The 57671-nt window shown below is 73.6% G+C and carries 52 protein-coding genes and 2 pseudogenes (2 of these 54 running past the window's edge); 27 read left to right on the forward strand and 27 right to left on the reverse strand.

Translation table 11 applies throughout. The features are described 5' to 3' along the window. From J2S63_RS03585 to J2S63_RS03605, 5 genes are all read left to right on the forward strand, one after another. Nucleotides 1–909 carry the 3' portion of a D-arabinono-1,4-lactone oxidase gene (locus J2S63_RS03585; protein ID WP_310298713.1) on the forward strand. It extends 381 nt beyond the left edge of the window, so 909 of the gene's 1290 nt are visible here — the last part of the coding sequence; its start codon lies beyond the left edge, outside the window; the stop codon is at nt 907–909. Nucleotides 910–1000: 91 nt separating this feature from the next. After that, nucleotides 1001–2068 (forward strand): septation protein SepH, encoded by a 1068-nt coding sequence (sepH, locus tag J2S63_RS03590; RefSeq protein WP_310298715.1) that lies wholly within the window; start codon nt 1001–1003, stop codon nt 2066–2068. 166 nt (nt 2069–2234) lie between these two features. After that, a complete protein-coding gene (locus J2S63_RS03595; RefSeq protein ID WP_310298717.1) occupies nt 2235–4253 on the forward strand; it encodes an SDR family oxidoreductase in 2019 nt (672 codons plus the stop codon). Between the two features lie 141 nt (nt 4254–4394). Then, nucleotides 4395–4856, forward strand: coding sequence for a hypothetical protein (locus J2S63_RS03600; RefSeq protein WP_310298719.1), 462 nt, complete (start codon nt 4395–4397; stop codon nt 4854–4856). 56 nt (nt 4857–4912) lie between these two features. Further along, entirely contained in the window at nt 4913–5821 is a 909-nt protein-coding gene (locus tag J2S63_RS03605) for a phosphotransferase (protein ID WP_310298721.1), read from the forward strand. 27 nt (nt 5822–5848) lie between these two features. Here the strand turns inward: J2S63_RS03605 and J2S63_RS03610 are convergent, their stop codons facing one another. The 10 genes and pseudogenes from J2S63_RS03610 to J2S63_RS03650 form a co-directional block, all read right to left on the reverse strand. After that, nucleotides 5849–6262 (reverse strand): HNH endonuclease signature motif containing protein, encoded by a 414-nt coding sequence (locus J2S63_RS03610; protein WP_310298723.1) that lies wholly within the window; start codon nt 6260–6262, stop codon nt 5849–5851. A gap of 280 nt (nt 6263–6542) precedes the next feature. Further along, nucleotides 6543–7316 (reverse strand): annotated as a pseudogene (locus tag J2S63_RS21260) (DUF222 domain-containing protein); the annotation flags it as partial. Nucleotides 7317–7430: 114 nt separating this feature from the next. Next, entirely contained in the window at nt 7431–8273 is an 843-nt protein-coding gene (locus tag J2S63_RS03615; protein WP_310298725.1) for a sulfurtransferase, read from the reverse strand. A 24-nt stretch (nt 8274–8297) separates the two neighbouring features. Continuing rightward, nucleotides 8298–8543 (reverse strand): hypothetical protein, encoded by a 246-nt coding sequence (locus tag J2S63_RS03620; protein ID WP_310298727.1) that lies wholly within the window; start codon nt 8541–8543, stop codon nt 8298–8300. A gap of 128 nt (nt 8544–8671) precedes the next feature. Further along, nucleotides 8672–10018, reverse strand: coding sequence for a putative T7SS-secreted protein (locus tag J2S63_RS03625; protein WP_310298729.1), 1347 nt, complete (start codon nt 10016–10018; stop codon nt 8672–8674). 216 nt (nt 10019–10234) lie between these two features. Then, on the reverse strand, nt 10235–10888 hold the full coding sequence (locus J2S63_RS03630) for a thymidine kinase (RefSeq protein ID WP_310298731.1): 654 nt from the start codon (nt 10886–10888) through the stop codon (nt 10235–10237). Between the two features lie 17 nt (nt 10889–10905). Continuing rightward, the gene (locus J2S63_RS03635; protein WP_310298733.1) at nt 10906–12030 is read right to left on the reverse strand and encodes an alkaline phosphatase family protein; all 1125 of its coding nucleotides are present in this window, start codon (nt 12028–12030) and stop codon (nt 10906–10908) included. A gap of 1 nt (nt 12031) precedes the next feature. Next, nucleotides 12032–12667, reverse strand: a complete 636-nt coding sequence (locus J2S63_RS03640) for a DUF5998 family protein (RefSeq protein ID WP_310298734.1) — start codon at nt 12665–12667, stop codon at nt 12032–12034. A 13-nt stretch (nt 12668–12680) separates the two neighbouring features. Continuing rightward, entirely contained in the window at nt 12681–13961 is a 1281-nt protein-coding gene (locus tag J2S63_RS03645) for an MFS transporter (RefSeq protein WP_310298736.1), read from the reverse strand. Beyond that, nucleotides 13958–16669 (reverse strand): bifunctional acetate--CoA ligase family protein/GNAT family N-acetyltransferase, encoded by a 2712-nt coding sequence (locus J2S63_RS03650; protein WP_310298739.1) that lies wholly within the window; start codon nt 16667–16669, stop codon nt 13958–13960. Before J2S63_RS03650 ends, J2S63_RS03645 begins: the two co-directional genes overlap by 4 nt. Before the next feature lie 88 nt (nt 16670–16757). Between J2S63_RS03650 and J2S63_RS03655 the strand changes: the two genes are divergently transcribed. The 6 genes from J2S63_RS03655 to J2S63_RS03680 are packed head-to-tail and all read left to right on the forward strand — an operon-like array spanning nt 16758 to nt 27052. Further along, complete coding sequence (locus J2S63_RS03655; RefSeq protein ID WP_310298741.1) at nt 16758–20321, forward strand: adenylate/guanylate cyclase domain-containing protein; 3564 nt, start codon at nt 16758–16760, stop codon at nt 20319–20321. Between the two features lie 34 nt (nt 20322–20355). After that, a complete protein-coding gene (locus J2S63_RS03660; RefSeq protein WP_310298743.1) occupies nt 20356–22812 on the forward strand; it encodes a DNA gyrase/topoisomerase IV subunit A in 2457 nt (818 codons plus the stop codon). Then, a complete protein-coding gene (locus J2S63_RS03665) occupies nt 22809–23633 on the forward strand; it encodes an LppX_LprAFG lipoprotein (protein WP_310298745.1) in 825 nt (274 codons plus the stop codon). Before J2S63_RS03660 ends, J2S63_RS03665 begins: the two co-directional genes overlap by 4 nt. Continuing rightward, on the forward strand, nt 23630–25381 hold the full coding sequence (locus J2S63_RS03670; protein ID WP_310298747.1) for an MFS transporter: 1752 nt from the start codon (nt 23630–23632) through the stop codon (nt 25379–25381). Before J2S63_RS03665 ends, J2S63_RS03670 begins: the two co-directional genes overlap by 4 nt. 46 nt (nt 25382–25427) lie before the next feature. Then, a complete protein-coding gene (locus tag J2S63_RS03675; protein WP_310298749.1) occupies nt 25428–26138 on the forward strand; it encodes an LppX_LprAFG lipoprotein in 711 nt (236 codons plus the stop codon). Next, on the forward strand, nt 26135–27052 hold the full coding sequence (locus J2S63_RS03680; RefSeq protein ID WP_310298751.1) for a ferredoxin family protein: 918 nt from the start codon (nt 26135–26137) through the stop codon (nt 27050–27052). The genes J2S63_RS03675 and J2S63_RS03680 overlap by 4 nt, the downstream gene beginning before the upstream one ends. On the opposite strand, the gene J2S63_RS03685 is transcribed toward J2S63_RS03680, so the two are convergent. After that, complete coding sequence (locus J2S63_RS03685) at nt 27037–27900, reverse strand: alpha/beta hydrolase (protein WP_310298753.1); 864 nt, start codon at nt 27898–27900, stop codon at nt 27037–27039. The genes J2S63_RS03680 and J2S63_RS03685 overlap by 16 nt on opposite strands. Beyond that, a complete protein-coding gene (locus J2S63_RS03690) occupies nt 27897–28802 on the reverse strand; it encodes an alpha/beta hydrolase (RefSeq protein ID WP_310298755.1) in 906 nt (301 codons plus the stop codon). Before J2S63_RS03690 ends, J2S63_RS03685 begins: the two co-directional genes overlap by 4 nt. Before the next feature lie 39 nt (nt 28803–28841). Here J2S63_RS03690 and J2S63_RS03695 point away from each other — a divergent pair, with 39 nt between their 5' ends. The 4 genes from J2S63_RS03695 (at nt 28842) to J2S63_RS03710 (ending at nt 31596) form a co-directional block, all read left to right on the forward strand. After that, nucleotides 28842–29345 carry a beta-class carbonic anhydrase gene (locus J2S63_RS03695; protein ID WP_310298757.1) on the forward strand — a complete coding sequence of 168 codons (504 nt, stop codon included), beginning with the start codon at nt 28842–28844 and terminating at the stop codon, nt 29343–29345. Nucleotides 29346–29493: 148 nt separating this feature from the next. Further along, nucleotides 29494–30036, forward strand: a complete 543-nt coding sequence (locus J2S63_RS03700; RefSeq protein WP_310298759.1) for a hypothetical protein — start codon at nt 29494–29496, stop codon at nt 30034–30036. Nucleotides 30037–30055: 19 nt separating this feature from the next. Continuing rightward, nucleotides 30056–31096, forward strand: a complete 1041-nt coding sequence (locus J2S63_RS03705) for a COG1361 family protein (protein ID WP_310298761.1) — start codon at nt 30056–30058, stop codon at nt 31094–31096. After that, a complete protein-coding gene (locus J2S63_RS03710) occupies nt 31093–31596 on the forward strand; it encodes a hypothetical protein (protein WP_310298763.1) in 504 nt (167 codons plus the stop codon). The genes J2S63_RS03705 and J2S63_RS03710 overlap by 4 nt, the downstream gene beginning before the upstream one ends. Before the next feature lie 15 nt (nt 31597–31611). On the opposite strand, the gene J2S63_RS03715 is transcribed toward J2S63_RS03710, so the two are convergent. Beyond that, nucleotides 31612–33729, reverse strand: a complete 2118-nt coding sequence (locus tag J2S63_RS03715; RefSeq protein ID WP_374725102.1) for a DNA gyrase/topoisomerase IV subunit B — start codon at nt 33727–33729, stop codon at nt 31612–31614. A gap of 285 nt (nt 33730–34014) precedes the next feature. On the opposite strand from J2S63_RS03715, the gene J2S63_RS03720 reads away from it, so the two are divergent. From J2S63_RS03720 to J2S63_RS03735, 4 genes are all read left to right on the forward strand, one after another. After that, entirely contained in the window at nt 34015–34242 is a 228-nt protein-coding gene (locus J2S63_RS03720; RefSeq protein ID WP_310298765.1) for a DUF7455 domain-containing protein, read from the forward strand. Nucleotides 34243–34335: 93 nt separating this feature from the next. Further along, nucleotides 34336–34830, forward strand: coding sequence for a DUF456 domain-containing protein (locus J2S63_RS03725; RefSeq protein WP_310298767.1), 495 nt, complete (start codon nt 34336–34338; stop codon nt 34828–34830). Between the two features lies 1 nt (nt 34831). Next, nucleotides 34832–35689, forward strand: a complete 858-nt coding sequence (locus J2S63_RS03730; RefSeq protein ID WP_310298769.1) for an EamA family transporter — start codon at nt 34832–34834, stop codon at nt 35687–35689. A gap of 106 nt (nt 35690–35795) precedes the next feature. After that, nucleotides 35796–37157: a sensor histidine kinase gene (locus tag J2S63_RS03735; protein WP_310298772.1), complete on the forward strand. Its 1362-nt coding sequence runs from the start codon at nt 35796–35798 to the stop codon at nt 37155–37157. Here J2S63_RS03735 and J2S63_RS03740 read toward each other — a convergent pair whose 3' ends face one another. From J2S63_RS03740 to J2S63_RS03760, 5 genes and pseudogenes are all read right to left on the reverse strand, one after another. Beyond that, on the reverse strand, nt 37158–37700 hold the full coding sequence (locus J2S63_RS03740) for a hypothetical protein (RefSeq protein WP_310298774.1): 543 nt from the start codon (nt 37698–37700) through the stop codon (nt 37158–37160). 73 nt (nt 37701–37773) lie between these two features. Further along, nucleotides 37774–38772, reverse strand: a pseudogene (locus J2S63_RS03745) (RNA polymerase sigma factor); the annotation flags it as partial. Nucleotides 38773–39386: 614 nt separating this feature from the next. Further along, nucleotides 39387–39962 carry an HhH-GPD-type base excision DNA repair protein gene (locus J2S63_RS03750; protein WP_310298777.1) on the reverse strand — a complete coding sequence of 192 codons (576 nt, stop codon included), beginning with the start codon at nt 39960–39962 and terminating at the stop codon, nt 39387–39389. 47 nt (nt 39963–40009) lie between these two features. After that, nucleotides 40010–40336 carry a hypothetical protein gene (locus tag J2S63_RS03755; protein WP_310298780.1) on the reverse strand — a complete coding sequence of 109 codons (327 nt, stop codon included), beginning with the start codon at nt 40334–40336 and terminating at the stop codon, nt 40010–40012. Nucleotides 40337–40475: 139 nt separating this feature from the next. Next, on the reverse strand, nt 40476–40934 hold the full coding sequence (locus J2S63_RS03760) for an OsmC family protein (RefSeq protein WP_310298783.1): 459 nt from the start codon (nt 40932–40934) through the stop codon (nt 40476–40478). A gap of 201 nt (nt 40935–41135) precedes the next feature. On the opposite strand from J2S63_RS03760, the gene J2S63_RS03765 reads away from it, so the two are divergent. Together J2S63_RS03765 and J2S63_RS03770 are read left to right on the forward strand one after the other, a co-directional pair. Then, nucleotides 41136–41720 (forward strand): hypothetical protein, encoded by a 585-nt coding sequence (locus J2S63_RS03765; protein ID WP_310298785.1) that lies wholly within the window; start codon nt 41136–41138, stop codon nt 41718–41720. A 158-nt stretch (nt 41721–41878) separates the two neighbouring features. After that, nucleotides 41879–42349: a hypothetical protein gene (locus J2S63_RS03770; protein WP_310298788.1), complete on the forward strand. Its 471-nt coding sequence runs from the start codon at nt 41879–41881 to the stop codon at nt 42347–42349. Nucleotides 42350–42365: 16 nt separating this feature from the next. Here the strand turns inward: J2S63_RS03770 and J2S63_RS03775 are convergent, their stop codons facing one another. Then, complete coding sequence (locus tag J2S63_RS03775; RefSeq protein ID WP_310298792.1) at nt 42366–43832, reverse strand: glutamate-cysteine ligase family protein; 1467 nt, start codon at nt 43830–43832, stop codon at nt 42366–42368. 45 nt (nt 43833–43877) lie between these two features. On the opposite strand from J2S63_RS03775, the gene J2S63_RS03780 reads away from it, so the two are divergent. Next, nucleotides 43878–44831 carry an SDR family oxidoreductase gene (locus J2S63_RS03780; RefSeq protein WP_310298795.1) on the forward strand — a complete coding sequence of 318 codons (954 nt, stop codon included), beginning with the start codon at nt 43878–43880 and terminating at the stop codon, nt 44829–44831. A gap of 1 nt (nt 44832) precedes the next feature. After that, a complete protein-coding gene (locus tag J2S63_RS03785) occupies nt 44833–46341 on the forward strand; it encodes a flavin-containing monooxygenase (protein WP_310298797.1) in 1509 nt (502 codons plus the stop codon). On the opposite strand, the gene J2S63_RS03790 is transcribed toward J2S63_RS03785, so the two are convergent. Then, the gene (locus tag J2S63_RS03790) at nt 46331–47389 is read right to left on the reverse strand and encodes a DUF4192 domain-containing protein (RefSeq protein ID WP_310298800.1); all 1059 of its coding nucleotides are present in this window, start codon (nt 47387–47389) and stop codon (nt 46331–46333) included. The genes J2S63_RS03785 and J2S63_RS03790 overlap by 11 nt on opposite strands. A gap of 145 nt (nt 47390–47534) precedes the next feature. Between J2S63_RS03790 and J2S63_RS03795 the strand changes: the two genes are divergently transcribed. Further along, nucleotides 47535–48860: a DNA polymerase IV gene (locus J2S63_RS03795; protein ID WP_310298802.1), complete on the forward strand. Its 1326-nt coding sequence runs from the start codon at nt 47535–47537 to the stop codon at nt 48858–48860. On the opposite strand, the gene J2S63_RS03800 is transcribed toward J2S63_RS03795, so the two are convergent. From J2S63_RS03800 to J2S63_RS03810, 3 genes are read right to left on the reverse strand one after another with little or no spacing between them, the layout of a single operon-like run. After that, entirely contained in the window at nt 48837–49679 is an 843-nt protein-coding gene (locus tag J2S63_RS03800; protein WP_310298805.1) for a 5-oxoprolinase subunit C family protein, read from the reverse strand. The genes J2S63_RS03795 and J2S63_RS03800 overlap by 24 nt on opposite strands. Continuing rightward, nucleotides 49676–50287, reverse strand: a complete 612-nt coding sequence (locus tag J2S63_RS03805; protein WP_310298808.1) for a 5-oxoprolinase subunit B family protein — start codon at nt 50285–50287, stop codon at nt 49676–49678. The genes J2S63_RS03800 and J2S63_RS03805 overlap by 4 nt, the downstream gene beginning before the upstream one ends. Further along, the gene (locus J2S63_RS03810) at nt 50284–51003 is read right to left on the reverse strand and encodes a 5-oxoprolinase subunit PxpA (protein ID WP_310298811.1); all 720 of its coding nucleotides are present in this window, start codon (nt 51001–51003) and stop codon (nt 50284–50286) included. Before J2S63_RS03810 ends, J2S63_RS03805 begins: the two co-directional genes overlap by 4 nt. A 32-nt stretch (nt 51004–51035) precedes the next feature. Between J2S63_RS03810 and J2S63_RS03815 the strand changes: the two genes are divergently transcribed. The 3 genes from J2S63_RS03815 (at nt 51036) to J2S63_RS03825 (ending at nt 54912) form a co-directional block, all read left to right on the forward strand. Further along, on the forward strand, nt 51036–53189 hold the full coding sequence (locus J2S63_RS03815; protein WP_310298814.1) for a S9 family peptidase: 2154 nt from the start codon (nt 51036–51038) through the stop codon (nt 53187–53189). Between the two features lie 195 nt (nt 53190–53384). Beyond that, nucleotides 53385–54335: a sigma-70 family RNA polymerase sigma factor gene (locus tag J2S63_RS03820; protein ID WP_310298817.1), complete on the forward strand. Its 951-nt coding sequence runs from the start codon at nt 53385–53387 to the stop codon at nt 54333–54335. A gap of 136 nt (nt 54336–54471) precedes the next feature. Next, nucleotides 54472–54912 carry a hypothetical protein gene (locus J2S63_RS03825; protein WP_310298820.1) on the forward strand — a complete coding sequence of 147 codons (441 nt, stop codon included), beginning with the start codon at nt 54472–54474 and terminating at the stop codon, nt 54910–54912. 5 nt (nt 54913–54917) lie between these two features. Here J2S63_RS03825 and coaE read toward each other — a convergent pair whose 3' ends face one another. From coaE to J2S63_RS03845, 4 genes are all read right to left on the reverse strand, one after another. Further along, on the reverse strand, nt 54918–55502 hold the full coding sequence (gene coaE, locus J2S63_RS03830) for a dephospho-CoA kinase (protein ID WP_310298823.1): 585 nt from the start codon (nt 55500–55502) through the stop codon (nt 54918–54920). Nucleotides 55503–55600: 98 nt separating this feature from the next. Beyond that, on the reverse strand, nt 55601–56638 hold the full coding sequence (locus tag J2S63_RS03835; protein ID WP_310298826.1) for a 2Fe-2S iron-sulfur cluster-binding protein: 1038 nt from the start codon (nt 56636–56638) through the stop codon (nt 55601–55603). After that, nucleotides 56635–57111, reverse strand: coding sequence for a 1,2-phenylacetyl-CoA epoxidase subunit PaaD (gene paaD / locus J2S63_RS03840; protein ID WP_310298830.1), 477 nt, complete (start codon nt 57109–57111; stop codon nt 56635–56637). Before paaD ends, J2S63_RS03835 begins: the two co-directional genes overlap by 4 nt. After that, nucleotides 57108–57671: the 3' portion of a 1,2-phenylacetyl-CoA epoxidase subunit PaaC gene (locus J2S63_RS03845; protein ID WP_310298834.1), read on the reverse strand. 345 nt of this gene lie beyond the right edge of the window; 564 of the gene's 909 nt are visible here — the last part of the coding sequence; its start codon lies off the right edge, out of view; its stop codon occupies nt 57108–57110. The genes paaD and J2S63_RS03845 overlap by 4 nt, the downstream gene beginning before the upstream one ends.

A 57671-nucleotide genomic window follows, 5' to 3' on the forward strand; every position in this document is an offset into this window, starting at 1 on the left:
ACCTCGTCGCTCTCCGGGCAGCTGTCGTCGTTGACGCTCGTGGACTCCTCCGGCACCGAGCGGTCGGCGTCGCTCGGGGAGCCGCTGTTCGACGCCGCCCGGGTCGGACTGGGGGCGCTCGGCATCCTGACCACGGTGACCTTCCGGGTCGAGCCGGCCTTCGTCCTCGAGGCCGACGAGCGCCCGATGTCGTGGCAGGACGTGCTCGCGTCGTACGACGAGCTGACCCGGTCCCACCACCACGTCGACCTCTACTGGTTCCCCCACACCGACAACTGCCTGGTCAAGACCGACGACCGCACGCTCGAGGACCCCGCGCCGCTCTCGCGCGCCCGTGCGTGGGTCGACGACGAGCTGCTGTCCAACACCGTCTTCGGGTGGGTCAACCGGCTGACCAACGCGCGCCCGTCGCTGGCCCCCCGCGTCAACGCGATCTCGTCGCGAGCGCTGTCGGCACGGACCTACCGCGACGTCTCGCACAAGGTGTTCGTCTCGCCGCGGCGCGTGGTCTTCCGCGAGATGGAGTACTCCCTCCCCCGCGAGGTCGGGATGGAGGCGCTGGCCGAGGCCCGCCGCGTGATCGAGCGGCGCGGCTGGAACATCACGTTCCCGGTCGAGGTGCGCTGCACCCCGCCGGACGAGGCGTGGCTGTCGACGACCCACGACCGCGAGTCGGTCTACCTCGCCTTCCACGTGCACCGCGACACCGACCACCGCGCCTACTTCGAGGGCGTCGAGGAGGTGCTGCGGGCCTACGACGGCCGTCCCCACTGGGGCAAGCTGCACACCCGCACCGCCGCCGACCTGGCCCTGGCCTACCCCCGCTTCGGCGACTTCCTCGCCGTGCGGGACGAGCTCGACCCCGACCGCGTGTTCACCAACCCCTACCTGGAGCGTGTGCTGGGCTGAAGTGAACGGCGCCTGAAGTACGGTGTCGGCGTCGGCCCCCTTCCCCTCCTGGTCGGGTCGAAGACGACGGACAGCTCGACGGAGACAGTGAATGGACAGCGTGCTGCGGCCCCGCGACATCCAGGCCCGCATCCGGGGCGGCGAGAGCCCCGAGGACGTCGCCGCGGCGGCTCAGACCTCGGTCGACCGCATCATGGGCTTCGCGACGCCGGTGCTCGCCGAGCGGGCCTACCAGGCCGAGCTGGCGCAGAAGGCGTCCGTGCGCCGCCGCGCCGCCACCGGGCCGGTCGGCCACCTCGGCCAGGCGGTCGAGGCGTTCCTCGAGCCCCACGGCCTCGGGGCCGACGACGTCGAGTGGGACGCCTGGCGCCGTGAGGACGGCCGCTGGACCGTGCTCGCGACCTACCTCTCCGGCGCCGCGCAGCAGACCGCCCGCTTCACCTTCGACACCGGCGGCCGCTTCGTGGTCGCCGACAACGACGAGGCCCGCATGCTCGTCGGGGAGCGGACCACCGAGCAGGCGGCCGAGCCCGCGGCCGAGCCGGAGGCGCTCGGCGCCCCTGCGACCGCGGAGCCCCCCGCGCCGGCCGACCCCGGCACCGACGACCAGCTCACGATCGGCGACGACACCCTCGGCATGGTCCTGGGGCGGGCGTCCACCGAGCAGCCCGAGCAGCGGTCCTTCGACGAGCCGGAGGTGACCGAGGACCTCTCCTCCGTGGTCCGCGCCGTCCGCCCCCCCGCCCCGCCCCTCGGCACCGGCGACGCCGACTGGATGGTCACCCAGGCCAGCGAGCGCCCCGAGCCCCGGGCGGCTGAGCCCGCTGAGCCCGCTGAGCCCGCTGAGCCCGCGGCGGCCGCCGAGCCCGTCGCCCGGGACGAGGAGCCGGCCACGGACGAGCCGACCCCACCTCCGCCGGCCTCCCCTGCGGTGGCGGCGTCGACGGAGGACGAGCCGTTCGAGGAGGCGCTGTTCGAGGCGCCGGGCACGGGGTCCGACACGGGGTCCGACACCGGGTCCGACACGGGGACCGACACCGGGACCGGGGAGTCCGCGGAGGAGGCGCCGCGCAAGCAGACGGCCAAGTCGTCGCGCGGCCGGGGTCGCGCCTCGGTCCCGAGCTGGGACGAGATCATGTTCGGCACGCCGAAGGACTGAGCCGCGCGGGGGTTCCGTGGTGGGCCGGATAACTGCGACACGATGTTACCCGTGAGTAACTTCACCCGGCGAGGCCTTACCCCGAGGTGGGTGTGGGCAATAACCTAGGCATCCGTCGCCCTGACGGACCGCTGACCCAGCCCCGAGATCCCGCAAGGACTCCCGCATGACCTACTTCGTGACCGGCGCCACCGGCTTCATCGGCCGCTACCTCGTCCAGGAGCTGCTGGACAACCGTGAGGGCGAGGTGTTCGTGCTCGTCCGCGAGGGATCGCGCGGACGCATGGAGCGCCTGGTCAGGCAGTGGGGCCACCCGGACCGCGTCACCCTGGTGACCGGCGACCTCGCCGAGGCGGCGCTCGGCGTCGACCCCGCGTGGGTCAAGGAGCACGAGGGGAAGATCGACCACTTCTTCCACCTCGCGGCGATCTACGACATGACCGCCTCCGACGAGCAGAACGAGACCCTCAACGTCGGCGGCACCCGCAACGCGCTGGAGCTGGCCGCCGACCTCGACGCCGGGTGCTTCCACCAGGTCTCCTCGATCGCCGCGTCCGGCGACCACGACGGCTTCTGGGACGAGACCATGTTCGACGTGGGCCAGCACCTGCCCTCGCCGTACCACCGGACCAAGTTCGAGTCCGAGAAGATCGTGCGCGAGGAGTCCGCGGTCCCGTTCCGGATCTACCGCCCCGCGATGGTCATCGGCCACTCCGAGACCGGTGCGATGGACAAGGTCGACGGTCCCTACTACTTCTTCCCGCTCCTCAAGGCGCTGCGCGACGCGCTCCCCTCGTGGACCCCTCTGGTCGGCGTCGACCTGGGCGACACCAACGTCGTGCCGGTCGACTACGTCGCCAAGGCGATGGACCACCTGGCCCACCTCGAGGGCCGCGACGGCGAGGCCTTCCACCTGGTCAACCCCGAGCCGCAGCGCACGGTCGACGTGGTCAACCTGTTCGCCGAGGCCGCCAAGGCCCCCCAGTTCGCCACGCCGATCGACCGCGCCGTGACCGGCAAGGTGCCGACCAGGCTGCTCCCGCGCGCCGTACGCCCCGGCAACCTGGTCAAGGCCGCCCTGCGCACCCCGCCCGCCCAGCTCGCGCTGCGCGAGACCATCGGCCGGCTCGGGCTCCCCCCGGCCGTCGTCGAGCACGCCGGCTTCCCCACGGTGTACGGCGCGCGCCTGACCCAGCAGGCCCTCGCCGGCAGCGGCATCTCGGTCCCCGACCTGGAGAGCTACGCCGCGACGATCTGGAACTTCTGGGAGGAGCAGCTCGACACCTCCCTGGCCCGCGACAAGGAGGTCGTGGAGACGCTGACCGGCAAGACGGTGGTCATCACCGGCGCCTCGTCCGGCATCGGCATGGTGACCGCGTTCAAGGTCGCGCAGGCCGGGGGCATCCCGGTGCTGGTCGCGCGCGGGAAGGACAAGCTCGAGGCGACCAAGGACGCGATCGAGTCCCGCGGCGGCAAGGCCTACGTCTTCCCGTGCGACCTGTCGGACCTCGAGGCGATCGACCACCTGGCCCACCGGCTCTCCACCGAGCTGGACTCGGTGGACTACCTGGTCAACAACGCCGGCCGGTCGATCCGCCGCTCGGTCAAGCTGAGCCAGGACCGCTTCCACGACTTCGAGCGCACGATGCAGCTGAACTACTTCGGCGCGATCCGGCTGATCATGGGCCTGCTGCCCACGATGACCAAGCAGCACCGCGGCCACGTGGTCAACATCAGCTCGATCGGCGTGCAGACCTCTCCCCCGCGGTTCAGCGCCTACGTCGCCTCCAAGGCGGCGCTCGACGCGTGGAGCAACGTGGTCAGCTCCGAGGTCGTGGGCCACGGCGTCACGTTCACCAACATCCACATGCCGCTGGTCAAGACGCCGATGATCGCGCCGACCAAGATCTACGACAAGTTCCCGACGATCAGCCCCGCGCAGGCCGCCGACATGGTGATCCGCGGCCTGGTCGACCGGCCGCACGAGATCAACACGACCCTCGGCACGGCCGGTGCGCTCGCCCACACCCTGGCCCCGCGCACCGCGTTCCGGGTGCTCAACCTGGCCTACAAGGTGTTCCCCGACTCCGCGGCCGCCCGCGGCGACGGGGGCAAGAGCGAGCCCGACGTCACCACCCAGCAGCAGCTGCTCCTGGCGCGGCTGACCAAGGGCGTGCACTGGTGAGGACCGGCTCGGTCGTCTAACCTGGGCGCACCATGACCTTCCTGTGTTGTCGCTGTCGCTGACGCCGTGCCCTGCGGGGCGCGGCGCGGTCCTCGTGGCCGAGATCGCAGCCCGACAGCGCCGAGCAACCAGGAACACCTCATGAACGCCCTCACCTCCCTCGCCCCTCGCGGCTGGTCCGTCCTGCCACAGAGCCACCTCGTCCCCGTCGACGTCTGGCTGCGCTCCGGACCAGTGCTGCTGCACCTCAGCGGCCGCGGCACGACCGTGCGCCTGCGCCGCTACGCCGAGTCCGACCTGGCCGTCGCCCTGCTGCGGGCCGAGTGCGACTGCCAGTCCCACCGCGAGGCCGGCGCCGCGGCGCGCGTCGTGCTCCGCCCCGGCGCCGCCCCCTCCGCGTCGGTGGCGTACGACGGCGCCGCGCGGCACGGGTGGACCGGCGTCGAGGCCGCGCGGCTGCGGGCCGACGAGCTGCGACCGGTGCTCGCCGAGCTGCTCGCTGACCTCCTCGCCTCGGCTGGGCCGGCTCCGGCTCCGGCCGCAACTCCGGCTCCGGCCCCGGCTCCGGTGGTCGAGCCTGTCGAGACCACGCTCGCGGTCTGACCGGCCCGCCGATGCCCGGCCCTCCGATGCCCGGCCCTCCGATGCCCGGTCCGCCGATGCCCGGTCCGCCCACCGACGTCCCGGAGCCGGACGAGGCCTACGTGCGGACGCTCCTGGCCGCCGTACCCGAGCTCGGGGACGTGGCCGGCCTCCCCCTCACCTTCGTCGCCAGGGGCTGGGACAACAGCGTGTGGCGGGTCGGCGAGACGCTGTCCGCACGGGTGCCGGTGCGCGCGCAGGCGGTGGAGCTGGTCGAGAACGAGGCGGCGTGGGCACGCGAGGTCGCAGGTCCGTTCGTGGCGCAGGGCGCAGGGGCGTCGCTCCCCGTGCGGCTGGTGAGCACCGGCCCGCACCCCTACCCGTGGCTGCTCGCCGAGTGGGTCGACGGCACCCTCCTCGAGCACCTGCCGGTCGCCGAGCGCGGGCCCGTCGCAGCGGGTCTCGCCGCCGCCCTTCACGGTGTCCACCGCGCGGCACCGGCCGACGCCCCGCTCAACCCGTTCCGAGGCGTCGACCTGTGCGAGGCACCCCTGGTGGCCGGCGACGCGATCGACCGTGCCCGGGTCCGGTGGGGCCCGACCGCCGACGCGCTGCTCGACGTGTTCCTCGCCGCCCGCGCCGCCCCCGCCTGGCCCGGCCCCCGCGTGTGGTGCCACGGCGACCTGCACCCGCGCAACCTGGTGCTGCGCTCGCCGGGCGGCGCCGGACCGGCGGCTCGGCTGGGTGTGCTCGACTTCGGCGACCTCACCTCGGGGGATCCGGCCACCGACCTCGGCGTGCTGTGGCTGGCCTTCGACGAGGCCCAGCGAGCCGAGGCGCTCGAGGTCCTCGCCCCGCACTACGACGACGCCGTCGTGACGCGGGCGCGCGGGTGGGCGGCGCGCTTCGTGCTGGCGGTCTCGGGGGTCCACCCCGAGCCGTTCGAGGCCACGCTGGCCCACGCGGCGGCCCAGCTGCTCGGCTGAGTGCGCTCGCCCTGAGGCATCCCGCTCCTATCTGCGGGTGCGGGTGAGGTGGGTGGTGCCGCCGGGGTCGTAGGTGGTGGTGTAGGCGGGGTGGTGGATCTTGCGGTGGTGGGGGCCGCAGACCAGGGTGCCGTCGGCGAGGCTGGTCCGTCGGGACAGGGCCCAGGGGGTCTTGTGGTGGGCGTGGCACCACGCGGCGGGGACGGTGCAGCCCTGCACGGTGCAGGTGCGGTGCTGCACGCGTAGTCCGATGCGCATCGCCTGGGTGTGGAAGCGGGCCTTGCTGCCGACGTCGAGGACCTCGGACTTCGTGCCGAGCACGACGGGGATCAGGCCGTGCTCGGCGGCCAAGCGACGGGCCTCGCCGGGGCTGATGAGGGTGCCGGTGTCCAGGACGCCGGGGGCCAGGCCGCCGAGGAGCGAGGCCAGGGTCATGGTCACCACGACGGTGAACGGCGATCCTCCCGTGGAGGGCAGGGCAAGCGGCCGGGAGGCGTTCGAGGAGCTCGCAGAACGCGCGGCCTCGTGCCTGGTCGCGGCTGATCCGACGGCCAGGGCGGGTCGGGTCCTCGACGAATCCGTCGTCCCTCCCGGTCTCGGTGCTGTCTCTCCTGGTCGCCGTGCTGTGGGTCCCGGTGCCCTTCTTGCGTCGCTTGCCGCGTCGCTTGCCGCGTCGCTTGCCGCGTCGCTTCCCGGTCGGGGAGGGCTGGTGGGTGGGTCGCTTGGGTGACTCGAGCGCGTGCAGGATCGAGCGGAACAGGTCGCCGTCCAGGCGGGGCATGTCGATCACCGCGCGGGTGCGGCCGTTGCTGGTGTCACGGACCTTGCAGGTCGTGGCGGCGTGGGCGGCGTCTTCCTCCGCGGCGAGCCGGGCGGCCAGGGCGGCCTCGGCGCCCTCGGGGTCGATCACCTCGTGCAGGTGCCGGGCGAGGTTCGTCAGCTCCTCGGCGTCGTGGACCCGGGCCAGGTCGAGCAGGTGGGCCTCGGCCTGGTCGCGCAGGACCGGCCCGACGTGCTCGGGAAGGTCGTCGACCGCCTTGACCACGACTGCTGCCTGCGCGGCGTCACAGGCACCAGCCCGCAGAGCCGCCCCGGTCAGACGACGCTCGCCGGCCAGCCGCAGCGCCTGCTTCACCTGCCGTGCCGCAGCCGGGCGGCCGGTGCGGGTGGCGTGGGCGAACCACGCCCCGGTGGTGGTCGCGACCGGCGTGGCGTGAGCGGCGACGTCGAGGGTCTCGGCGTGGGCGAGCGGCTCCGCGGTCAGACCCCGGAGCCGGGCCACCGCACGGTGGATCTCGACCACCGTCTCCGCGGTCTGCTGCTCATCGAGCAGCGACAGCGCCAGACCCGCCTCTCCCTCGGGGCCCAGGAGCCCGTCGAGGACCTCACCCAGACGACCGGAGAACCAGTGCACCCGATGCGCCCGCTCTCCGGTCGGGGTCACCGCAGCCGCGCCCGTCGGCGGGGTCTGCGGTGCTGCCTGGTCCTCGTCCATGCAGACCACTCAACCAGGCACCACCGACAATCCACGGAACCGAAAACCCCCTCTGACCTGCGGCTTTACGGACCGGATTCCGTCCACAGGCCGACAGAGCCGGACTCCACCGGATCAGTCGCCGGTCTCCACCGGCCGCTCCGGGTCGGAGGTCCACCCGCTCCAGGAGCCGGCGTACAAGGCGGCCTCGACCCCCAGGGCGTGCAGGACGAACGCGTCGTGGGCGGCGGTCACGCCCGACCCGCACGAGACCCCGACGACGGCGCCGGTGTCGGCGGCGCGCAGCGCGTCGGCGTACACCTCACGGAGATCCTCCTCCGGCCGGAACCGCGCCCCGGACCCGTCGCCGAGGTTGGCCGACGTCGGGACGTTGCGCGCGCCGGGCACGTGCCCGGCAACCGGGTCGACGGGCTCGACGTCGCCCCGGAAGCGTTCGGGAGCCCGTGCGTCGAGCAGGACGCCGGACCGTGCGGCGCTCTCCGCTCCATCAGCATCGAGCACCGGGAGCCGGCCCGGGGCGGGCTCGAAGTCACCGTTGACCACGGGCCCCTCGCCCTCCTCGACGTGGCCACCGGAGGCGACCCAGGCCGACCAGCCTCCGTCGAGCAGGAGTACGTCGTCGTGGCCGTGGTGCCTCAGCAGCCACCACGCCCGGGCGGCGGCGAGACCGGACGTGTCGTCGTACACGACCACCGGCCTGCCGGTCGTGACCCCGGCCCGCCGCATCGCCCTGCCGAACCGCTCCAGGTCCGGCAGCGGGTGGCGTCCCCGGCCGTCGACCGGCGCGGCCGGCGGGTCGGAGAGCTCGGTCGGCAGGTCGACGTAGGCCGCGCCGGGGACGTGCCCGGCGAGGTACTGCTCGCGCCCGTCGGACCGGCCCATCTGCCACCGCACGTCGAGCACGGTCGCCTCGGGGAGCAGCTCGGCCAGGGACTCGGGAGAGATCAGGTCGCGCACGGCCGCCACGCTACAGACGACGTCTCACAGGACGATCCGGGCGGGGTCGATCGCCTCCGCAGGCCACAGCACGTCGTTGCTGTCGAGGACCCACAGGCGCCCAGGTGACAGCAGCGCGGCCTCGCGCAGGATGCGGGCGAAGACCTCCTCGGACCGGCACTCGATGTACCACGAGGAGCCCTCCTCGGGTGGTTCGGCGTGCGTCGACTCGCTCTCACGCCAACCCTCGCGCCAGTCCGACTCCTGGTAGTCGTCCGACTCTGTCGACACGTTGAACAAGAATCCCGAGTCGAACCACTGGATGACGCCCGGCCCGCTGTCAACGCCAGGCCTTGCTCGCCATGCCTCAGCGACCCGCTCCAGGGCGGCGCTGGTCGTTCCGATCAGGTAGGCACTCTTCACAACATCTCCTTCAGGATCATGACGAGCTCCTCTGGGTCACGAGCAACGATGACGCCTTTCAGCGCGGCGTCTCGCCACGCCCCTGGTCTCATCGTGGGCGCGTAGGCGATCGTCCGTCGGCCGGTGGTCTCCACCGTCTTGCCCACCTGCGCCTGGAGGCCCCGAGCCTTGAGCGACTTCACCTGGATGTTGAGCGAACCGAGATCGATGTCGAGCTCGCGAACTCTCCCATCCAACATCGGGACTTCGACGTTCACGCCCCTGATCGCGCCCGGGAACGCCCGCTCGACGTGGTTCGCGATGTCGCCTACGAGCGGGTCGGGCGAGCTGAAGGTGCGGCGTCCACCAGCTGACGGTCCGCCGCGCACCCACCGCACGATGCAACCGGTCGCCGAGCCCAGCCCCTGGCGCAACCCGACCGTCGCCCGACGGACCTCAGCCACGCACGTGAGGCCGCGCGTCGCGGGGATGCAGCCGAGCGCCGCGAAGCCGACCTCCCAGAGCGACGCCCGCCCCTGCACGTGACGCGTGACCGCGTCCGCCAGCAGGACCACCGCCGCGGCGAGCACCACCCACACCAGCGGACCACCGAGGAGCAGCGCGACGACCCCCAGGACCGCGACGACGACCCTGGCCACCTGCACCACGACGTGCCAGGCCCGGGCGGCCCAGTCCTTGACCTTCTCCCAGCGGGAGCGCTCCGGGATCCCCGCCTCCGCGGCCTCGTGGATGCGGTCGGCTGCCGCGCGCCCGTCCGACTCGCGCAGGGCGAGGGCGTCCAGCGCGAGCCGACGCGCGGCCTCCAGACGCGACGCGGCCTCGGCCACGGCCGCGTCCGCTTGGGAGTGCGCGGCGCGCGCCGAGGCCAGCCGGGCCGTCGCGTCGCGGACCTGCTCAGGGCCCAGGGCCGGCGCCGTGCCCGCGAACGCCGGGACCGCGAGCGACAGCGTGTGCTCCGCGGCCCGCCTCGCCGCCGCCTCGGCCTGCTGCAGGTCCTCCCGAGCCACCCGCCCCCGCACCAGCGCAGCATCCGCATCGCCCTGGTGCACCTCCAGCCGCGCAGCCCACCACGACAACGCCGAGGCCGCCTGCCCGTAGGAGTCCGCGCACCGGCCCAGCTGCCCCGGCAGCTCACCTGCTCGCGCGCGGAACGCCTCGCCGGCCTCGCCGACCCACCGGCCGACCACCTCGTCCCCCATCAGCTGGGAGACCCGGCGCTGCGCCCACGCCGCGTCCTGCGCCACCTCGTCCCAACCTCGCGCCATGGTCCGCAGCGCCGACGGCGAGCCCGGGGTCGGGTCGCCGTCGAGGCCGAGCACCCACCAGTCGGTCGGCCGCGTCACGTGTCCCCCGCTCGTCGGCTGCAAGTGCCAGGACCGTAAGCCGCCCCGCCCGATCGCCCCGAAAGTTCTCCACAGCCCCCCGCCGCGCCCGCCGGCGTACTCCGACGTACGTGCTGGACATATCGCCCACGAGCAGCACGTACGTCGGAGTACGCGGGTACGTCGGAGTACGCGCGGGCGGGGCGGGCGGGGCGGGGCGGCGGGCGGGGGCCGGGGTCAGCCGAACGGCAGGGGGTCGCCGATCATCGAGACGGCCCGGGCACGGGCGGAGGTCATCCGGCGGCGGTGGTGCTGGCGGCAGAGCACCTCGTAGCCGATCTCGGCCGGGGTCTCGTCGAGGTCGGCGACGTCACCGACCACGATGACGTCGCCCTCGGTGACCATCTCGCCGTTCTCGGTGCGCGCGTTGTGGGTGGCACGCTTGCCGCACCAGCACAGCGCCTCGACCTGGAGGGTCTGGATGCGGTCGGCGAGCTCGATGAGCCGCGCGGAGCCGGCGAAGAGCGAGGTGCGGAAGTCGGTGAGGATGCCGAAGCAGAACACGTCGATCTGGAGCTCGTCGACGATGCGGGCGAGCTGGTCGACCTGCCGTGGCGTGTAGAACTGCGCCTCGTCGCAGATGAGGTAGTCGATGCGCGCGCCGTGGGTCAGGGAGTCGACGACGTAGTGCCAGAAGTCGAGGTCCGGCCCCACCTCGAGCGCCTCGTGGACCAGCCCGAGGCGGGAGGACACGCGCGCGGACCCGGCCCGGTCGTGGCTGGTGAAGATCCGCCCCACGCGACCCCGGGCGGCGTAGTTGTGGTTGGTCTGCAGCGCCAGGGTCGACTTGCCGGAGTCCATCGTGCCGGTGAAGTAGAGGAGCTCAGCCACCGCGCAATCCAAGCACGTCAGGAGACGAGGACCGGGACCAGCATCTCCGCTGGGGTGAGCGAGCCGTGCATGCCCACGAGCCGTGCCTCGTAGGGGAAGTCGCGCGAGCTGAGCACCGCCGTCGTGCCCCGAGCGGCGATGACCACGTCGCCGATCCGCGGCCGGACCTGGGGGGCGACCTCCCCGAACCAGCCGGTGGCGAAGGCCTCGTCGCGCGGCAGCACGAGAGCACGGTCGCCGAGGACGGAGCGCCAGGTCGCGACGACCGAGTCGACCGCGCCGGCGGGGCAGTAGAGGTGCCGGAACCGCGCCTCTCCCCCGAGCAGCGCCACGCCGTCGCGCAGCTCGGGGAGGGCGTCGACGTCGACCCGCGAGGCCTCGTCGGCGTCGACCATGCCGTGGTCGGCGATGACGACGATGCGTACGTCGGCCGGGAGCGTCTCGCGCAGCCGCTCGGCCGCCTGGTCGGTCATCGACAGCTGGGTCCGCCACTGCGCGGAGTCGACGCCGTAGCGGTGGCCCGTCCAGTCGAGGTCGCCGTCGTAGACGTAGGTGAGCGAGGGCACCTGGGAGGACGCGGCCTGCACCGCGACGATGCGCTCGCCCCACCGGTCGGCGCCGACGAACCCGGCCCCCCGCGAGGACGCGTCGGTCAGCCCGGACCCGACGAACTCCCGCTTGTTGACCGCGGTCGTGGTCACGCCCTGCGCGGCCAGCCGACCGAAGATCGTCGGGTGCGGCTGCCACTCCGCGGAGCTGACGTCCTTGCTCCACTGGAGGTGGTTGATCAGCCGGTCGGTGCCGGGGATGCGGGCGGTGAACCCGACGATCCCGTGCCCGCCGGGCGGCATGCCCGTGCCCAACGAGGTCAGTGAGGTCGCGGTCGTGGACGGCACCCCGGCCGTCGCCAGCGCGGAGCCCGCGAGGAGCGAGGCGAGGAAGGGCGCGTCCTCGGGGTGGTCGGCGAGCAGCTCGCGACCCAGCCCGTCGACGAGGAACACGACGTAGCTGCCCGCCTCGGGCAGCACCAGGCCCTCGGGCGAGGACTCGAGCGGCCTCCCGATCGCGCGCGCGACCGCGGGGAGGACGTCCGCCAGCGAGTGGTCGCCGTACGCCGGGGCGACGAAGTCGTCAGCCGTCACGTCAGCGGTGCGTCCGCAGTCCGGTCGCCCCCGTGCCCGGTCCGGCGGCGGTGCGGGCCGAGAGCGCGGCGGAGAACTCCAGCAGGTCCCGGACGGCGCCGGGGCCCTCGGCCGCCTCGCTGACCCGCAGCGAGAAGTCGTCGGAGGCCACCATGCCGGTGTAGCCGTGGTCGGCCTCGCAGCCGGGGTCGCTGCAGATCGCCGGCTCGAGGTCGATGCGTCCGGACGCGCCCCACCCGATCGTGAGGACGGCCTCGGCGGCCAGGGACGGGTCGGTGCGCTGGGCGTCGGGCTCGGTCACCATGCGGCTCACGACCACGTTGCGGATCGAGGAGACGTTGACCGCCTCGGTCGTCGAGGAGGTGTAGGGCGCCGGGAGCAGGTCGTCCGGGGCGTGGTCGTCGGTGTGGGCCAGGATCAGCCGGGTCGGGGTGAGCACGAGGACCGTGACGTGGCGACGCACCTCGTCGCGCTCGTCGATGGTCGGCTCGTGGTGCACCAGGTGGGCCTCGACGAGCTCACCGGCCACCGCTGCGAAGACCGCGTCGGCCACGACGTCGGGGTAGTACCCGGACTGCTCGATGGCGGTGCGGAGGTCGTGGGAACGGTCGGTGACCCTCTGGTCGCGGGCGGACATGCGGGTCAGTCTGTCACGGGCCCGAGCCCGGTCCGCCGACCCTCACGGACGGCGCCGCGACCCCGTCCTGGGCGTCGGTGAGGTGGCGGTGCAGGTCGAGGAGGAGCACCGCGGCCGCGAGGGACCCGCCGACCGTCACGACCACCCAGAGCGCCGCGAGCCCGTGGCCGATGAGCAGGCCGGCGATGGCCGGGCCCAGCACCATCGCGACCGTCCACGTGCTCGACCCGAGCGCGTCGTAGTGGCCACGCAGGTGCCCCGGCGCGAGGTCGTTGACCAGGACCGGGTGCACCGGCGAGAACAGCGTCTCCCCCAGCCCGAACACCGCGAGGCCCACCACCATCAGCACGACCGCCGGTGCGGTCGCGAGCAGCCCGCCCACCGCCACCAGCGTCCACGAGACCGCCCACACCGCCGCGCACGCGGCCAGGACGCGGCTGCGGCGGCGTCCGCGGACGACCCGCAGCGCCACCATCTGGCCGCCGACGATCGCAGCGGTGTTGGCGGCGAACGCCGGTCCCAGCACCCACACGGGCAGGTCGGCGACCTCGACGACGTACGCCGCGAAGCCGGACTCGACCTGCGCGTAGCCGAAGGTGAGGAGCAGCAGCACCGTCAGCGCGACCCGGCGCAGCGTCGCGTCGGCGAGCATCTCGCGCCACCCGGCGAGCGTGAGGCGGTCCCGGTCGACCGGCACCCGGCCGGTGGCGGGTGGCAGGGACAGCACGATCGCGGCGAAGCCGAGGAAGGTCAGGCCGTCGAGGAGGTAGAGCACCTCGAAGGTGCGGGGCCGGCCGACGTCGACCAGCGTCGCACTGACCAGGCCGCCCACGCCGAGACCGGCGTTGAGCAGCATGAAGTTGAGCCCGACCACGTGCTCCCGCAGGGCGGCGGGGACCAGGCGCGGGATCATCGAGCTCGACGCGGGCCACATCCAGGCGTGGCCGAGCGCGACCGCACCCGTCACCAGGAACGCCCCCCGGACGGTCTGCACCTGCGACAGCAGGGCCGTGCCGACCGCCTCGACCAGCAGGGCGCCGACCAGCACGGGCCGCGCGCCGAGCCGGTCGACGAGCGCGCCGCACAGCGGTGTCGTGACCAGCCCGACCACGCCCATCCCGGCCAGCACCAGCCCGACGGTCGCGGTCGGGAGGTCGCGGACCTTCGCGAGGTAGACGAAGAGGAAGGGCAGCGTCAGCCCGCTGCCGACCGCGGTCAGCGCGACCCCGAGGAAGTAGCGGCGCACGACGGGGTCGAGCCGGCCCAGGAGCAGCCGGTCCCAGGCGGTGCTCACCCGGGCAGGGTGTCCGGCAGCGGCTCGGCCAGACGGCGCACGAACCAGTCGGAGCGGGCGTCGGTCGCGGGCTCGACCCGCGCCTCGGCCGACAGCACCGAGGCACCGTGGGGCCCGGCCATCACCAGCGACAGGTCGAGGGAGCGCACCTCGGGCAGGTCGTTCTTGAGCCGCGCCACGCGCAGGACGAGGTCCTCGACCGCGGTCAGTTCGACCGGCTCGCTGCCGCGGTAGCCGAGCAGCAGCGGCGCCGCCTTGATCTCCCGCACCATCTCGGCGGCGTCCTGCCGGTGCAGCGGCGGGATCCGGAACACCGTGTCGCCGAGCAGGTCGCTGACGAAGCCCGCCATGCCGAAGGAGACGACGGGCCCGAAGAGCGGGTCCTCCACGCCCTTGACCGAGAGGGAGACCCCGGCCGGCGCACGGCGCTGCACCACGAACCCCGGCTCGGTGCCGGGCGCGAGGACGGACTGCGTCATCGTCCGCCAGGCGTCGCGCATCTCCTCCTCGTTGTCGATGTTGCGCCACACGTGGGCCAGGTCGGGCCGCTGCCGCAGGTGCTCGGCGGTCGACTTGAGGATGACGTCCCAGCCCAGCTCGGCCCCCGCCGCCACGGCCTGCTCCTCGTCGGCGACCGGGAGGCGACGCCACAGCTGGACGCCGTACGCCGCGAGGAGGTCGTGCAGCTCGGCGTCGGTCAGCGCGCGGCCGTCGTAGGCCTGCGACAGCGCGCGGGTCACGACGGTCCGGCCCGCGACGAGGTCGACCTCGTCGTCGGGCTCCGGCTCGGCCTCCGGGCGGGCCAGCCACTCGGCGTACGACGCGGCGTGGGCGAGCGCGACGACCGCTGCCGCGGGCGAGGAGTACGACGGCACCGAGCCCCGGCCGGCCGAGGAGCCGGTGGCGTCGGGGACGCGCAGCAGCTCGGGCACGCCCTCGGCGGCGAGGAACGAGGAGACGACGGGCTTGTCGGACTGCTCCCCCACGACGGCGAGGACGTTGGCGACCTCGGTGCCGCTGGTGTCGACCGGCGGGAGGTAGACGGCCAGCACGGCGTCGATCTCGGGGTCGTCGAGGGCCTCGTCGAGCGCGTGCTCGAACGCGCCGGCGTCGGCGTCGGGACGCAGGTCGCCGACCCACCTCGCCTCCAGCCCGGTCGCGACCGCGGCGTCGTTGGCGAGCAGGGCGAGGGCGTCGGAGTTGCTGACCACGCCGAGGCGACGCCCGCGCGGCAGCGGCTGGTGGGCCAGGAGCTGGGCGACGTCGAACATCTCGTCGATGGAGTCGACCTGGATCACGCCGGCCTGGCGGAACATCGCGTCCACCGCGACCGGCCCGACCTCGGAGCTGCGGACGGTGTGGCCCATCGGGACGCCCTGGGTAGTGCGGCCGGACTTCACCACGATCACGGGCTTGCGGCGCGAGACCCGGCGGGAGATGCGGCTGAACTTGCGCGGGTTGCCCAGCGACTCGAGGTAGAGCAGGACGACCTCGGTGGAGTCGTCCTCCTCCCAGTACTGCAGCAGGTCGTTGCCGGACACGTCGGCGCGGTTGCCCGCGGAGACGAAGGTGGAGAGGCCCAGCCCGCGGCGGGAGACGTTCTCCAGGATCGCGACGCCGAGCGCGCCCGACTGGCAGAAGAAGCCCGCACGGCCCCGCGGCGGCATCAGCGGCGACAGCGACGCGTTGAGCTGGAGGTCGGTGGCGGTGTTGATCACGCCCAGGCAGTTGGGCCCGATGAGGCGCAGGCCGTAGGTGCGGCACAGCCGCAGCACCCGCCGCTGCAGCGCGCGGCCCTCGCGGCCGGACTCGGCGAAGCCGGAGGAGACCACCACGACCCCGCGGACGCCCTTGTGGGCGCAGTCGAGGATCACGTCGGGCACGGCGTCGGCGGGCACCGCGATGACGGCGATCTCCACCTCGTCGGGGATGTCGGTCACCGAGGCGTACGCCGGCATGCCGGCCACGCTCCCGGCCGCCGGGTTGACGACGTACACCCGCCCCTGGAAGTCGCCGAGCACGATGTTGCGCACGAGCATCCGGCCGACCGTGTCCTCGCGCCGCGAGGCGCCGATCACCGCGACGCTGCGGGCACCGAGGAAGTGCTGGACGGACGCGGTGTCGGCACGGTGCTCGCGGGCGAGCATCACCCCGACCGAGGTCTCGGTGGCGTCGATCGCGAACCGCATGGCCACCACGCCGTCCTCGAAGCCGCCCTTGACCTCGTAGCCGGCGTCGCGGAAGACCTGCAGCATCCCGGTGTTGTCGGGCAGCACCTCGGCGACGAACTCCTCGATCGCCAGCTCCCGCCCGATCTGGGCGAGGTGCTCCAGGAGCAGCTGCCCGATGCCGCGGTGGTGGTGGCGGTCCTGCACGAGGAACGCGACCTCGGCCCGGGGGCGCGGTCCGTCGATGCGCTCGAACTGGCCCACCGCGATCATCTTCTCCGCGACCTCGGCGACGAGCGCGACCTTGTGGTCGTGGTCGACGTCGACGAAGCGGCTGACCTCGCGCTCCGACAGGGTCGGCATCGCGGCGAAGAACCGGTAGTACTTCGACCGCGGGGACACCTCGGCGTAGAACTCCTGGAGCAGCTCCACGTCGTCGCGGCCGATCGGCCGGAGGTGGGCTGTGCCCCCGTCCCGCAGGACGACGTCGGCCTCCCAGTGCGCGGGGTACGTCGCTGCCCCATCCAGGTCCACGTCCACGCGGCCAATCTAACGGGAGCCGACACTGCTGACGGGAGCACCGGCCGGTGGTTCAATCGGCGCAGCGGCATGGATCGAGGTGGTCGCGGTGACCGGATGTGCGGGCTGCGGCATACAGCTGGCCGACGGGGCGCGGTTCTGCCCCGCGTGCGGCACGCCCGTCGCCCGGGCCTGCGCCTCGTGCGGCGCGACCCTCGTGGCGCCGTACCGCTTCTGCATGGAGTGCGGGACGCCCCAGGCCGGGGCCCCGCCCGCAGCGGTGCCGGACGGGGTCAGCACGACGACCCGGCGGCAGGCCTCGGTCCTCTTCGCCGACCTCGTCGGCTTCACCACGCTGTCGGAGTCGCGCGACACCGAGGACGTCCGCGACCTGCTGAGCCGCTACTTCGAGGAGTGCCGCGCGGTCATCGGGAGGTACGGCGGCCAGGTCGAGAAGTTCATCGGCGACGCGGTCATGGCCGTGTGGGGCGCCGACGTCTCCCACGAGGACGACGCCGAGCGCGCCGTGCGCGCGGGCCTCGAGCTGGTCGCGACCGTCGCGGGCTTCGCGGAGGACGTGGGCGCGCCCGACCTCGCGCTGCGGGTCGGGGTGGTCACCGACCAGGTCGCGGTCGACGTCGGCGCGGTCGCCCAGGGAGGCCAGGGCATGGTGGCCGGCGACCCGGTCAACACCGCCGCCCGCGTGCAGGCGGCCGCGAGCCCCGGCTCGGTCTGGGTCGACGAGACGACCCGGAGGCTCACCAGCGCGGCGGTGGCCTACGCCGACACCGGGCTGCACGAGCTCAAGGGCAAGGCCGAGCCCGTGCGTCTCCACGCGGCGACCGCGGTCGTCGCCGCGATCGGGGGTGCCCAGCGCGCCGACGGCCTCGAGGCGCCTCTCGTGGGCCGCGCCCGGGAGCTGCGCGTGGTCAAGGAGCTCTTCCACTCCGCCGAGGAGACCCGCTCCCCCGTGCTGGTCGTGGTGGCCGGTGAGGCCGGGGTCGGCAAGACCAGGCTGGGCTGGGAGTTCGAGAAGTACGTCGACGGCCTGAGCCTCACCACGCGCTGGCACTCCGGCCGCTGCCTGTCCTACGGCGAGGGCGTGTCCTTCTACGCCCTGGCCGAGGCGGTCCGCGGCCGCCTGCTCACCCTCGTCGACCCCGACGAGCCCCAGCCGACCGAGCAGACGTTGGTCGAGCGCGCGGTGGCCAGGTGGGTCCCCACCGAGGAGCGCGACTGGATGCGCGCACGCCTCGCAGCCCTGCTGGGGCAGGGATCTGCGGGGACCGGGCTGACCAAGGAGGACCTGTTCATCGCCTGGGCGGCGTTCTTCCGCCACGTCGGCGACGGGGACTCGGTCACCCTGGTGGTCGACGACGCGCAGCACGCCGACGACGGCCTGCTCGCGTTCGTCGAGTACCTCCTCACCACCGTCGACTTCCCGCTCTTCGTCGTGCTCATGACGCGCCCCGACCTGCTGGCCCGCGCCCACGACGTGGTGACCCACCCCCGCGCGCACCTGGTCAACCTGCCCACCCTCGGCACCGACGACATGGTCGCGCTGGTCGACGGCCTCGTGCCCGGGCTGCCGGCGCGCTTGCGCGCCCAGCTGGTCGAGCGGGCCGAGGGCATCCCGTTGTACGCCGTGGAGACCGTCCGCGCCCTCGTGGACCGCGACCTCGTCATCCCCCGGGACGGTGTCTACGCCCCGGTGGACCCGTCGACCGCCGACACGCTCGACCTCGAGTCGCTCGGCGTCCCGGCGTCACTGCACGCCATGGTCGCGGCACGCCTCGACCGGCTGACGGTCGAGCAGCGGACCGTGGTCGAGCGCGCGTCGGTCCTCGGCCTGTCCTTCACCCCCGACGCCGTCGTGGCGCTCTGCTCCGACGCCGGGCTCGAGCGCGCCACCACGGAGGCCGCCCTCACGGCCCTCGTCCGGTCCCAGGTCCTCGCCCGCGAGACCAGCCGGCTCTCCTCCGAGCAGGGCAACTTCAGGTTCGTGCAGGCGATCGTGCGGCAGGTCGCCTACGACACCCTGTCCCGCCGCGACCGCAAGCGCCTGCACCTCGCCGCCGTCGCCCACCTCGAGTCGCACGGCCTGGACGGCGACGACACGGCCGCCGTACGCGCGCAGCACCACCTCGAGGCGCTGGCTGCGTCCGGGGCCGACGACGCGGACGCGGCGATGCTGCGGTCCTCTGCGGTCGACCTGCTGGTGCTCGCCGCCGACCGCGCGGTGAAGGTCGGAGCACCCGGCGAGGCGATGCGCCACGTCGCCGCGGCCCTCGACCTCCTGCCCGACGACGCGACCTCCTCACCTGCCGACGCCGACGTCGTCCGGCGTCGCGCCGAGCTCCACCTGCGCACCGCCGCGGCCGCCTCGGTCGTCGGTGACCTGGAGGCGGTCTCCCGGCACGGTCGTCGCTCGATCGAGCTCTTCGAGCTCCTCGACGACTCGGTCGGGGCCGCCCTCGCCGCGACCGAGGTCGCCACCGGTCTCGGCAAGGAGGGCGACGACCGGGCAGGGGCGGCGCTGGGGGAGGAGTGGTGGGACCGGCTGCAGTCGCTGCCGGACTCCGCGCGCGTGCCGGAGGCTCGCCTGGGACTGAGCTTCGCCATCTCGATGGACCTCACGCCGCGGGAAGCGCTGTGGACGGGACTGACGTGGCGACTCGTCCACTGCGAGCGCACGGCTCACCACGCGGAGCTGTCCAAGACCCTCGCGCGCATGGCGATGCTCAGCTCCCGCCTCGGTGCCGGCAGTCACGCCCACGACCTCTTCGCCTCGGCCGTGCGGCACGCGCGCATGGGTCACGACCCCCGCTCGCTCGCCTACCTCCTGGCCAACCTCGCCGGCCAGGACTGCACCTACGACCTGCCGGCCGCGACGGAGCGCGCCACCGAGGCGGTGGAGGTGGCCCGGCGTTGCGGCGACCGCTTCATGGTCGAGCTCGCCGAGGCCAACCTCGCCATCGCCGCCTGGTCGGCCGGGGCGTGGGACCTGACGCGGCTCGAGGACGCCCCCGTCGGGCTGCTGGCTGCCATCGGGGTGCTCGTGCACGTGGCGACCGGACGACCGACGGACGGGAGCTCGCCCCCGCCGATCCCGGCCGAGACGTCCCGTCAGATCTGGGCCACGTTCGCCCACGCGTTGTGGCACGAGTGGGAGGGCCGTCCGGAGGAGTGCCTCGCCCAGGCCAGGGAGGTGGTGGCGCTGCACCTGGACTGGATCGGTGTCGAGGACGACTTCGTGCACTTCTTCGCGCACCTCGCCCGCCTGGCCTGGAGCGTCGGTGACGACGAGACCCTCGGCTGGCTCGTGCAGCCGGTCGACGGGGCAGGGGATGCCGTCCCGCTCGGCCTGCGCGCCCATCGGCGGCACGTCGCCGGCCTCGTGGCGGACCGCGACGGAGAGATCGAGGCCGCGGAGGCGGCGTACGGCGAGGCGATCGAGCTGTTCGGTCGGTGGGGCGCCATACCCGCCGAGGCGCGGGCGCACGCCGACCTCGGGGTGCTGCTCACCAGGCTCGGCCGGGGCGAGGAGGCGGGCCCGCACCTGACACAGGCACGCGAGGTCTTCGACCGTCTGGGTGCAGCTGCCTGGGCCGCCGAGCTCGACGCCGCTCTCGGCTCCCCGGCAGCGTCTGACCCCGTCCCGGCGAGCCCCTGACCGGACTGGGGGTGGGGCCGGAGAGAATGCCCCAATGGCCCGCCGCAGCACACGCTCCGCTCCGCTCCCCGAGGACTTCGAGGAGCACATCGTCGACATCGACGTGGGCGACGAGATGCGGTCGAGCTTCCTGGAGTACGCCTACTCCGTCATCTACTCCCGCGCCCTTCCCGACGCCCGCGACGGGCTCAAGCCGGTGCAGCGCCGGATCCTCTACACGATGAACGACATGGGTCTGCGGCCCGACCGCGGCCACGTCAAGTCGGCCCGCGTGGTCGGCGAGGTGATGGGTCGCCTCCACCCCCACGGCGACGGCGCGATCTACGACGCCCTGGTGCGCATGGCGCAGCCGTGGTCGATGCGGCTGCCGATGATCGACGGCCACGGCAACTTCGGCAGCCCTGACGACTCCCCGGCGGCCATGCGCTACACCGAGTGCCGCATGGCGCCGCCCGCCTCGGCGATGACGGGGTCGATCGAGGAGAACACGGTCGACTTCAAGCCCAACTACGACAGCCGCGAGGAGGAGCCGACGGTCCTGCCGTCGGCGATCCCCAACCTGCTGGTCAACGGCGCGTCCGGCATCGCCGTCGGCATGGCCACCAACATGGCGCCGCACAACCTGGTCGAGGTGGTGCAGGCACTCCGCCACCTGATCACCCACCCGGCCGCCGACCTCGACGCGCTGATGCGGTTCGTGCCCGGGCCCGACCTGCCGACCGGCGGCAAGATCATCGGGCTGGACGGCATCCGCGACGCCTACGAGACCGGCCGCGGCTCGTTCAAGATGCAGGCCACCACCCGCATCGAGAGCGTCACCCCGCGCCGCAAGGGCATCGTCGTGACCGAGCTGCCCTACGGCGTCGGCCCGGAGCGCGTGATCGAGAAGATCAAGCAGCTCGCCCAGTCCAAGAAGCTCCAGGGCGTCGCCGACATCAAGGACCTCACCGACCGCGAGCACGGCCTGCGCCTGGTGATCGAGGTCAAGAACGGCTTCAACCCCGAGGCGATCCTGGCCCAGCTGCTCAAGCAGACCCCGATGGAGGACTCCTTCGGGATCAACAACGTCGCGCTCGTCGACGGCCAGCCCCGCACCCTGGGGCTCAAGGCGCTGCTCGAGGTCTTCCTCGACCACCGCTTCACCGTCGTACGCCGGCGCTCGCAGTTCCGGCGCGACAAGGCCGCCGACCGGCTGCACCTCGTCGAGGGGCTGCTCGTCGCGATCCTCGACATCGACGAGGTCATCCAGCTGATCCGCGGCAGCGACAACTCCGGGGAGGCCAAGGAGCGCCTCATGACGGTCTTCGACCTGACCGACCCCCAGGCGACCTACATCCTCGACATGCAGCTGCGCCGGCTGACCAAGTTCTCCCGCATCGAGCTGGAGAACGAGAAGTCCGAGCTGCTGCAGACCATCGAGGCGCTCGACCAGATCCTCGGCGACGACGCCCAGCTGCGCCGGGTGGTCTCCGACGAGCTGGCCGAGGTGGCCAAGGCCTACGGCACCCCGCGTCGCACCGTCCTGCTCGCCTCCGCCGGCCAGACCGCGGTGAGCGCGGTGCCGCTCGAGGTCGCCGACGACCCGTGCTTCGTCCACCTCTCCTCCGCCGGTCTGCTCGCCCGCACCAGCGACGCCGAGCCGCCGGGCCCCGTCGGGGACCGCGCCACCCATGACGTCGTCGTCTCCACGGTGCGCACGACCGCCAGGGGCCAGGTCGGCGCGCTGACGACGACCGGCCGGCTGCTGCGCCTCGACGTGCTCGACCTGCCGACCATCCCCCCGACCGCGGGGTCGCCGCACCTGCAGGGCGGCCAGCCGGTCGAGTCGTTCCTCGTGCTCGAGGGCGCCGAGCGGGTGGTCGGGCTGTGCGCGCTGCGCGAGGACGGCCCCGGCCTGGCGCTGGGCACCGCCCAGGGCGTGGTGAAGCGGGTCAACCCCGAGGTGCTCAACCGCGACGCCTGGGAGGTCGTGCGCCTCGCCGACGGCGACGAGGTGGTGGGCATCGTCGAGCTGGCCGACGGCGAGGAGGAGCTGGTGTTCGTCTCCAGCGACGCCCAGCTGCTGCACTTCCCGGCCTCGGCGGTGCGCCCGCAGGGTCGCTCCGGGGGCGGCATGGCCGGCATCCGCCTCGCCGCGGGCGCCAGGGTGGTCTTCTTCGGCGCGATCCGCATCGAGGACGCCGTCGTGGTGACGATCTCCGGGTCCTCCAGCGCGCTCCCCGGCACCGAGGTCGGCGCGGTCAAGGTGACGCCCTTCTCGGAGTACCCCCCCAAGGGCCGCGCCACCGGCGGCGTCCGCTGCCACCGGTTCCTCAAGGGCGAGGACGCGCTGCTGCTCGCCTGGGCCGGCGCCCAGCCGATGGCCGCCGCCGCCTCCGGCCAGCCGGTGGACCTGCCCGCCCCCGACGGCCGCCGCGACGGCTCGGGCGTGCCCGGCAGCCAGCCGGTCGCCGCGGTCGCCTCCCCGCCCTGTGTCAGGGTGACGGCATGACCTCTCCCCGGTCCCGCGCCGCCCGGCCGAGCGGACGCTCGGCCGCCCGGCCGAGCGGACGCTCGGCCGCCCGGCCGAGCGGACGCTCGGCCGCCCGCTCACCCGGACGCTCGGCCGCCCGCTCACCCGGACGCCGCGCCGGCGTGCTGCTCGCCGTCGTCGTCCTGGCCACCGGGCTGGCCGCGTGCGGCGGGGGCAAGGACGGCGGCGGGGGCGACGACCCGACCAAGGTGCTGGCTGCCGCCAAGCAGCAGCTCGACGACACCCCCGGGGTGCGGCTCTCCCTGCGCACCAAGGCGTTGCCCGAGGGGGTGGACGGCATCCTCGACGCCACCGGCGTGGGCACCCACGCGCCGGCGTTCAAGGGCGAGATCAAGGTGCTGTTCAACGGCCTCAGCGCGACCGTGCCGATCGTCGCCGTGGGCGGCAAGGTCTACGCCAAGCTGCCCTTCAGCGGCAACGGGTTCGATCCGATCAACCCCGACGACTACGGCGCCCCCGACCCGGCGGGCCTGCTCGACCCCGACACGGGGGTCGCCACCTGGCTCACGGCGGCCACCGGCGTCGAGAAGGGCAAGCAGTCCCGCAACGGCAAGCAGGTCCTCACCGACTACACCGGCACGGTGCCCGGTGAGGCCGTCGCCGCGGTCATCCCCAGCGCCAACAAGGCGGCCGGGTTCCCCGCGACGTTCTCCCTCGACGGCGACGGGCGCCTGGTGAGCGCCGACATCACCGGGCCGTTCTACACCGGCAAGGAGCCGGTCGCCTACACGCTCGGCCTCAGCGACTACGGCACCGACCAGGAGATCACCGCGCCGTGACGTCGACCGGCGTCGACCGCACCCAGCGGGTCCTGCTCGGTCTCGCCGCCGTCGCGGTGATGTTCGCCGCCGCGGACACCTACGTCGTCGTGCTGGCCCTGCCGGACATGATGGCCTCGGCCGGGCTGTCGGCCGACGAGCTGCAGCGTGCGGCCCCGATCATCTCCGGCTTCCTGCTCGGCTACGTCGCCGTGCTCCCCCTCATCGGCCGCGTCGCCGACCTCCGCGGACGGGTGCCGGTGCTGGTGGGCTGCCTGGTCCTCTTCGCGGTCGGATCGCTGGTGACCGCCGTCGCCTACGACCTGCCCTCGATGGTGACCGGCCGCGTGCTTCAGGGGGTCGGCGGCGGCGGGCTGCTCCCGGCCACGCTGGCCCTGGTGGCCGACCTCTACCCGCCGCGCGAGCGGGGCGTGCCGCTCGGGATCGTCGGCGGCATCCAGGAGCTGGGCAACGTCCTCGGTCCCCTCTACGGCGCGCTGGTGCTCAGCGTCGGCTCGTGGCGCGGCATCTTCTGGCTCAACCTCGCGGTGGCGCTGGTGCTCGCCGCGGTGGTCCGCAGCCGCGGTCCGCGCACGAGCACCACCGGCACGCCCGACCCGGTCGGGGTCGGCCTCGCCCTGCTGGGCCTGGGCTGCCTCGTGCTCGTCATGGCCCCGCCCGACCGGCTGGCCACCGACGTGACGTGGGGGCTGGCCGTCGTACCCCTGGTCGGGGAGTCGCGCTGGCTCTCGCCGCTCGCGCTTGCCACCGTCGCGCTCGCGGTGCTCTTCGTCGCGCGGCTCCTCACCGCCCGCCGCCCGCTGGTCGACCTCGGCTCCTGGCGCGGCACCCTGCGCGAGGTCGACGTCTGGGGCTCCCTCCTGCTCGCCGTCGCCCTCGGCGCAGTGATCCTCGCCTTCGCCACCTCCGACCCGCAGGTGCAGGTGTTCTCCCCCGCCGGCCCCTACCTGCTCCTCCTCGGCGCGGCCGCCGGCGCCGGCTTCTGGTGGCGCAACCGCCGTGCCGAGCACCCGCTGGTGCCGCGGGGAGCGATCGCACGCACCCCCGCGTGGGGGGCGATGGTGGTGAGCTTCTTCGTCGGCGCGGCCCTCATCGCCGCGCTCGTCGACATCCCGGTGTTCGCCCGGGTGACCGTCTACAACGACTCCCAGCTCCTTGCCGCGCTCGTGCTGGTGCGCTTCCTCGTCGGGCTGCCGCTGGGGGCGCTCGCCGGCGGTCTGCTGACCCACCGCTTCCCCGCCGGGCCGGTGACGGCGGTGGGCATGGCCGCCTCCGCCTACGGCTTCTGGGCGATGTCGCGGTGGTCCTTCGACGCGTTGGAGGGCCCGTGGGCCACGGTGCCGCTGCTGCTCGCCGGCTTCGGCGTCGGGCTCGCGATGGCGCCGACCAACGCCTCGCTGCTGGCCACCACGACCGAGTCCTCCCACGGCGTGAGCAGCGCGCTGCTCGTCGTCTCCCGCAGCGTGGGCAAGCTGGTCGGCCTCAGCGTGCTCACCAGCGTCGGGCTGCGCGCCTACTACGCCGGCCAGACCGGCCTGCCCGCACCCATGGACGTGTGCGGCGAGGGGGTCAGCCGGTGCACGGCCTACTCCCGCCTGCTCCAGGACGCCGGCCTGGTGCAGCTGCACACGATCTTCCTCGGCGCGATGGTGTGCTCCGTCGTCGCGGGACTCGTCGCGCTCGTGGTCTTCCGCGGTGCCGACACCCAGCACGTGCAGGCCGCGGCGTTCGAGGGTGCGACCGGGTGAGGAGTCAGGGGCTGTCCCGTCTCCCGTCGCGTGACAGGGTGTGCGCATGAACACCGGGGGAACCACGCGCCGCCGCCTGCTCGCCGCCACCACGCTCGTCCTTGTCGTCCCGCTCGCGCTGTCGGCCTGCACCGGCGGCTCCGACAAGGGCACCACCACCGGCCCCCAGGCCGGCGACGGCCCGCTCGCCGCGGCCCAGCAGAAGCTGCTCGACACCAGCGGTGTCGACCTCACGCTCACGGCGAGCAAGCTGCCCCGCGGCGTCGACGGCGTACGCCGTCTGAGCGGCACCCTGACCGCCGCACCGGCCTTCAAGGGCAAGGTCGGCGTGCGGGTCAACGACCTGACCGCCACCCTGCCGATGGTCGCGGTCGACGGGGCCGTCTACGCCCAGCTGCCGTTCACCGACTCCTACGCCGAGATCGACCCGGCCGCCTACGGCGCCCCCGACCCGGCAGAGCTGCTCGACCCCGAGCACGGGCTCGCCGGCTGGCTGGGCGAGACCCAGGGGCCGCAGAAGAGCGACGACGGCAAGGTCGTCACCGGCACGATCCCCGGGCAGGTCGTGGCCGGCGCCGTCCCGTCCGCCGCGGCGGGCGGCACCTTCCAGGCCGAGTGGCACCTCGACGGCGACGGCCTGCTCGAGGACGCGACGATCACCGGCCCGTTCTACGGCAAGGCCAAGGACGTCACCTACGCCCTCGACCTGGGCGAGTACGACCTCTCCCCCGACATCACGGACCCCACCCAGAAGTGACCGAGCCCCAGCCGCGCTGCAGCACCGCCTCCGTCGCCGTCGGCGAGCCCACCGAGGGCACCGCACCGCACGCCGTCGGGTGGCTGGTCCTCGAGCAGCCCGGCCCCTGGGGCGCCAAGGCCTTCACCGCCAGCCGCCTCGACCCGGCCCTCGGCGCCCGCATCGAGGCGGCGTGCGCGACGACCACCCGGCCGGTCCGCCCTGTCCTGGTCCGCCGGCCCGACGGCACCTCCGGGGACTCGCGGACGCTCCTGCTCGCGCACACCACGCCCGGGACCGGCTGGCTGCTCGGGGCGCAGGTCGACGCCGCCGCGCTGGGCGACCTGCCGTGGGAGGCGCTGGCCGTCGCGGTCGCCACCGGCGACGCCGACCTCGTGCGCCGGGAGGTCCCCGGCTGCGTGCCGGTCCCGCCGCTGCTCCTCGTGTGCACCAACGGCAAGCGCGATCGCTGCTGCGCGATCGAGGGCCGCCCGGTCGCCCTCCACGTCGCCGCGGCCCACCCCGGCCGGGTCTGGGAGACCACGCACCTCGGGGGGCACCGGTTCGCCCCGACCGCGGCCGTGCTCCCCTCCGGGTCGGTCCACGGCCGGTTGTCCACGGCCACCGCCGCCGCCCTGCTCCATGCCGCAGACCACGGGAAGGTCCTCCTCGACGGGACCCGTGGCCGCAGCACCTGGGCGCCTCCTGCCCAGGCCGCGGAGGCCGCCGTACGCCGGGAGGTGGGTGAGCACGACGCCGACGCCCTCCACGTGGAGGGCGAGCGAGAGGTGGTCATGGTCCGGCACCGCGACGGCCGGGCGTGGACGGTGGAGGTGACCCGCGAGGAGCGGGCCGACGAGCGGCCGGAGTCGTGCGGCAAGGCCGCCCTGCCCGTGGCGGCGTGGGTCGCCGGGGTGCCTCAGCCCGCGAGGTGACGCAGGGTGAAGTCGAGCAGGCCGGGCACGTAGGTCCGCCAGTAGCGCGCCTCGTGGGCCCCCGGGCCGCCGTGGAGCTCCACGTCCACCCCGGCCCTGCGCAGCCCCTCGACCAGGTCGTCGTCGACCGGCCGGTAGGGGTCGCCCGCACCGACGTTGACCTGCACCGGCACGCCGACCAGCCGCTCGGGGTGGCCGAGCACGTCGTCGGCCGAGGTCGGCTCGTCGCGGTGCACCGCCGGGCTCAGCGTGGCCACGGAGGTCGCGGGCACCAGGTCGAGACCGGCGAGCCGCAGCACGCCGTAGCCGCCCATGGACCAGCCGGCCAGCGCAGGTCGCTCCACGTCGAGCCCGCGCCGCGCCAGCAGCGGCAGCAGCTCGTCGGCGACCATGCGGCCGGCGTCGGCGCCGGAGGGCTCGGGCCGCCAGTAGCCCGTGCCGCCGTCGACGGTGGCGATCGCGAAGGGCCGGGCCCCGCCGGCGACGGCCGCCGAGGCGTAGCGGTCGAGGCCCAGGTCGGTGAACGCCGTCGTGTGGTCGCCGCCCCGGCCGTGCAGGACGACGAGCACGGGCAGCGCGGCGTCGGTGGGCGTCCCGTGCGGGTAGGCCACCGTCCATCCCGTCGCCGTGCCACGGCGGGCCGCGGAGTCGAAGCTCCCGCTGACCAGCTCGCCGCGGGGGCCCTCGGGGAACGGCGTCCCCTCGCCGTTGCCGATCAGCTCGTGCAACCGGGCCCGGCCCGGGAGGCGGTCCTCCTCGACCAGCTCGCCGAGCACGAGCCCCGCCGCGGCCAGCCCGACCACTCCCCCGCCGGCGCGGAGGAGGGCGCGGCGCGACAGCCCGCTCACGCGGTGAGGTGCCTCGCGGTGAAGCGCAGCAGGCCGGGCACGAAGGTGCGCCAGAACCGCTGCGTGTGGCCCCCGGGCCCGGTGTGCACCTCGGGACGGACCCCCTGGGCCCGCAGCGCGGCGACGTACTGCCGGTCGACCCGCCAGAACAGGTCGCCCCGTCCCACGCTGACCTGCACCGGCATCCCGCGCAGCCGCTGGGGGTTGCGCAGCACGTCGTCGGCGTCCTCCGCGTAGTGCAGCGCCGGGGCGAAGGTCGCGACCGACCGCACCGGCAGCAGGCCGAGCCCCGCGATCCGCAGCGAGCCGTAGCCGCCCATCGACCAGCCGCCGAGCGACATCGTCGCGGTGTCGAGACCGTGCTCGGCGAGGAGCGGGACGAACTCGTCGACCACCATGCGGCTGGCGTCGCTGCCGTCGGGGGCCGGCTTCCAGTAGTCGCGGCCGCCGTCGACCGACGCGATCGCGAACGGCGGCAGGTCGTGGCGCACGGCCTGGGTGAGGAAGCGGTCCATGCCGAGGCCCTCGAAGGCCGCGGTGTGGTCGCTGGCGTGGCCGTGCAGCATCACCAGCACGGGGAGCGGCGTGCCGCGCTCGATGCCGTGGGGCCAGCAGATCGTCCAGCCGGTCTGCGCGCCGAGACGGGCCGGGGACGCGAACGACCCGGAGACCAGGGTGCCGCGGGGCACGTCGGGGATGGGCAGCGTGCCACCGTTGCGGCCGAGCACGGCGCGGAGCACGTCGCCGCCGGGCAGGAGCCCGCCCTCCACGGCCAGCCCCGCGCCCAGCGCGCCGGCACCGGCGACCCCGGCGCCGGCCAGGAAGGTACGCCGGGTGGTGCGCACGGCGAGCGGTGCCGGGTCCACCGGCGCGTGCGCGTGTGACGATCCCCCCATGGTCATGGGCGCAGGATAGGTCCCCGGCTGGATAACCTCATGAGCATGACCGAGTCTGCTTCCTTCGACGACCTGCTCGCCGCCAACCGCACCTTCGCCGAGACCTTCGACCTGCAGGGCTTCGACGGCGTCGCCCACGCCGGCGTCGCCATCGTGACCTGCATGGACTCCCGCATCGACCCGCTGCGCATGCTCGGGCTGAAGGCGGGCGACGCCAAGATCCTGCGCAACCCGGGAGGCCGCGTCACCGACGCCGCTCTCGAGGCGCTGGTGCTGGCCACGCACCTGCTCAACGTCGACCGGATCCTGGTGGTGCCCCACACCCGCTGCGCGGTGGCCTCCAACGACGAGGACGAGCTGCGTCGCCGCGTCGAGGAGTCCGCTGGGGTGGACGCCACCTGGCAGAGCTTCCACGTCATCCAGGACCAGCTCGCGACCCTCGCCCAGGACGTCCACCGGGTCACCTCGCACCCGCTGGTCCGCGACTCGGTGAAGGTCGGCGGGTTCCTCTACGACGTCGACTCGGGCCTGCTCACCCAGCACGTCTGAACCTCGCCGGGCCGAAGTTGGTCAGTTGGCCTAGACCGGTGACCACATTTCCGCCGGTTCCTGTCCGCTTCAGGCCTTAGGTCCTGTCTCCTTTCGGGTAGTCGGAGCGAGTTGGGAGTGCTCGCCCCGCCGACCCTGGGAGACCACCATGACGATCCGTCGTACCCGTCGTACCCGTCGAGCCGCCCTCGCGGCCGCCGCCACCGGTCTCGTCGGCCTCGCGACGGTCGGGGTCCACGCCCCGGCCGAGGCCGCCGACACCACGACCACCTTCACCATCACCGCCGCCGGCGGCCTGTCGATCAGCGCGCCGACGAGCGTCAGCCTCGGCTCGGTGACCTCCGGCACCACGTCGGTCAGCGGGAGCCTCGGCGCGGTCACCGTGACCGACCAGCGGGGGCTCATCCTCGGCAACTGGACCGCCACGGCGTCCAGCACGAGCTTCGCGCACAGCACCGACTCGACCTACGACATCGGCAGCGCCCAGGCGGTCTACGCCACGGGGTCGGTGTCGGGCGACGGGGGCGCCGCGGTCGGCGCGGGCGGCTCGCTGGCCGCCCCGGTGGTCGCCGCGACACGCCTGGGCGCGGGCAACAACACCGTGACCTGGAACCCGACGGTCACCGTGACGCTCCCGACCACCGCGGTCGTCGGCACCTACACCGCCACAATCACCCACTCGGTGAGCTGAGGCGCCCTACCGTGGGGGCGTGACCGCACGTCGTCTGCTCGCCCTGGGCGCGCTGGTGCTCGCGCTCGCGCCGACGCTGGGGCCCACCGCCGCGCACGCGGCGGCGGACGGCTCGATCGAGATCCAGCTGCTCGAGGCCCCCGAGTCGCGGCGCGACGACCCGCGCGCCCTGGCCTACATCGTCGACCACCTCCACCCCGGGGACACGATCGAGCGCGACTTCGCGGTCACCAACCACACCGACCGGCGGCAGCGCGTCCGGCTCTACGCCGGGCCGGCCGAGATCCGCGACGGCCAGTTCATCGGCGACGAGGCCGGCACGAGCAACGAGCTCACCTCCTGGGTCTCGGTCAGCCGGTCCCGGGTGCGGCTCGCCCCCGGCGAGACCACCGAGCAGACCGTGCGCGTCGAGGTGCCGCCCGACGCCGCGCGGGGCGAGCGCTACGCCGTGCTGTGGGCGGCGGTGCGCTCCCACGGAGGCGGAGACGTGCGCCTGGTCAACCGGGTCGGCATCCGCCTCTACCTCGACGTGGGTCGAGGCGGCGAGCCCCCGTCGGACTTCTCGGTCGACGAGATCGTCCCCGGCCGCAACGCCTCGGGCCAGCCCACCCTGACCGCGCAGGTGACCAACACCGGTGAGCGCGCCATCGACGTCCGGGGCGAGGTGCGGCTGCGCCGCGGGCCGGGCGGGCTCAGTGCCGGGCCCTTCGAGGTGGCCAGCGGGGCGACCCTCGCACCCGGCGACCGGGGCAGCGTCGCCATCGCGCTCGACAAGTCGCTGCCGGCCGGACCGTGGCGGGCGAAGTTCCTGCTCCGCAGCGGTCGCGTCGTGCACCGCGCCGCCGCGACGGTCACGTTCCCCACCTCCGGCACCGGCGCCGCGGTGACGCCCCGTGACGCCGACCCGACCGACGCGGCGTCCGGCACGGGCAGCCCGTGGACCGACCCCTGGGTGATCGGCACGGTCACGGTCGGGCTGGGCCTGCTCCTGGCGCTGCTCCTGCTGCGCCGGCGCAGGCGGGTCGCCGCCGCTCCCCCGGCCCCGGGCGGGGGCCCGTGACCCGGCTGCTCCCCGTGGCCGTCCTCGGGGCCGTGGCCGTCCTCACCACCGCGACCCCGGCCGACGCCCTGTCGATCACGGCTCCGGGCCCGACCGACCTCGGCACCACCCAGAGCGGCGGCACGCTCACCGCCCAGCTCGGTCCGGTCACCGTCAGCTCCAACGTCGCGCTCGCCACCGGGTGGGTCGCGACGGTCTCCCTCTCGGGGGCGTTCACCGTCATCCAGGCCGGCCGGACGGCGACCTTCCCCGCCTCACGGGTGCAGTACTGGTCCGGGAGCGCCACCGCGCTCACCGGCCTCACCGTCGGGCTGTGCACGCCGGGCCAGGCCACGTCCCTGCTCGCGCAGACCCTGACGAGCCCGCGCACGGCGTACACCTGTCCGGCGATCGTCGCGCTGAGCTCCTCGCTGACCTGGCGGCCGACGCTGGTGGTCACCACGCAGGGCAGCGACCCGGTCGGGACCTACAGCGGGACGATCACCCACTCCGTGGCCTGAGGCCTCCCGAGCGGCTCAGGCGTCGATCAGGTCGGCGTCGATCTCGTAGGCACCCTGGACCAGGAACTCCCGCCGCGGCGCGACCTCGGAGCCCATCAGCAGCTCGAAGACCTCGGCCGCGACCGCCGCGTCGTCGGCGGTGATCCGCCGCAACGTGCGGTGACGCGGGTCCATGGTGGTCTCGGCCAGCTGGTCGGCGTCCATCTCGCCGAGGCCCTTGTAGCGCTGCACCGGGTCCTTCCAGCGCAGGCCCTTCTTGGTCAGCTCGGCCAGCTTGCGCTGCAGGTCGACGTCGGAATAGGTGTAGACGTACTTCTCCATCCCCTTCTTGGGGTTGGTCAGCTCGATGCGGTGCAGCGGCGGCACGGCGGTGAAGACCCGGCCCGCCGAGATCAGCTCGGGCATGTACTTGAAGAACAGCGTCGCCAGCAGGCACCGGATGTGGGCGCCGTCGGAGTCGGCGTCGGCCATGAAGATGACCCGGCCGTAGCGCGCGGCCTCGAGGTCGAAGTTGCGCCCCGACCCCGCCCCGACCACCTGGATGATCGAGGCGCACTCGGTGTTCTTGAGCATGTCGCCCATCGAGGCCTTCTGGACGTTGAGGATCTTGCCGCGGATCGGCAGGAGCGCCTGGTACTCCGAGTCGCGCGCGAGCTTGGCGGTGCCGAGCGCGGAGTCGCCCTCGACGATGAACAGCTCGGTGCGCTCGTTGTCGCCGGAGCGGCAGTCGGCCAGCTTGGCCGGCAGCGCCGAGGACTCCAGGGCGTTCTTGCGGCGCTGGTTGTCGCGCTGGGTGCGCGCGGCGATGCGGGTGCGCGAGGCGTTGGCGACCTTGTCCAGCAGCGGCTTGACCTGGACCTTGTCGGCGCGCTTGCTCGAGGTCAGGAACGCCTTGAGCTCGGCGGCGACCACCTTGCGCACGATCGAGCGCGCGGCCGGGGTGCCGAGCACCTCCTTGGTCTGGCCCTCGAACTGCGGCTCGGCCAGCCGGACCGTGACGACCGCGGTCAGCCCCTCCATCACGTCGTCCTTGACCACGTCGGGCTCGGCGACCTTGAGCGTCTTGGACTCGCGCAGCGCCTCGTTGAGCGTCTTGGTGAGCGCGGCCTCGAAGCCACCGACGTGGGTGCCGCCCTTGGGCGTGGCGATCACGTTGACGTAGGAGCGGACCTCGGCGTCATAGCCGTTGGTCCAGCGCAGCGCCACGTCGACGCCCAGCTCGCGCTCGACGTCCTGGGGCGTCATGTGGCCCTGGTCGTCGAGCAGCGGCACGGTCTCGACGAACCGGTCGCTGCCGGTCAGCCGCAGCACCTCGGTGACCGGCTCGCCGGCGGAGAGGAACTCGCAGTACTCCGTGATGCCGCCGTCGTGCTTGAACGCCTCCTCGACCGGCTCGGCGCCGCGCAGGTCGCGCAGCACGATCTCGAGGCCGGGGACGATGAACGTGGTCTGGCGGGCCCGGGTGACCAGGTCCTCCATCACGAAGGTCGCGTCCCGGGTGAAGATCTGCGTGTCGGGCCAGAACCGCACCCGCGTGCCGGTGACCGTCTTGGCCACGCGCCTGCCCTTGACCAGCCCGGAGGCCGGGGTGAAGGCCGCCTTGGGGCCCTCGCCGTCGAACGTGCCCGGGACGCCGCGGTGGAAGCTGATGTGCTGGGTGGCCGGCGAGCGGTCCACCTCGGCGTCGAGCCGCACCGACAGGGCGTTGACCACCGAGGCGCCCACGCCGTGCAGGCCGCCGGTGGCGACGTAGGACCCGCCGCCGAACTTGCCGCCGGCGTGGAGCTTGGTGAAGACCACCTCGAGGCCGGACAGGCCCGTCTTGGGCTCCTTGTCGACCGGGATGCCACGGCCGTTGTCGGTGACCTCGGCGGAGCCGTCGGGGTGCAGCGTCACCACGATGCGGTCGCAGAAGCCACCCAGGGCCTCGTCGACGGCGTTGTCGATGATCTCCCACAGGCAGTGCATGAGCCCGCGCGTGTCGGTGGACCCGATGTACATGCCGGGCCGCTTGCGCACGGCCTCCAGTCCCTCGAGGACCAGCAGGTGGTGGGCGTTGTAGGTGTTGTCGATGACCGCCTCCGGAGTTTTGCCCAATCTATCGAGCGAGCCCGGGCGTGAACGGAACGCCACGGGGGTACAACCTCGGCACAGGAAGTGAAATTCCACAGGCCGAACGGATTTCCGTCGTCAGCTGGGGTGGGACCTGCACACTGGGTCCCAGCACGGGACGGCAGTCCGCGTGGCTGGGAGACGCGAACCAGGGGTGGGACGGATCACAGGTCCGGTCCACCCGTCGGCCCGGGAGACCGGGAAGTTTGTGGGCCGTGTGATCGTTGCCGAGGAGTAGCCACGTCGCAGTCGGGACCGACACCCCGCTCGACGCCGGCTCGACGACAGGAAGGAATGGCCCACATCATGACCACCGCCGTTGCACCCACTCCCCTGACCGCGTCCGACCGCTGCGACCGTTGCGGCGCCCAGGCCTACGTACGTGTCCACCTCAACAGCGGTGGTGAGCTGCTCTTCTGCGCCCACCACAGCCGCGAGCACGGCGACAAGATCAAGGCCATCGCGGTCAACGTCCACGACGAGACCGGCAAGCTCATCGACTCCCCGGCCGTGGCCGCGGAGGACGCGCGCTGAGCCGCTGACCGCACGACCAGAGACACCCGAGGGGCCCCGGCACAGGCCGGGGCCCCTCGGCCGTCCTCCCCGGACCCGTGACAGGCTCGGGGCGTGGACCTCTCCGACCCCCGCACCACGGCCGACCTCGTCGCCGGCCTCGTCGTGCTCCTCGGCCTGGTCGGCATGGTCGTCCCCGTGCTGCCCGGCACGCTGCTGGTCGCGGTCGCGATCGCCGGCTGGGCGGCGTACGTCGGGGAGCCGCGCGGCTGGGCGCTGGCTGGTGCCGCGCTGGTGGTCCTCGCCGCCGGGGCGGGGCTGAAGTACCTCCTCGCCGGTCGCCACCTGCGGGGCCACGGCGTGCCGTCCTCGACGCTGGTCGTCGGCGGGCTCCTGGGCATCGTCGGCTTCTTCGTGGTCCCCGTCATCGGGCTGCCGCTGGGCTTCGTGGTCGGGGTCTACCTCTCCGAGCTCAACCGGGTCGGGTCCCAGCAGGCGTGGCCGGCCACCGTCGCCGCCCTCAAGGCGGTCGGCATCGCCCTCCTCGTCGAGCTCGCCGCGGGCTTCGCCGCCGCCGCGCTGTGGCTGACCGGGGCCCTCATCACCTGACATGACCACCGTCCTCCTCGCGCTCGCCTCGGCCGCGGCGTACGGCGCCTCCGACTTCGTCGGCGGCGTGGTGTCCCGTCGTACGCCGGCGTGGGGCGTCGCCTTCGCCGTCCAGCTCACCAGCGCCCTGGCCGTGCTGGGGGTCGCGCTCGCCCGGCCCCACGGGCTGACCACCCCCGACCTGCTCTGGGGGCTGATGGGCGGCGTGGGATCGGGCGTGGGCATCGCCTTCCTGTTCCGCGGCTTCGCCGCCGGCCGGATGAGCGTCGTGGCGCCGCTGTCCGCGGTCGGTGCCGCGGTGGTCCCCGTCGCGGTGGGGCTGCTGACCGGCGAGCGGCCCGGTCCCCTGGTGCTGGCCGGCCTCGCCGTCGCCGTCCCGGGCATCTGGCTGGTCTCCGTCGGCGAGCGCGCGCCCGGGGAGGTCGGCGCGGACGCGCCCCGCTCGGCCTCCGACAGCGGCATCCTCGACGGGGTGCTGGCCGGGCTCGGCTTCTCCGCCACGTTCATCGGTCTCGGCCGGCTCGGCGACGACCCCGGCCTGTGGCCCCTGGTCGCCTCCCAGACGATGAGCGCGGTCACGGTCGTGGTGCTCGCCACCGCGCTCGGCAGCCGCCTGTTCCCGCTCGACCGCGCCGCCTGGCGGGCCTGGCCCGGCGGGCCGCTCGGCTCGCTGGCCCTCGTGCTCTACCAGGCCTCGACCGCGGCCGGGCTGCTCACGGTCGCGGTGGTGGTCACCTCGCTCTACCCCGCGATGACGATCCTGCTGGCCGTCCTCCTCCTCAAGGAGCACATCTCCCGCCCGCAGACCCTCGGACTCATCCTTTGTGGGGTGTGCGTGGCCCTCGTCGCCGCGGGATGACCCCGCCAACCGGTGTCGACCCTGTCCCCAGCGCTCTCGCCGCGGCTACGATGACCATCGGGAGATTCACAGGCGCTCAGGGGTGAGCGGCCGGTCAGGGGTACTCGTGGGAGGGACGTCGACGCTCGGCGCACGCCTGAGCACGCGCCTGCGCGACGCCCTGCCCACCGGCTCGGCCCTCCCGGAGGAGACCTGGCAGGCCCGCCACCGCGCGATCACGCTGCTGCTGTGGGCCCACGTCGTGGCCCTGCCGTTCGTCGGGCTGTGGCAGGACCGCGGGCTCGTCCACTCGCTCACCGAGACCGCCCCCGTGGTCGGCCTCGGCCTGGCCGCCACCGTCTCCGGCGCCCCCCGGGTGGTGCGGGCCAGCCTGACCACGCTCGGGCTGGTGCTCTGCTCGGCCCTGCTCGTGCACCTGTTCCACGGCCTGATCGAGCTGCACTTCCACTTCTTCGTGGTGATCGCGGTCATCTCGCTCTACCAGATGTGGACGCCCTACCTGCTCGGTGTCGGCTTCGTGCTGGCCCACCACGCGACGATGGGCCTGGTGGCCCCGCTACAGGTGTTCAACCACCCGCTCGCCATGGAGCACCCCATCCTCTTCGCGCTCGTCCACGGCGGCTTCCTGCTCGCCGAGAGCATCGCCTGCCTGGCCTACTGGCGCGCCAACGAGCGCACCTTGGAGGACGAGCGCGCGGCCCGCGAGAGCGCCGAGGAGTCCAACCTCGCGCTGAGCACCGCCCACGCCGAGATCTCCGACCTGGTCGGCATGCTCTCGCACGACCTGCGCAGCCCGCTCACCTCGATCAACGGCTTCACCCAGATCCTGCGCGAGGCCCACGACCTGCCGGCCGAGCGCTCGGACGACCTGCTGCGCCGCATCGCCGAGGCCAGCCGCAACCTCGAGCTGATGCTCGACGACGCCCTCAGCGCGACCGCCCTGGAGGCCAACGGCCTGCTCCCCGAGCCCCAGCCGGTGCGGCTGGACCAGGCGGTCGGCGACGTCCTGGAGCTCATGCCCGTCCCCCTGCCCGGCGCCGACCTGTCCCGCCTCGAGCCCGTCCTCGCGCTGGTCGACCCGGGCCACCTGGCCCAGATCCTCACCAACCTGGTGACCAACGCGCAGAAGTACGGCGCGGCGCCGTACGTCTTCGCGACCTGGGTCCGCGGCCAGGAGACCGGGCTCACCGTGACCGACCACGGCAGCGGCGTCCCCCCGGACTTCGAGGCCCGCCTGTTCGAGCGGTTCGCCCGAGCCGACCGGCACCGGTCCGGGGGGATCAAGGGCACCGGTCTCGGGCTCTACATCGCCCACCGGCTGGCCCAGGCCAACGACGGTGGCCTGAGCCACCGGCGCAGCGAGAGCGGCGGGGCGGAGTTCCGCCTCACGCTGCCCCGCGTCGCCCTGCCGGCCTCGCGCACCCAGCCCGGTGACCTGCGCCAGCCGCTCGCGGAGCAGCCCGGCTGATCACTGGAAGACGTAGCTGCAGCTCCCGCCGTTCCAGGCGAACCCGTAGGCGCTGATCAGCCGGTAGCTCGTGGTCCGGTCCGCGATCCAGCCGATGCGGCTGGTCGAGTTCCACCACTCCACCCGCGTCTCGACGCGGTAGTTGCCGCGTCCGGCGAGGGTGAACAACGTGCCGCCGCTCCACGTCGCGGGCGAGTTGTCCCAGGCGCGCTTCCAGCCGCTGTAGCCCGAGCTGGTCACCGTCGCGCCGGTCGAGGCGTTGACCACGAACACCCGGAAGCGGACCCAGGCGGCGTCGTTGCCTCCGCCGGCGTGCAAGTTCTTGGCCAACGCCCGCGGGGAGGCCGCGGTCAGGTCGACCACCTGCGTGTTGCCGTAGAGGCGGCTGCGGCACGTGGCCTGCCCGACGTCGTAGTAGCCCCACGTCCCGTTGCCGGCGAAGATCTGGGCGGACGCGGGGGCCATGGCCCCGACGAGGACGGCCACCAGGGCGGTGGCAGCGGTGAGGAGGGCGGTGCTGGTGCGGCGGATCGTGGTGCTCATGGTCGGCTCCTGGGGTGTGGTCCTGGTCTGTGACCACACCCTGCGCCGCAGCGCTTAGGAACCGCTTAGTGCCTCAGTCGAGGTAGTCGCGCAGGACCTGCGAACGGCTCGGGTGACGGAGCTTGGACATCGTCTTGGACTCGATCTGGCGGATCCGCTCGCGGGTCACGCCGTAGACCTTGCCGATCTCGTCGAGGGTCTTGGGCTGCCCGTCGGTGAGGCCGAAGCGCATCGAGACCACGCCGGCCTCGCGCTCGGACAGGGTGTCGAGCACCGCGTGCAGCTGCTCCTGGAGCAGCGTGAACGACACCGCGTCGGCCGGGACGATCGCCTCGGAGTCCTCGATCAGGTCACCGAACTCGGAGTCGCCGTCCTCGCCGAGCGGGGTGTGCAGCGAGATCGGCTCACGGCCGTACTTCTGGACCTCGACGACCTTCTCCGGAGTCATGTCGAGCTCCTTGGCGAGCTCCTCCGGGGTGGGCTCGCGGCCGAGGTCCTGCAGCATCTGACGCTGGACGCGGGCGAGCTTGTTGATCACCTCGACCATGTGGACCGGGATGCGGATCGTGCGGGCCTGGTCGGCCATCGCGCGCGTGATCGCCTGCCGGATCCACCAGGTGGCGTAGGTCGAGAACTTGTAGCCCTTGGTGTAGTCGAACTTCTCGACCGCACGGATGAGGCCGAGGTTGCCCTCCTGGATCAGGTCGAGGAAGAGCATGCCGCGGCCGGTGTAGCGCTTGGCCAGCGAGACCACGAGGCGCAGGTTGGCCTCGAGCAGGTGGTTCTTGGCCCGGCGGCCGTCCTCGGCGATCCACTCGAGCTCCTCGAGGACCTTGGCCGAGATCTTGCCGCCCTTGGCGAGCTTCTCCTCGGCGAACAGGCCCGCCTCGATGCGCTTGGCGAGCTCGACCTCCTCGACCGCGTTGAGGAGGGAGACCTTGCCGATCTGCTTGAGGTAGTCCTTGACCGGGTCGGCGGTCGCACCGGCGACCATGACCTGCTGCTCGGGCTCGTCGGTGTCATCGGTGTTGTCGATGACGAAGCCCTTGTTCTCGTCCTCCTTGAGCGTCGGGTCCGTCGCGACGTCCTTCTCGAACTCCTCGTCCGGGATGTCGGGCAGGACCTTCTTGCCGTCGGGGCCGATGACGGTCGGCTCGACCGCGGGCGTCGCGCCGGCGGCCTTCTTGGCCGGCGCCTTCTTGGCGGTCTTCTTGGCCGGGGCCGTGTCGGCCTCGGCCTCCTCGGCGTCAGCCTTCTTGGCGGGGGCCTTCTTGGCGGGCGCCTTCTTGGCCGCGGCCTTCTTGGTGGTGGAGGCCGTCACCTTGTTGGCGGTCGAGGTCGCCGCCGCGACGCGCTTGCGCGGTGCGGTGTCGGAGGCCCCGACCGAGACCGAGATCCCCTCGGCGCTCAGCAGCGTGATGAGGGCCCGGAGGTCCTGGGGCTGGAGCCCGGCGGACTCGGAGGTCTGCCGGACCGCCTCGGCCGACACCTCCCCGACGGCCTTGCCGAGGCTCACCAGAGCAACGATGTCGGGGTGGGCCAGGGCCTCTGCAGAGTCCTTGCGCGGCATACGCGACGACACGAACTACCTCTCGTCCAGGTGTGCTGTGAGCGCGGCAGAGCCAGGTGGTGTCAAGCGCCGCAACGTCCATTGTGACACGCTCTCAGCCCTTTCCAAGGATCGGGTCAGGCCTCGGCCGCCTTGGCTGCGGCCTTCATCTCCTGCTTGTGGGCACGCACCCGGCCCAGGGACTCGGCGTCCACCACGTCGGCCACGGACTTGAAGGCGCCGGCCTCGGCGTAGCCGCCCGCGGCGGCCTCCCAGCCCTCGGGGCGTACGCCGAGCTGCTTGGCCAGCAGGGCGGTGAAGATCTGCGCCTTCTGCTTGCCGAACCCGGGCAGCGCGGTCAGCCGCCTCATCAGCTCGTTGCCCGAGGCCGCGTCCTCCCACAGGCGGGCCGTGTCGCCGTCGTACTCCGCGACGACCAGGCGGGCCAGCGTCTGGACCCGCTCGGCCATCGACCCCGGGAACCGGTGGATCGCCGGCGGGGTGGAGCAGAGCGCCTTGAACTCCTCGGGGTCCGCCGCCGCCACCGTGGCGGGGTCGATCGACCCGAACCGCTCGAGGATCTTGGCCGGGCCGGCGAAGGCCCGCTCCATGGGGAACTGCTGGTCGAGCATCATCCCGACGAGCAGCGCGAAGGGGCTCTCGGACAGGACGCGGTCGGCGTCGGGGTCCTGGGCGATGCGCAGCTGGGCCATGGGCACATCCTGCCGGGTGCCGCGTGGGCGGCGACAGCTCCGGGGCCTCAGGCCACCGGCGGGAAGACCACGAGCAGCAGCGCGACCGACTCCATGGCCACCGCGGCACCGAGGGCGAGGAGCGCGAGCTGGCCGGCGGTCGGGGGCACGTAGCGGCGCCACAGGCCCCAGCCGATCGCGGCGGCGGCGGTGACGTGGACCACCAGCGGCAGGACGACCTGGACCGCCATCGAGGTCGGCTCGACCGACGAGCGCGGGAGGATCCACCACACCGACCACAGCGCCACGAGGGCGACGGCCCCCCACGCGCACCACGAGCCGAGCGTGGTCCCGGCCGGGTGGCCGACGGCGCGGTGCTCGCGGTGGAGAGTCATGTCCTCAAAGTAAAGGGCGACGGTGCGGGCGGACCTCAGCCGTTCGGGTCACGTCGTCCACCGGGCGTCGGCAAGAGTGCGACCGAGTCGCGGGTGTGGGTCGTCCGACCCCCGGCGCGTGGACCCCGTCAGCCCCGGGTCAGCCCAGCCGCATCTCGATCGGCGTGCCGAGCTGGACGGTGCGCGACACCGTGCACAACCGGTCGTGGCTCATCGTCACCGCCCGGGGCAGCATGTCGCGGGCCCGGTCACCGGCCTCCCCCTCGGGGAACCGCACGGTGAAGGTCACCTCGAGGCCCTCCATGTGGTTGCCACGCTCGTCCTTGGCCTTCTCGCCGGAGGCCGCGACCTCGAACTGCGTCGGCTCGGCCCGGCGGCTGGTCACCGCGTCCACGTCCACCGCGCTGCAGCCCGCGATCGCGGTCAGGAGCAGCTCGACGGGGGTGAAGTCGGCGGTGCCGCCACCGCCGATGCGGATGGTGCCCCCGCGGACGTTGCGGACGGCGTACTCCCCCGGCGCGACGCGGGTCATCGACACCGACCGGTGCCCCAGGCCCGTGCCGCCGGTCGGCTCGTCCCGCGTGCTCTCCTCGCCCATGGCGCTCCTCCTGCGTTGCCGGTCGTCGACCCCCGCCCGTGCGTCGCCTGCGTGTCGCAGGTCCGACGCGCCCGAGGAGCCGCATCCTGACACGGGGCGACCCGATCAGGTCGCCCGTCCACGCCGAACGGCCGATGCGCCGGCGGCCCGCCGCGTGTGACCGTGGCGCGCCGAGCTCTCGAGGAAGGCTCCCCCGTCCCCATGCACACCACCGTCACCCGCACCGCACTCGGGCTGCTCGCCGCGGTCCTGCTGACCGCAGGGCTGAGCGCGCCGGCCTCCGCCGAGCGCTACATCCACCACGACCCGGCCCACGACGTGCGCAAGGTCAGCGTGATGAGCATGGGGAACGACGGCTTCGTGCGCGCGCCTCACCGCAAGCAGGGCGACTACGTCAAGGTCAAGATCTGGCACCAGGTCCGGGCCGTCCGCGTGGTCGGCAAGTTCCGCCGGCTCGACCGGGTGGGCCAGGGCCTGATCCAGATCGTCTCGATCCGGACGCCGGACGGCTCCGAGCGCACCTTCCAGGTCTTCGCCGGCCCGGGCATGTGGAAGGGCGTCGACTCCGACGAGGCGGGCGAGAACTGCGTGGTCGGCCACCACGTGAACTACCGGCGTGACCGTTTCTCGATGCGCATCTCCCGCTCCTGCCTCGACCGGCCCCGCTGGGTCAAGGTCGGCGTCGGCTTCATCACGCTCAACCGCCGCGACCTCACCGCGGACGACGCGCAGCTGCGCAAGGTGCGCAACGACCTCACCTACTCCCCTCGCCTCGGGCACGCCTGAGCCCCGCGGGCACCCCGCGACCCACCACCTCCGACAGACGGCTCTCGGTCCCGCTCCCAGTGGACCGGGAGCCGTCGCACGTCCCGGAGGTCCACGCAGTCGTGCCCGCCTGTGGAGGGAGGCCCCGGCCCGTCGGTGCCGCGAGGCAGACTCACGCCGTGACCGACCCTCCCGAGCCCGCCCGTCGCGCGGGCCTGCTCGGTGCCCTCCGCGCCGAGGTGGGCCTCCTGCGGCAGGAGCACCAGCGCCGCCTCTTCGCGCCCCGGCTGGCCCTCGGCGAGCTCGGCAGCCGCGGTCCGGGCACGGTGCTGAGCGGGCCGATCGCGCCGTGGCAGGGCGACCCGTGGCCGCCACCGGCGTGGCTCGACGCCGGTCTGCGGTTCGACGTGGTCGACCGTCTCCTCGGCCACCCGCGCGTCCCCCGCGACGGCACCGCCCACGTGTGGCTCCTGCGGCCCGGGCACCCCGTCCTGCACGACGAGGACCGCGCCTGGCTCGCCGCGACCCGCCACGCCTGCTCGGCCCACGACCTGGCGACGGCCGGCTTCTGGGTGGTGACGCGCTACGGCTGGCTCGACCCGGTGTCCGGCGACTCCCGGACGTGGAAGCGGCTCAGGATCGCCCGCTGAGCCGCCGACGCGGCCCTCACTGCCAGGTGTGGACCGGCTCGTTGCTGTGCATGCGCGGTCGGTAGTCGGCGAGCACCCGGCGCAGCACCCCGGCCCGGTCGCCCTCCCCGGAGCGCCGGTGGACCTGGTCGACGAACCACGAGGCGGCGTTCTGCCCGGTCAGGCAACGCTGCTCGATGATGTCGAGCAGCCGCCCGGCCTCCTCGCCGTCGACGCCCCAGGCCTCGAGGCCCTGGGCGGCCAGCGGCAGCAGCCGGCGTACGACGAGCTCGGTGGCGCGCACCTGGCCGGCCCCGGGCCAGTACACCTGGGCCTCGACGCCGGCGATCGCGGCGGAGTGGAAGTTCTCCTCGGCCGCCGTGAACGACATCTGCGACCACACCGGGCGGTCCTGCTCGGCCAGCGCGCGCACGAGCCCGAAGTAGAAGGCGGCGTTGGCGATCGTGTCCATCACGGTCGGGCCGGCGGGCAGCACGCGGTTCTCCACGCGCAGGTGCGGGACCCCGTCGACCGCGGCGTAGATCGGGCGGTTCCAGCGGTAGACGGTGCCGTTGTGCAGGCGGAGCTCGTCCAGTGACGGGGTGCCGCCGGCGGCGAGCACCTCGGCCGGGTCCTCGTCGGAGAGCACGGGCAGCAGCGCCGGGAAGTAGCGGGCGTTCTCCTCGAACAGGTCGAAGATCGAGGTGATCCAGCGCTCGCCGAACCACACGCGAGGGCGCACCCCCTGGGCCTTGAGCTCCTCCCCCCGGGTGTCGGTGGCCTGCTCGAACAGCGCGATGCGCGTCTCGCGCCACAGCTCCTTGCTCATCAGGTAGGGCGAGTTGGCGCCGAGCGCGAGCTGAACCCCGCTGATCGCCTGGCTGGCGTTCCAGAAGCTGGGGAACTGCTCGGGACTGACCTGCACGTGCAGCTGGGTGCTGGTGCACGCCGCCTCGGGCGCGATGGAGTCCGCGGTCACCGAGAGGCGCTCCGGGCCCTGGATGTCGAGCGAGATGTCCTCCCCGCGTGCGGCGAGGATCTCGTCGCTGAGCAGGTGGTAGCGCGGGTTGCCCGACAGCGAGTCGGCGCTGAGGGTCTCCTCGGTCAGCGTCGGGAGGATCCCGATCATCACCAGGTGGGCCCCGACGCTGTTGGCCGCCTTCTCGGCGGCGTCGAGGCTGTTGCGGATGCCGTCGGCGAAGGCCATCACGCCCTGCTCGGGCAGGCGCTTGGGCGCCACGTTGATCTCGAGGTTGTACTTGCCGAGCTCGGTCTGGAAGTCGGGGTCGCCGAGCTGCTCGAGGACCTCCATGTTGCGCATCGCGGGCCGCTCGTCCTCGTCGACGAGGTTGAGCTCGATCTCGAGCCCGGTGGCCGGCCGGTCGAAGTCGAACTTCGACTCCACGAGCATCCGCTCGAACACGTCGAGGCACGCGCGCACCTTCTTGCGGTAGCGCGTGCGGTCCTCACGCGTGAAGGTCTGGTGCTCGACGTCCTCGCCCATGACATCCACCTTAGGAGAAGCGACCGCCCCTGCCAGACTGTCCGCATGAGCATCGTCTCCCGGCTGAACCCACTCAACCCCCGACGTGCCGCCGCCAGCCTGGACCGCCTCTCCGGCCAGGTCGTCCTCGTCACCGGCGCCGGACGGGGCATCGGCGCCGAGACCGCCAAGGCGCTGGCCCGGCTCGGCGCCGAGGTCGTGCTGACCGACGTCGACGAGCCGGCCCTGCGCGAGACCGTCGCCGCCATCGGGGAGGCCTCCGCCCTCGGCGTGGTCGCCGACGTCTGCGACCTGTCGTCGATGGAGGACGCGGTCGCCCAGGGAGTCGCCCGGTTCGGCGGCATCGACGTCGCGGTCGCCAACGCCGGCATCGCCTCCTACGGCTCGGTGCTCGCGGTCGACCCGGCGACGTTCCGCCGCGTCATGGACGTCAACGTCAACGGGGTCTTCCACACGGTGCGGGCGGCCCTGCCGTCGATCATCGAGCGCAAGGGCTACGTGCTCGTGGTCTCGTCGCTGGCGGCGTTCGCGGCCGCGCCCGGCATGTCGCCGTACAACGCGAGCAAGGCGGGGGTCGAGCACTTCGCCAACTGCCTGCGGCTCGAGGTGGCCCACCACGGTGTCGCGGTCGGCTCGGCCCACATGTCGTGGATCGACACCCCGCTGGTGCAGGACGCCAAGAAGGACCTCTCGGCGTTCGCCGACATGATCGCCACGCTCCCGCCGCCGCTCAACCGCACCACCGACGTGCAGACCTGCGTCGACGCCTTCGTCGCCGGCATCGCGCAGCGCTCGCGCCACGTCTACGTGCCGGGCTGGGTCGGCGCGATCGCCAAGTCCCGCACGCTGCTCAACTCCGCGTTCGGCGACCGCCCGACGCTCCAGCAGGCGGCGACCTCGGTCAAGCGCATGGACGAGGAGGTGCGCCACCTGGGCCGGTCGACCAGCGAGCGCAACCTGGACTCCCTCCACGAGGCCGAGCAGGCGGGGAGGGTCTGAGGTGGCACGACGCACCGCCGAGCGCCTCGACCTGGTCGTCGTCGGCGCCGGCCTCTCCGGCATCGGGGCGGCCCACCACTTCTCGACCGCGTTCCCCGACCGGTCCTACGCGGTCCTCGAGGGGCGCGGGGCCATGGGCGGCACGTGGGACCTGTTCCGCTACCCCGGCGTGCGGTCGGACTCCGACATGGTGACGCTGGGCTACTCGTTCCGGCCGTGGACCGACCCGACGACGATGGCCGGGGGCGACGCGATCCGTGACTACATCCGCGACACCGCGCGGGAAGGCGGCATCGACGGTCACGTCCGCTACCACCACCGCGTCCTCGCGGCCGACTGGTCCTCCGAGGACGGGGAGTGGCGCCTGACCGTCGAGCGCGGCGCTCCCGACGAGGAGCCGGTGACCGAGGAGATCCGGGCCAGCTTCCTGATGGGGTGCACCGGCTACTACCGCTACGACCAGGGCTACACCCCCGAGCTCCCCGGCCAGGACGACTTCCGCGGGCAGCTGGTCCACCCGCAGCACTGGCCCGAGGACCTCGACTACACCGGCAAGCGCGTCGTGGTCATCGGGTCGGGGGCCACCGCGATCACGCTGGTGCCCGCGCTGACCGACCGCGCGGAGCACGTCACGATGCTGCAGCGCACGCCGACGTACATCACCTCGCTGCCGGCGGAGGACCCCTTCTTCACCTCGCGCCTGGGCCGCGCCCTGCCCGAGGGACTGCGCTACCGCGTGGCGCGGACGAAGAACGTCGTGCTGCAGTCGTTCTTCTACCAGCTGGCGCGCAGGCGGCCCGACACCGTGCGCGCCATGCTCCGCAAGGCCACCATGCGGCAGGTGCCCGACGTGGACGTCGACACCCACTTCAACCCGCCCTACAACCCCTGGGACCAGCGACTGTGCGTCGTGCCCGGTGGTGACCTCTTCCGCGCGCTGCGCAAGGAGAAGGCCTCGGTCGTCACCGACCGCATCGCCCGCCTCGACGCCACCGGGATCCTGCTGGAGTCCGGCGAGCACCTCGAGGCCGACATCGTCGTCACCGCAACCGGGCTCAACCTGCTGGCCTTCGGCGGCATCGACGTGCGCGTCGACGGCAAGCCGGTCGACCTCCCCCAGACGATGGTCTACCGCGGGGCGATGCTCAGCGGGGTGCCCAACTTCGCCTTCGTGGTGGGCTACACCAACGCCTCGTGGACCCTCAAGGCCGACCTGGTGTGCGGCTACGTCATGCGCCTCCTCGGGCACATGCAGCGCGCCGGGCAGGCCGTGGTGACCCCGACCAGGGAGCCCGACGTGGAGGAGGCGCCGTTCCTGGACTTCGCCTCGGGCTACGTGCAGCGCTCGGTCGCGGACTTCCCCCGCCAGGGGTCGAGGGAGCCGTGGAAGCTCCGGCAGAACTACTTCTACGACGCCTGGAAGCTGGGGCGGGCGTCCTTCGAGGACAGCGCCCTGAGCTTCTCCAACCCCTCCCACGAGCCCGACCCGGAGTCCAGCCTCACGCGCTGAGCAGCGGCAGGGACGCCGGGTCGACCGGTTGCCAGGTCGTCGGCGGCAGTGCGTTCTCGAGCACGCCTGCCACGACCGTGGCGAGGCCGATCTCGGGGTCGGCGGCCCGGGCGCGGTCCACGGCGCACCAGGCCAGGGCGCCGTCGCCGTCGAGCCAGGCGGCGAACGCGAGCATCGCGCTGACCGGCCCACGGTGGCCGTCGGGCGCCAGCCGGGCCAGCGCGCGCCACAGCGGCACCTGCGCGCGTGCGGTGGGCAGGGTCACCTCGGCGAGGACCACGTCGCGAGCCGCCGGCACGGCCAGCACCCGCAGCAGCCGTGCGGTGTCCTCGGCCGTGGGCCAGCGGGGCACCTCGACGGGGTGGCCGACCCGGTGGCGGACCCAGGCCGCGGCCCACTGCGCCTCCGCGCGCAGCGCGCCCCGGCCGGTCAGGGCCGCCAGCCCGTCGAGGGCGTCGGCGACCGCCTCGACCAGCTCGGGCGAGGCGGGGTCGAGGCTCGCCGCCAGCTCCTCGCGGTCGGCGTAGGTCACCCTCCCCTCCGCCACGGACTCGGCGGTGAGCGCGTGGACGTCGAGGTCGTAGGGCTCGCCTGCGGTGGCGTCGGACCAGCCCGCGTCACCCGGCAGCAGCGGGAACCAGTGGGTGCCGTCGGCCCGGAAGACGTGGGCCACCGGCACGTGCCGGTCGGCGAGCTCCTCGAGCAGCGACTCGGCGGAGAGCGCCGCCCAGAGGGGGTCGTCGGTGTAGGCCACGACGACCGCGAGCACCGAGCCGTTGACGCTCACCGCGTCGGCGAGCGTGCGGGCGCACTCGCGCGCCTCGTCGGCGTCGCCGCTGAGGTCGGCGCGACCGGTCATGGGCCTGCCGTGCGCGCCCACCCCGATCACGACCAGGGAGTCGTGCGGGTGGAAGCCCAGGCTGTAGGGCACGAAGGCGAGCACGTCGGCCTCGGTGCGCAGCCGGAGGGCACGCGGGGGCCGGGTGGCAGGGACGTCACGGGCGTCACGGGGGTCGGGGTCCTGCGGGTCCAGGGGAAAGGTCGTCATGGCCCCATCCCAGGCCCTCTCGTCGTCGTACGGCGGCCCGTCGCCGCGCGCTGGGGAGCTCTCGCTCCTCTGCCGGCCTGGGGACACGACCCGGCCCGGCCCCCGGGTGGTCGGCGAGGTCGGTGGCGGCGGCGATGATGGACCGGTGCGTGCCGAGCCGACGATCCTCCACGTCGACCTCGACGCGTTCTTCGCCGCGATCGAGCAGCGCGACAAGCCGTCGCTGCGGGGCAAGCCGGTCGTGGTCGGGGGGACGGGCGGGCGCGGCGTGGTCGCCACGGCGTCCTACGAGGCCCGGGTCTTCGGGGTGCACTCGGCGATGTCGACCCGGGAGGCGCGGTCGCGGTGCCCGCACGCGGCGTACCTCTCCGGACGCCACCACGTCTACCGCGAGGTCAGCCGGCTGATCATGGCCGAGCTCCGCGGGCTGTCGCCGCTGGTCGAGCCGCTGAGCGTCGACGAGGCCTTCGTCGACCTCGCGGCCGGCGACCTGCCGGGCACCGATCCCGACTCGCTCGCGCAGGTCGGCCAGGCCCTCAAGGACCGCATCCACGAGGTGACCGGCGGCCTCACCGCGTCGGTGGGCATCGCCTCGTCCAAGCTGGTCGCCAAGATCGCCAGCGACCTCGACAAGCCCGACGGCCTGGTCGTGGTGCCCGCCGGCACCGAGGCCGAGCTGATCGGGCCGATGCCGGTGCGGGTCATCCCCGGCGTGGGCCCGGCCACCGGCGAGCGCCTGCGCCGCGTGGGCGTCACGACGGTGGAGGACCTGCGCCGGATCTCCCAGGACGAGCTGGTCCGCCTGGTCGGGCAGGCCCACGGCAACGGGCTGTTCGCGCTCTGCCGGGCCGAGGACGACCGTCCGGTCGTCGCCGAGCGGGAGGCCAAGTCGGTCAGCAACGAGGACACCTACGACACCGACCTGGTCGACAAGCGGCTGCTCGAGGGACTGCTCACCAAGCAGGCCCGCGGCGTCGCCGAGCGGCTGCGCAAGGCGCGGCTGTCGGGGCGCACGGTGAGCATCAAGGTGCGGCTGCACGACTTCACCACCCACTCGCGCTCCACCACGCTGCCCTCCCCCACCGACGACCCGGCGACGATCGGCCGGCTCGCCCGTGCGCTGCTCGCCGAGGTCGACACCTCCGAGGGGGTCCGCCTGCTCGGGGTGGGGGTCTCGGGACTCGCCGACTGGATCCAGGAGGACCTGTTCGCGCTGGAGGAGGAGTCGGCCGAGCCCGAGTCCGAGGAGGTCGACGCCGCAGTCGTCCGGCGTCGTGCCGGGTGGTCTCCGGGCATGGACGTCGAGCACACCGAGCACGGGCCCGGTTGGGTCTGGGGGTCCGGGGTCGGCCGGGTCACGGTCCGCTTCGAGACCGCCGCGACCGGTCCGGGGCCGGTGCGCACCTTCGCCGACGACGACCCGGCGCTGAGTCCTCTGCGCCGGCCCTCAGCGGAGGACGAGGCGGACTGAGTCCCCCGGCCTGAGCTGGGCGCAGCGCGCCAGGTCCTCCGGCTCGACCACGCACGGCACCGGGTAGCCACCGGTCACCGGGTGGTCGCGCAGGAACACCACCGGCTGCCCGTCCGGCGGCACCTGCACCGACCCCAGCACCATCCCCTCGCTGGGCAGCTCGTCGGTGCGCACCCGCTCGACCGCCGTCCCGCGGAGCCGCAGCCCGACCCGGTCCGAGTCGGGAGCGACCTCGTAGGTCGCGTCGACCAGCCCACGCAGGTCGCACCAGTCGAGCCGTGGTCCCGGCCGGCAACGCAGCACGGTCACCTCGTCGGGCACGTCCGGCCACACCTCGACCCCGCCCACCACGCCGTACGACGGCCCGAGGGCGAGCAGGTCGCCCTCGGCCAGCGGGGCGGGCCCGATCCCGGAGAGCGTGTCGGTCGACCGGGATCCGAGCACCTCGGGGACCCGGAGCCCGCCGCCGACCGCGACGTAGGCGCGCAGCCCGCTGGCCGGCGTACCGAGTCGCAGGCGCGAGCCGGCGGGCACCGACACGGCGCACCCGAACCCGGCGCCGGACCCGTCCACGGTGACCGGGCAGGCGGCGCCGGTCACCGCGACGGTCAGGGCGGAGCCGCAGGTCAGGACGAGCCCGCCGAAGAGGTTCTCCAGGACCGCCTCGGCCTCGTCGTTGCCGACCAGTCGGTTGGCCAGCCGGGCCGCACGCGGGTCGAGCCAGCCCGAGCGGGGCACGCCGAGGTGGGCCAGGCCGGGCCGGCCGTCGTCCTGGACCGTGGTGAGCACCCCCGGGTCGAGGACACGGACCTGCCTCACCGCACCTCCACGAACCGCACCCGCGTTCCAGGGCTGAGCAGGGCCGGTGGGTCGGCAGCGGGGTCCCACAGCACGAGGTCGGTGCGTCCCAGCAGCAGCCAGCCACCGGGGCTGGCCCGCGGGTAGACGCCGGTGAACTCGCCGGCCACCGCCACGGACCCGGCCGGCACGCGGGGGCGCGGCGAGTCGCGGCGCGGCACGCTGTGCCGCTCGGCCATCCCGGAGAGGTAGGCGAAGCCGGGCGCGAACCCGCAGAACGCCACCACGAGGTCCAGGCCGGTGTGCGTCGCGACGACCTCCTGGCGGGTCATGTCCCAGTGCCGGGCCACCACGTCCAGGTCCTCCCCGTCGTAGACGGTCGGCACCTCGACCCGGCCACCGCCACTCGAGGGCCCGTCGGCCCGCGCCGCCGCGACCGCCTCGACCAGCGCCTCGGCGCCCATCCCCCGCAGGCCGTCGACCAGGACGGTCCGCGCCGCCGGGACCACGTCCGCGGCGCTCGCCCCCGCCGCGGCCAGCGCCGCGGTGACCGCGGCGTAGGCCCGCGGCACGTCGTCGACCTCGAGCAGGAACGACGAGCCGCCGCACGGCAGCACCCGCACGCTCACAGAAACCCTCGAAGTGCGAACCCGGCCCCGAGCAGCGCCGCCCGCACGGCCCGGGCCGCCTCCACCGCGGTCGGCCCGTCGCCGTGCACGCACACCGAGTGGACGTCGGCGGCGAGCCCGACCGCGCGCCGGGCGATCTCCTCCGGCTCCTCGACCAGAGCGCCGGGCTGGTCGCGCGGCACCAGCCGGACGACCCCACCCTGCGGCTCGAGGTAGCCGCGGTCCGGGAAGCCCTCGGTGTACGTCGCCCGGCCGGCCTCGGCGGCCAGCCGCAGCAGCGCGCCGCCCGGCAGCCCCAGCACCGGCAGGTCGCCCGACCCGTCGAGCACGGCGGCGGCCTGCTCCTCGTGGTCGACCACGCGGTTGTAGAGCGCGCCGTGCGGCTTGACGTAGGAGACCAGCGTCCCGGCCGCCCGGGCGATCTCGTCGAGCAGCCCCACCTGCTCCGCCACCTGCGCCCGCAGCACGTCGTACGCCACGTCGAGGGGGCGCCGGCCGAACCCCTCGCGGTCGTCGTAGGAGACCTGCGCGCCGATCCGCACGCCGGCCTCCGCCGCCCCCTCGCACACGACGCGCATCGTCTCGTCGTCACCGGCGTGGAAGCCGCAGGCGACGTTGGCGCTGGTCACCAGGGCCAGCAGCCCCGCGTCGTCGGTGACGCCTTCCCCGAGGTCGGCGTTGAGGTCCACGGTCCGCCCCGTCGAATGCTCGGTCACGTTCCGATTCTCCCCCTACTAGGCTCGAACGCATGTCGTCTCCCACCCCTACCAAGCCCCCCGTCGCCGACGTCCGCCCGACCGAGCGGACCCACCACGGCGACACGTTCGTCGACGACTACGAGTGGCTGCGGGCCAAGGAGGACCCCGAGGTGATCGCCCACCTCGAGGCCGAGAACGCCTACACCGAGGCCCGCACCGCGCACCTCGCCGACCTGCGGCAGGCGATCTTCGACGAGATCAAGGCCCGCACCCAGGAGACCGACCTGTCGGTGCCGAGCCGGGTGCGCGGCTGGTGGTACTACGGCCGCACGACCGAGGGCCAGCAGTACGGCGTCTCCTGCCGCCGCCCCGTCCTCGACCCCGACGACTGGACCCCGCCGACGATCGACCCGGCGGAGACCCCCGAGGACGAGGAGGTCGTGCTCGACCTCAACGAGCTCGCCGAGGGGCACGAGTTCTTCTCCCTCGGCGCCAGCTCGGTCAGCCGCGACGGGCGGCTGCTGGCCTTCAGCACCGACACCACCGGCGACGAGCGGTTCACCCTCCAGGTCAAGGACCTCACGACCGGGCAGGTGCTGCCCGACCGTCTCGACGACATCGGCTACGGCGCCACCTGGGACCTCTCCGGCGAGCACCTCTTCTACACCGTCGTCGACGAGGCGTGGCGCCCCCACCAGGTCTGGCGGCACCGGCTCGGCACCGACCGGTCCGAGGACGTCCTGGTCCACGACGAGCCCGACGAGCGCTTCTGGGTCTCGGTCGGCCGCACCCGCAGCGACCGCTTCCTGGTGGTCGGGGTCGGCAGCAAGACGACCACGGAGATGCACCTCATCGACGCGACCGACGCCACCGCCCGGCCGCGCTGCGTGGCCCCGCGCCGCCAGGGGGTGGAGTACTCCGTCGAGCACGCGGTCGTCGACGGGACCGACCGCCTGCTGGTCCTGCACAACGACGGCGCCCCCAACTTCGAGCTCGCCTGGGCCCCCGTCGACGCCACCTCCCACGAGCAGTGGGTCCCGCTGCTGCCGCACGACCCCGCCGTACGCCTGGAGGACGTGGACTCGTTCGCCACCCACCACGTCCTGAGCCAGCGCAGCGACGGGCTGACCCAGCTCCGGGTGCTCGGCCTGGACGCCGACGGGATCACCTCCGACGAGCTCCTGCCGATGGAGCACCCGCTCTACACCGTCGGGCTGTCGGGCAACCCCGAGTTCGCCCAGCCCACCCTGCGGTTCGGCTACACCACGATGACCACCCCGAGCTCGGTGATGCAGCTCGACCTGCGCACCGGCGAGCGCACGCTGCTCAAGCAGACCCCCGTCCTCGGCGGCTACGACGAGTCGGCCTACGAGCAGCACCGCGAGTGGGCGACCGCGGAGGACGGCACCCAGGTGCCGATCTCGGTGATGGTGCCCGCGGGCACGCCGCGCGACGGCTCGACGCCGTTCGTGATCTACGGCTACGGCTCCTACGAGGCCTCGATGGACCCGTGGTTCTCGACCGCACGGCTCTCCCTGCTCGACCGCGGGGTGGGCTTCGCGATCGCCCACGTGCGCGGCGGCGGCGAGATGGGCCGGCACTGGTACGACGACGGCAAGATGCTGCACAAGCGCAACACGTTCACCGACTTCGTCGCCTGCGCCCGGCACCTGGCCTCGAGCGGCTGGACCGCCCCGGACCGGCTGGTCGCCGAGGGCGGCAGCGCGGGCGGCCTGCTCATGGGCGCGGTGGCCAACCTCGCCCCCGAGGCGTTCACCGGCATCCTGGCGTCGGTGCCGTTCGTCGACCCGCTGACCTCGATCCTCGACCCCTCGCTGCCGCTGACCGTCATCGAGTGGGAGGAGTGGGGCAACCCGCTCGAGGACCCCGAGGTCTACGCCTACATGAAGTCCTACTCGCCCTACGAGAACGTCCACGAGGGCCGCTACCCCGCGATCCTGGCCGACACCTCGCTCAACGACACCCGGGTGCTCTACGTCGAGCCGGCCAAGTGGGTCGCGCGCCTGCGCACCCGCGTGGCCGACCCCGACACCGTGCTGCTCAAGACCGAGATGTCGGCCGGCCACGGCGGCGTCAGCGGTCGCTACAACGCCTGGAAGGACCGCGCGTTCACCTACGCCTGGATGCTCGACCAGGCGCTGCGGCACCGAGGAGGCGCAGCCGCGCCGACCGCCGATGCGTGACGCGTCCCTGAAATTCCCCTGAACTTCGGGGCCGGGAGGAAACTATGCGGCCCCGTCGTGCGTAACAACCCATGAAGGCAACCTCCGAGCACCCACGCGGACCCCTCACCCGACGGGACTAAAGGGCCCCACCCGGAGCGTTGTGACTGCTGCAGGGACGGGTTACCGCTCTGCCGTTGTGGGAAGGGAAGGACCGTGACCGCCACCATCACGCACACCCGGGAGATCGAGGGCCGCGACAGCGTCGGGCTCTACCTCGACGAGATCGCGCGCACCCCGCTGCTCGACGCCGTCCGCGAGGTCGAGCTGGCCAAGACCATCGAGGCCGGCCTGTTCGCCCAGCACCTCCTGGAGACCGGTCGCATCGGCCGCGCCAAGGGCGGCGCGCCCAAGCGGGCGACCCGCGAGGAGCTGGAGTGGATGGTCGAGGAGGGCGATCGCGCGATCCAGGAGTTCATCACCGCCAACCTGCGGCTGGTCGTCTCGATCGCCCGCAAGTACGGCCGCAGCCAGATGCCGATGCTCGACCTGGTGCAGGAGGGCAACACCGGCCTGATCCGCGCGGTCGAGAAGTTCGACTACACCAAAGGCTTCAAGTTCTCGACCTATGCCACCTGGTGGGTGCGTCAGGCGATCACCCGCGGCATCGCCCAGCAGGCCCGTGTGGTCCGTCTCCCCGTCCACGTGGTCGAGGAGATCAACCAGGTCAACGGTGCCCGCCGCACCCTCGAGCGTCAGCTCGGTCGCGACCCGGAGCCCGAGGACATCGCCACCGAGCTCGACATGCCGGTCGAGCGCGTGCTCGACCTCATGGCCTGGTCCCGCGACCACGTCAGCCTGGACACCCCGCTCGACGAGGAGGGCGACACCTCCCTCGGTGACCTGATCGCCCAGGAGAGCGCCCCGGGCCCCGACACCACCTTCCTCAGCACCGAGTCGCGTGAGCGCCTCTCGGCCCTGGTGGACAAGCTCGACCCCCGGGCGGCGGACATCATCCGGGCGCGCTACGGCCTGGTCGACGGCCGCATCCACAAGCTCGCCGACATCGGCGCCAAGCACGGCATCTCCGCCGAGCGGGTCCGCCAGCTCGAGCGGGAGGCGCTGCAGAAGCTCCGCGGCTTCGCCGGCCCCGACATGGCGGCCTGATCCGCTGGGTGCGGTTTCACTAGGTACCTAGTGACTTTGTCACTCCCCGAGCGAAACTTCGCTCGGGGAGTGCCAGTTTTCCCGCGCGTACGACGGGGCGGGCCCGGTCGCGGCCCACCCGCGGCATGATGCGCCCATGCCGGCCGCCGCGAGCACCCTGCTCAGCCCCGTGCTGCTCGCGGCCTGGCTCGTGCTCGGCCTGCTGATCGCACGGCGCAGCCACGCGGCCGGCACCGTGATGCTCTGGATGGTGGTCTTCGGTCCGCTCGGCCTCCTCCTCGTGGCGTACGGCGAGCACCAGCGCGCCCGCCTCGGATCACCTCCCGAGGGCGGCCCGGACACGCCCGAGCTCTTCGTCCCCGTCGAGGTGCACACGGAGTCCGGATGGGTGGCGGGCACGCTGCATCACTGGACCCTCACCGCGCAGGGCTGGCACGGCTGGGTCACGTTCGACCGCGACGGGACGGTCGCCGCCGAGTGGTTCACCTCGGACGCCGTGCGCCGCGGGCCGGGCGAGTCACCGGCGCCCCGCGGGCCCGAGGAGCCACGAGGTGGTCCCGTCGGCTGGGGTTCCTGAGGAAATCAGCCCATCAGCTCGGCGTACACCTCACGCACCCGGGCCTCGAGCTCCTCGCGCGTCTCGTCGTTCTCGATCACGTGGGTGGCGATCGACAGGCGCGTGTCCCGGTCGGCCTGGGCGGCGATGCGGGACTCGGCCTCCTCGCGGGTCATGCCGCGGTCACGGACCATGCGGTCGACCTGGGTCTCGTGCGGCGCGTCCACGACGAGCACGGCGTCGAAGTCCTGGGTGCGGCCCGACTCGGCGAGCAGCGGGATGTCGTGCACGACGAGCGCGCCCTCGGGCGCCTCCGCCTCGAGCCGGACGAACTCCTCGAACACGCGCGGGTGGATGATCCCCTCCAGGCGCCGCCGCGCGTCCTCGTCGTCGAAGACGATCCTCGCCACGGCCGGGCGGTCCAGCGAGCCGTCGGCGGCCAGCACCGAGTCGCCGAACGCCTCGACCACCTCGGCCAGCCCGTCGGTCCCGGGTGCGACCACGTCGCGCGCGAGCTGGTCGGCGTCGATGACCACCGCTCCGAGCGTGCGCAGCAACGACGACACGGTGCTCTTGCCCGAGGCGATGCCTCCGGTCAGCGCGACCCTCATGGGACTCCTCTGGTGCGGGGTTGTGGTCGCTCCGATCGTGGCACAACGCCAGATGAGCGACCGTGACTCCGAGTTGCACGACGGGGCGGAGCTCCCGGTCAGGCGTCGTAGTCGACCTCGACCCCGTCGGAGCGGGGGTAGCTCTGGCAGGTCAGGACGTAGCCCCGGGCCACCTCGTCGTCCTCGAGCGCGAAGTTGCGCACCATCTCGACCTCGCCGCTCACGACCCGGGCCCGGCAGGTCGCGCAGACCCCGCCGCGGCACGCGAACGGCACGTCGGACCGCGCGAGGCGGGCGGCGTCCAGCAGGGAGGACCCGGGCGGTGCCGCCACCTCGCTGCGCCGCCCGTCGAGGGTGAAGCACACCGCCACACCACCGGCCTCCTCCTGGGCAGCGGGAGCGGGCGGTGGCGGCACGTCCTCGACGAAGAACAGCTCGGCGCGCACCCGGTCGGCCGGCACGCCACGGTCGGCGAGGACCGCCCGCAGGTCACGCACCATCTCCCACGGGCCGCACAGCCAGTACGCCGCCACGTCCGGCCCGGCGAGCGCGTCGAGCACGGCGGCGAACCGGGCAGGGTCCAGCCGCCCGCTGAGCAGGGGCGCGTCCTGGGGCTCCCGGGACAGCACGTGCACCAGGGAGACCCGCGTGGGCCAGCGGTCCTTGAGGTCGGCCAGCTCGTCGAGGAACATCGCGCTGCGCGAGGTGCGGTTGGCGTAGAGGACCGTCACCCTCGCCCCGTGGTCGCGCAGCAGCGTCGTGACCAGCGACAGCACCGGGGTGATGCCGGAGCCGGCCGCGACCAGCACGTGGTGCTCGCCGGGCGACGGGGGGTAGGACGAGAGGCTGAACCGGCCGGTCGGGGCGGTCGCCTCGATCACGTCCCCCGGTCGCGCGGCGTCGACCAGCCACGAGGAGAACGAGCCGTCCGCCACGCGCCGCACCCCGATGCGCAGCGGCGCGCCAGGAGCCGAGCAGAGCGAGTAGGTGCGCGGCTCGTCCTCCCGGCCGGGCCGGCGTACGACGAGGTGCTGGCCCGCGGAGAACTCGCGGTCGGCGCCGTCGAGGGTCACCGCGACGGCGTCGTCGGTGAGCCGGTCAACGCGGGTGATCGTGAGGGGACGGAAGCGGGTCACTGCTCCCGCACCTTCTCGAACGGCTCGCCGCAGGCCGAGCAGGTGTGCAGCGTCGTGCACGCGGTCGGCCCGAAGGCACTGGTCAGCCTCGTGTCGATGGAGCCGCACCGGGGGCAGGTGGCGTGCACCGGGAGCACGGCAGGCAGCCCCAGCGACACCGTGCCTGCGGGCCCCGGGGGCGCGACGCCGGCCTCGGCCAGCGCGGCCCGCCCGGCCGGGGTGATCCAGTCGCTGCTCCACGGCGGCGAGAGACGCGTGCGGATCTCGGCGCGCAGGCCCAGCGCCTCGACGGTCGCGCGGACGTCGGCCTTGATCTCGGCCATCGCCGGGCAGCCGGAGTAGGTCGGCGTGAGGGTCACCACCGCCGTCGACCCGGACACCTCGACCGAGCGCAGCACCCCGAGGTCGGCCAGGGTCAGCATCGGCATCTCGGGGTCGGGGACCGCGGCGACCGCGGCTCGGACGTCGCTCACCACCTGCCCTCCGGGTGCTGCCGGGCCAGCGACTGCAGCTCCTCGAGCAGCTCGGCGAGCCAGGGGGCGTGCCGGCCGGCGCGACCGTCGTACGCCGAGACGTCGGGGGACGAGGCCGACAGGTCGCACTCCTCCCCCAGCCGCAGCCAGTCCGACCGGGTCTCGGCGGCGAGCGTCCCGGGGTCGGGCACGACGCCGGGAAGGGCGGCCGCGGCCAGGTCGGGGCGCCCGACCCACGGGGTGACCGCGATCCAGGCCTCGCCGGTGCGCCGGCGTGACTCGTCGGTGCCCCCTGCGAGCACGCGCACCCAGCCGACCGCGTGGTCGCGGTGGTAGGCGACCTCCTTGACCGCCCGGCCCGCGACCGCCGCCAGCACCGGGTCGGGCGAGGCAGCCAGCCCGTGCCACAGCCGCACGCGGCCGAGCGAGACCGCCGCGAGGCGGACGACGGCGTGGGCGAAGTCGGCGTCGGGCAGCGTCATCAGCACGTCGCAGCGGAAGTCGGCCGGGTCGCGGAAGAACGCCAGCCGGTCCTCCCCCGGCACCGGCGACCCCGCGGG

The sequence above is a fragment of the Nocardioides marmoribigeumensis genome (genome assembly GCF_031458325.1).
GTDB classification, from domain to species: Bacteria; Actinomycetota; Actinomycetes; order Propionibacteriales; family Nocardioidaceae; genus Marmoricola_A; species Marmoricola_A marmoribigeumensis.

Coding starts and splice junctions, on each gene's coding strand:
- J2S63_RS03825 (WP_310298820.1), top strand. CDS start 54,472: ATGCCGGCCGCCGCGAGCACCCTGCTCAGCCCCGTGCTGCTCGCGGCC.
- coaE (WP_310298823.1), bottom strand. CDS start 55,502: ATGAGGGTCGCGCTGACCGGAGGCATCGCCTCGGGCAAGAGCACCGTG.
- J2S63_RS03660 (WP_310298743.1), top strand. CDS start 20,356: ATGGCCCGCCGCAGCACACGCTCCGCTCCGCTCCCCGAGGACTTCGAG.
- sepH (WP_310298715.1), top strand. CDS start 1,001: ATGGACAGCGTGCTGCGGCCCCGCGACATCCAGGCCCGCATCCGGGGC.
- J2S63_RS03790 (WP_310298800.1), bottom strand. CDS start 47,389: ATGACGACCTTTCCCCTGGACCCGCAGGACCCCGACCCCCGTGACGCC.
- J2S63_RS03675 (WP_310298749.1), top strand. CDS start 25,428: ATGAACACCGGGGGAACCACGCGCCGCCGCCTGCTCGCCGCCACCACG.
- J2S63_RS03775 (WP_310298792.1), bottom strand. CDS start 43,832: ATGGGCGAGGACGTCGAGCACCAGACCTTCACGCGTGAGGACCGCACG.
- J2S63_RS03765 (WP_310298785.1), top strand. CDS start 41,136: ATGCACACCACCGTCACCCGCACCGCACTCGGGCTGCTCGCCGCGGTC.
- J2S63_RS03780 (WP_310298795.1), top strand. CDS start 43,878: ATGAGCATCGTCTCCCGGCTGAACCCACTCAACCCCCGACGTGCCGCC.
- J2S63_RS03695 (WP_310298757.1), top strand. CDS start 28,842: ATGACCGAGTCTGCTTCCTTCGACGACCTGCTCGCCGCCAACCGCACC.
- J2S63_RS03640 (WP_310298734.1), bottom strand. CDS start 12,667: ATGTCCGCCCGCGACCAGAGGGTCACCGACCGTTCCCACGACCTCCGC.
- J2S63_RS03595 (WP_310298717.1), top strand. CDS start 2,235: ATGACCTACTTCGTGACCGGCGCCACCGGCTTCATCGGCCGCTACCTC.
- J2S63_RS03700 (WP_310298759.1), top strand. CDS start 29,494: ATGACGATCCGTCGTACCCGTCGTACCCGTCGAGCCGCCCTCGCGGCC.
- J2S63_RS03815 (WP_310298814.1), top strand. CDS start 51,036: ATGTCGTCTCCCACCCCTACCAAGCCCCCCGTCGCCGACGTCCGCCCG.
- J2S63_RS03690 (WP_310298755.1), bottom strand. CDS start 28,802: ATGACCATGGGGGGATCGTCACACGCGCACGCGCCGGTGGACCCGGCA.
- J2S63_RS03755 (WP_310298780.1), bottom strand. CDS start 40,336: ATGACTCTCCACCGCGAGCACCGCGCCGTCGGCCACCCGGCCGGGACC.
- J2S63_RS03720 (WP_310298765.1), top strand. CDS start 34,015: ATGACCACCGCCGTTGCACCCACTCCCCTGACCGCGTCCGACCGCTGC.
- J2S63_RS03600 (WP_310298719.1), top strand. CDS start 4,395: ATGAACGCCCTCACCTCCCTCGCCCCTCGCGGCTGGTCCGTCCTGCCA.
- J2S63_RS03730 (WP_310298769.1), top strand. CDS start 34,832: ATGACCACCGTCCTCCTCGCGCTCGCCTCGGCCGCGGCGTACGGCGCC.
- J2S63_RS03605 (WP_310298721.1), top strand. CDS start 4,913: ATGCCCGGTCCGCCCACCGACGTCCCGGAGCCGGACGAGGCCTACGTG.
- J2S63_RS03740 (WP_310298774.1), bottom strand. CDS start 37,700: ATGAGCACCACGATCCGCCGCACCAGCACCGCCCTCCTCACCGCTGCC.
- J2S63_RS03760 (WP_310298783.1), bottom strand. CDS start 40,934: ATGGGCGAGGAGAGCACGCGGGACGAGCCGACCGGCGGCACGGGCCTG.
- J2S63_RS03750 (WP_310298777.1), bottom strand. CDS start 39,962: ATGGCCCAGCTGCGCATCGCCCAGGACCCCGACGCCGACCGCGTCCTG.
- J2S63_RS03665 (WP_310298745.1), top strand. CDS start 22,809: ATGACCTCTCCCCGGTCCCGCGCCGCCCGGCCGAGCGGACGCTCGGCC.